Raw genomic sequence first — 55,955 nt, forward strand, 5'->3', positions numbered from 1 at the left:
CGAGTGGAAAAGGCGAACACGTATATGAGCTCTCAAAAGACGATCATCGATACCCAGCTTACCAATCTGATTGGTGTCGATACCTATGAAGCGTCTACGCGCCTGACAACACTGCTGAACCAGGTGGAGACGTCCTACACGATCACCTCGAAGATCCAGGGCCTCAGCTTGGTAAATTATCTCTAAAGAAAACAGACGCCTATGATGGGTGGCAAGTAAGACCATGAAGGAAAAATGAATGTTCCAGTTTTCATATGCGGAGATAATGGAGGATGATCCCAGTATCGCCCGCGATAGGGAAAGACAAATTCTAGAAAGATCGATCGAACTTCTTGCTGTTGCCAAGGAACAGGAAAACTACGGCAAGGACGGGATCGAAGCAATTTTTTATACGAGGCGCGTTTGGACAAGGCTGATCGATGATCTCAAACAGCCGGAAAACGAGCTTCCAGTCGAACTGAAAGCCAACCTGATATCCATCGCTATCTGGATTCTTAGAGAGTGCGAGCAGATACGCAAACGTAAATCGAAGAATTATCAGGGCATTATTGACGTCACAACCATCATCAAGGATGGATTAAAATGAAAAGTACGCTGCGGATCTCTTTGAAGTCTGGGGAAAAAATCTTTATCAACGGCGCTGTTTTGCGTGTTGACAGAAAAGTGTCTCTGGAATTTCTAAATGACGTGACATTCCTTCTGGAAAACCACGTTCTTCAACTGGAAGACACGACCACACCTTTGCGGCAGCTCTACTTCATCGTCCAGATGATGCTGATCAATCCAGAAGGCAAGGAGCAGTCACTTTCTCTGTTCCGCAAGTCGATCACCATGTTGCTGACCACGTTCAAGAACGAGGAAATCCGCTCGGAACTGAAGCGGATCGATGCGACGGTTTCGTCTGGCCGGCCTTTCGACGCGCTCAAGACCATTCGTGGTCTCTATGCCAAGGAAGAAGCCATTCTCAACAGCCACGAAATAACACCTGCCGTCGTCAATGAGCTGAGACGGGAAATTGCACCATGGTAGGCTCGGTCGGAAGTTCTACATCCACCAACACGGCGACGACTACCCCCGCTTCAAAGACGGATGCGAACAAGGCCTCGCTGGATTATGATGCTTTCCTTCAGCTGCTGATCGCGCAGATGAAAAATCAGGATCCGACGGACCCGATGGATGCCAGCGAGCAGATCTCGCAGCTCGCAACCTTTTCTCAGGTGGAGCAATCCATCAAGACGAATACGCATCTGGAGAGCCTGCTGTCGGCTTCCTCCCTGTCCAACGCGTCTTCCTATATTGGCAAGACCTTGACCTCGGCTGACGGGAAGACGACCGGCGTAGTTGCTTCGATTGAGGTGGCGTCCGATGGTCTTACCGCCACCACGACGGCTGGCGGCAAGATCGTTATCACCGAAGGCATAAAAATCTCCAATACCGCAGCTTAACTGCCAAGCTCGAATCATATAGCGTCTGAATTGACGCGAACGGCGTCACGTATCTTCCTAGTGAATTCGGCTTCGTGACGCCGATTGAATCGAGCGGACTGAGATGAACGAGGCCGACGCTCTCGATATAATGCAGAATGCGATATGGACGGTACTGATTGCATCAGGACCGGCTGTCATGGCCGCAATGGCCGTCGGCATTCTGATCGCCTTCGTGCAGGCGCTCACCCAGATTCAGGAAATGACCCTTACCTTCGTCCCCAAGATCATTGCGGTCATGGTTGCGATCGGCATTTCCGCGCCATTCGTCGGCGCCCAGATATCGATGTTCACGAATATGGTATTTTCCCGCGTCCAATCCGGATTCTAGCGGTCTTTCAAATCCAAGAACGGCGCAGTGTCGGTACACTCGCAATCAATCAAATGACTGCAAGTCTTCGTCCGATTAGCCATGAATTGCTGGATTTATGAATGGTGCTGCGAAAGAGGATTGAACTCTCGACCTCTCCCTTACCAAGGGAGTGCTCTACCACTGAGCTACCGCAGCATCCCGTGCCGAAGCATCTGCTCGACATCAAGTGGGCGCCTATTGCCATAGGTTTCTGATCAGTGCAAGCCGCAATTTCAGTCTTCGTCATTCAACGGGACAAAAATCATCAAGGGCTGTTGAAAAGACGGATTTTCGGTTATTGGTGCGCTCATGGACGATCATCACGACATTCCCGCAGATAAAACTGGCTTGCCCGCCGGGCAGGGCGGCCCGGGAGAAAGAGCAAAACGGCAGGAAGCCGAACGCAAGGCGCGCGCGGCAAAAAAGCTGCGCGAAAATCTTGCCCGGCGCAAGCACCAGGCCCGTGCGCGGCGCGCGGGCGAGGCGGACGAAACAAATGGTCTGCCTGCCGCAAAAACGGACGAATCGTGCTGACAAGAAACATTTAGCGGAAAATTGAATTGGGGCAGAGTTTCCTCTACTGCATGGCCTGAAATATGCAGCAGAGCCCTCTCACAGCCATTTCAGACCGGACATCACTCATCGGATAGGCAGGAGAGGCCATCCGCTGCAAGCACTCAGGAAAGGCGGGCACAAAGCCCGTAGGGACGTATGGATCGCATCAGAATAACAGGCGGCAATGAACTCAACGGCATCATCCCCATTTCGGGTGCAAAGAATGCGGCCCTGCCGTTGATGATCGCCTCGCTTCTGACGAGCGACACATTGACCCTCGAAAACGTCCCGCATCTGGCAGACGTTGAACAGCTCATTCGCATTCTGGGCAATCATGGCGTCGACATTTCCGTCAATGGTCGTCGCGAGAGCCAGGCCGAAAGCTATTCCCGTACGGTCCATTTCACCTGCCGCACCATTGTCGATACTACGGCTCCCTATGAGCTGGTTTCCAAGATGCGGGCGAGCTTCTGGGTCATAGGCCCGCTTCTGGCGCGCGAGGGCAGGGCACGCGTTTCCCTGCCAGGCGGCTGCGCCATCGGCACACGCCCGGTCGACCTTTTTATCGAGGGTCTTGAGGCGCTCGGTGCGAAAATGGAGATCGATAGCGGCTACATCAATGCGACGGCACCTGCGGGCGGCCTGGTCGGCGCAACCTATACTTTCCCGAAAGTGTCCGTGGGCGCGACCCACGTCATGCTGATGGCGGCATCGCTGGCGCGTGGCACAACTGTCATTCACAATGCAGCGCGTGAGCCTGAAGTCGTTGATCTCGCCGATTGTCTCAAGGCCATGGGTGCGAAAATCGAAGGTGCGGGCACGTCCACCATCACCATCGAAGGTGTGACATCGCTTTCCGGCGCACGCCACCGCGTCCTGCCGGATCGTATCGAAACCGGCACCTACGCCATGGCGGTCGCCATGACCGGCGGCGATGTCGTGCTGGAAGGAACCCGTGCCTCGCTGCTCGACAACGCGCTCGAAACGCTGAAGCTTGCCGGTGCGACCATTACGGAAACCGAGAGCGGCCTGCGCGTTGTTCGTAACGGCAATGGCATCCATCCTGTTGATATCGTGACCGAGCCTTTCCCGGGCTTCCCGACGGACCTTCAGGCGCAGTTCATGGCGCTGATGACGCGGGCCCAGGGCGTTTCACACATCACGGAAACAATCTTTGAAAATCGCTTCATGCATGTGCAGGAATTGGCGCGTCTTGGCGCGAAGATTTCGCTCTCCGGCCAGATGGCGCGCATCGAAGGCGTTTCGCGGCTGAAGGGCGCACCCGTGATGGCCACAGACCTTCGCGCCTCCGTCTCTTTGGTCATTGCCGGTCTCGTTGCGGAAGGCGAGACGATGGTCTCGCGCGTCTACCACCTTGACCGCGGCTTTGAGCGTCTGGAAGAAAAACTCAACCGTTGCGGTGCACAGGTCGAGCGCGTCAGCGATTGATTGCCAACACCGGGAACCCCGCCCCAACTCTCTGTGGCGGAGGTTCTGGTCGTCCGCTTTTGACGTCTGGCGGCCAATACGTGTCGCTCACTGAAGCTCGCAGGTTGTAGAGCGGGCTTCAACTGCCTATCTCCAAGTCATCGATTGGAAATACGCGGCATTGTCCGCACGAAGAGGACACAGGAAACGATGAGCGGCCTTAAATTGATGGCGCTTGACGGAGAAGATCTCTCTGTCATCTCAACCCATATGCAGGATAGCGTCTTCAAGCTGAAAGACGTGTCCCTCGATCTCCGTAGCGGGCAGTTTTTGCTGTCTGCGAACCGGTTCGTTTGGGAAAACGCAACCAGGAAAGGCCAGTCGCCTGAGCGTTGCCGCAGTGTGCTGGCCCTGAAACGGGTCGGCCACGCACGTTCGCACGGTTTCGACCGAAACGACAAGGAGCAGGTGCTGTCTCTGCTGGCTGTGCGCTTTACCCAGAACGGCGAGGGCCCCGACGGGACGATAGAACTGGTTCTGTCCGGCGGAGGCGCAATTGCGCTTGATGTGGAATGCATCGAAGCGCAAATGGCCGATGTCAGCGGCGGTTGGGAGGCGGCGTCGAAGCCGCATCATCCGGAAGACTAATTCTTCAACGAAAGGCGGACAGGGAATTGCCTTGCCCGCCTGTTTCGATTTATGCCACATACCCTAGTGCGTACGTAGATATACGCAGGCAAGGCATTGCTCCGTTCGATGACGGGGCCTTAAGAGGGTAAGTGACGTGGCAATCTGGCTGGAGCAGGCGTCTGCTGATTTCGAACGGGCATTCGCGGCATTCCTGACGACAAAGAGAGAAGTTTCAGAAGACGTCAACGCCGTGGTGCGCGACATCATCGATGACGTACGGGCACGGGGCGATGAGGCGCTTGCCCATTACTCACTCAAGTTCGACAAGCTCGATTTCGCCACGCAGGCCATGCGCGTGACCGCGCAGGAAATCGATGCGGCGATTGCGTTGGTGGACAAGGCCGTGCTCGACGCGCTGGAACTGGCAGCCAGACGCATCGAGAAGCACCATGCCAGGCAGATGCCGAAAGACGATATATACGAGGACGATATCGGCGTTGGCCTTGGCTCTCGCTGGACGGCCATCGAGGCTGTTGGGCTTTATGTGCCTGGTGGTACGGCAAGCTACCCAAGTTCGGTGCTGATGAATGCCGTTCCGGCAAAAGTCGCGGGCGTAGAGCGTATCGTCATGGTCGTTCCTGCCAATAATGGCGCTATCAATCCGGCCGTGCTGGCAGCGGCCCGCATTGCGGGTGTCGAGGAAATCTACCGCATTGGCGGCGCCCAGGCCGTGGCCGCGCTGGCCTATGGCACAGAGACGATTGCGCCCGTCGCCAAGATCGTCGGGCCCGGCAATGCCTATGTGGCAGCAGCCAAGCGCCACGTCTTCGGCACTGTTGGTATCGACATGATCGCAGGTCCGTCGGAGGTCCTCGTCATCGCCGACCGGAACAACAATCCGGAATGGCTGGCCGCCGATCTTCTGGCCCAGGCGGAACATGATGAGGGTGCCCAGTCCATCCTGATCACCAATGATGCCGAATTGGGCAAAGCGGTGCAACAGGCGGTCGAGCGGCAGCTGAAACTGCTGTCACGTACACAGACGGCAACGGCCAGCTGGCGGGATTTCGGCGCAATCATCATTGTCGAGGACCTCTCTGCTTCCATTCCGCTCGCCAACCGCATCGCCGCCGAACATCTTGAGCTTGCGGTGGACGATCCCGATGCCTTGATGGCCGGAATACGCAACGCCGGGGCAATTTTTGTGGGTCGCCATACACCGGAAGTCATCGGCGATTATGTTGGCGGGTCCAATCACGTCTTGCCGACGGCGCGCTCCGCCCGGTTCTCCTCCGGCCTGTCGGTGCTGGATTTCGTCAAGCGAACCTCCATTCTCAGGCTTGGTGCAGAGCAATTGCGCCAGTTGGCACCATCAGCGATAACGCTTGCTCACTCGGAAGGGCTGGATGCGCACGCGCGTTCGGTCGCCATTCGTCTCAATCTGGAAGGCTAAGGAATGGGGGCAGACGTGTTCAGGCTCTGCGACGTGGTTCTGGACGAGAGCATCGGCCGGTCCACGCCCGACGTTGAGCATGAGCGCGCCGTCGCCATTTTTGACCTCATCGAGGAAAACAGTTTCGAACCGGTCGGTCATGCCGGCGGGCCGTACAAGCTCAGTATCTCGCTGGTCGACTCCAAGCTGGTCTTTACGATCAAGACCGAGAGCGATGACGCGGTCGCCACGCATATTCTTTCGCTGACGCCTTTCCGGCGGATCATCAAGGACTACTTCATGATCTGCGAAAGCTATTATGAGGCGATCCGCTCCTCCACCCCCAGTCAGATCGAAGCGATAGACATGGGCAGGCGGGGCATCCATAATGATGGCTCGCAAACATTGATGGACCGCCTGTCGGGCAAGATAAAGGTGGATTTTGACACGGCACGGCGCCTCTTCACCCTGGTCTGTGTGCTCTATTGGCGGGGCTAGTCATGCAGGATCAGCCGGCTGCAGACTTGAAAGAGAAGTCGCCGCGCGCCATATTGTTCATGTGCGGCATGAACTCAATCCGCTCCCCCATGGCAGAGGTTATCGCCAAGCAACTGGTTGCCCCCGGCATCTATATCCAATCGGCAGGCGTGCGCGCAGGTGAGCGCGACCCTTTTGTGGATGTCGTGCTGGACGAGGCGGGTCTGACGCTCGGCAAGCACAAGCCGCGAAGGCTTGAGGAGATCGAGGACGATTTCTTTGATCTCATCATCACGCTGACGCCAGAAGCCCACCACACGGCTCTCGAACTGACACGGTCAAACGCCCTTGATGTTGTCTACTGGCCAACGATGGACCCGACCGTTGCGACGGGCACGAGAGACAATATTCTCGAAGCCTATCGCGAGGTTCGGGAACACCTTAAAAAGCTGATTTCGGAGCGCCTGCCGCAACGCGCAAGGCCATTTTCCGAGACACTTTAAAACGGTTGACAATTTAGGTTCACAAATGTGCGGCGATTGTGTAGTTTCCGCGCAATTTTCCCGGACTGTTCAGTCCGGTAATATCAACAGGAAGAAAAACCCTATATGACAAAAGAAGAAGTCCTCGAGTTTCCGGGCGTCGTTACCGAACTTTTGCCGAACGCAACCTTTCGCGTAAAGCTGGAAAACGAACACGAAATCATCGCACACACTGCCGGCCGTATGCGCAAGAACCGTATTCGCGTTCTGGCGGGTGACAAGGTGCTTGTCGAAATGACGCCCTACGACCTGACCAAGGGTCGCATCACCTATCGTTTCAAGTAATCGCCCGCACACCGGGACGACTGGCAGAGCATGACAGACGCAAAACAAAAGCTGATTCTGGCTTCCGGGTCGCCCCGCCGTCTTGAGCTGTTGAATCAGGTGGGCATCGAGCCCGCACGGCTCATGCCCATGGACATCGATGAAACACCGGCACGGCTGGAGCACCCGCGCACATTGTGCCGACGGCTATCCCTCCAGAAGGCCGAAGCCGCATACAAGGCGGTCAAGGGTGAGCTTGCGTGGAAGGGCGCTTACGTCCTGGGCTCTGATACGGTCGTGGCTGTCGGCCGCCGCATCGTCGGCAAGGCGGAATATATCGAGGAGGCATCTGCTGCTCTCCACCTTCTGTCCGGCCGCAGCCATTGGGTCTATACCGGCATCTGTCTGGTCACGCCCAGCGGCAAGGTTCGCCAGAAGGTCGTGGAGACGAAGGTGCGCTTCAAGCGTCTCTCGCAACACGAAATCCAAAGCTATATCGCGTCGGGCCAATGGCGCGGCAAGGCAGGGGCCTATGGCATTCAGGGCATCGCCGGCTGTTTCGTTCAGAAACTGACCGGGTCCTATACGAATGTGGTCGGTCTGCCGCTTTATGAAACCGTGTCACTTCTTGCCGGCGAAGGGTTTGAGGTGGCACCCGCCTGGCAGGAAGGTTGATCCCAATGACAGATGCATCTCACGAATCCAACGTCACGCCTTTGCGCAAGACGCAGCCCTGTCCCGAATGCAAAAGACCGTCGACGCGTGAAGACTATCCTTTTTGCTCGGACCGCTGCCGCTCGCTGGACCTCTCGCGTTGGCTCAAAGGCTCCTACGCCATTCCGGTTGCTGATGATGAGAGCAATCCTGACGAGGAAGGCGTTGTGAGGCGTCCTGCCGACGACGCCTACTGACGGAACAAGCACCGTATTGATCTAAAAACAAAGGCCCGAAATCATTGAGATTTCGAGCCTTTTTTCGTTATCCTGAACAGAGATGCGTTTTTACTGCGACCGCAGCTGCGAGACCGCCAAAAGCGTATCTGCGCTGATAGACGTGCTGCCACTCAAGATTGACAGAACGGGTGATTGGGATCCCGACTGCACATCGTAAAGCGCCGTATAGCGTTTGACGATCTTCTCGACATAATCCGGATCCTGAAGCTGGGTAATGTCGATATATTTCGTAACCAGTTCCGCCTGCTTTGTCACATCCATATTGGCGATGGAGCTCGGCACGCTAAAGGCAGTCTTGAAAAACTCGAAGAGGGCGTCGTCGCTGAGGAATCCATAGGCGCTGGAAATTGTGGGAGCCATCCGCTCGAAATACATGGCAAGGCGGACGCCTTGATTGGATTCGCCCTGCTGCTCTTCCAAGGTCTGCCGGACATACTGATTGACCGTTCCCAGCACTGCACCGCGCTGCTGTCCACCCTGGATGGCGTCTTTCGTGATATTGCCCTCTGCATCGAAATTGAATGAGGCGACAATCTCCGCAAATTTCTTGTTTTCATGTGTGTTTACGAAGCTGTTCGGGTCGTCCAGGTCGGAAGAGAACATCTTCTTGAGATCGTCCGACGTGACGCTCTCCGGGTCGATCCCGTTGGCTTCAAGGATGAAATTCGTCAGCCTCTTATCGGCCAGGAATTCCTTTACGGTCTCGACCGATTGCATTTTCGACTTGAAGTACTCGATCTCGGTGTCGGCCTTCTTGCCCGCCGCTTCTTTTTCGGCGCCGGTCAATGTTCTGAGTTTTATGCTTTCATAGTCCGAGGCATAGCGGTCGGTAACGCTTTCAGACTGGGCCAGCACCGGTGCTCGCAGTTCGCCATCCGCGCTGAAATTGAAGGCCTTGTTCAATTCAACGAAACGCTCGTCTTTCAGCGAATTGACATAGCTCTTCTTGTCCGTGACGTCGCTCGTCAGGACTCGTTTCAGCTCCGACTGGCTGATCTCATCGGGATCGATTCCGTATGCTCGCAACGCCACATCCCAGACTTCGGTCACAGCGTCATTTTTCTTGTCTTTGTCCTTCTTGTTGGAAACAAAGAAGTCCTCAAGATTGGTAAACGTGTCGATCCTGGTGTCGTAATTCTTGACCGCGTCGTCGATTGTCGCCGTTTTGTCCTTGTTAAAAGCCGTCTTGTAGTCTTTCACCATGACTGTCGTCTGGGCAGAGGTCTGGGCCGTGTTGCCACTCGCCAGTGTCCCGTCAGTCTCGAAGTTGAATGCGTCCAGAAGCTTCGTGTTGCCATATGCGGTCGCCGCATTTTCGCTCGACATGAGGCTTGCGACGGTGGACGGCATGATTGTGCTGCTGAGGCTGAACGTCTTCTTGACGTATTCCAGCATTCGGCTGTCGGCGACAAGATCCTTGGCGGTGGTCACGGTCGCTATGTTCTTTTCCCAATACCGCGTGTTTGCATCGTGAAGCAGGGTCGAGGGAAATGTCGACTGGTTGTAGATATAGTCCAGCTTCAGGTCTTCGGTCTGGTCCGTTGTCTGGATAGAGCCGTCGATCGTTCCATCGGCCTTGAAGTTGAAAGCTTCCGCCAGTTTCTTCCAGGCCGGGTTCTTGGCTTTATTGGCCACACTTTCGGGATCGTCGAGATCGCTCGTCAGAACCTGCTTGAGATAGGTCTTGGATACGTTGTCCGATTCGAGCCCTACTGCTTCGAGAACGTAGGTGCGTAGCCTGGTGTTGTTGATGAGCCCATCGGCACTGGTGACCTTGCCGATCTGAGCTGCAAAATAGGTATTCTCTGCCTTGAGTGCGGTCTCTTCTTCGGTAAAGGACGCCCGGTAAGCATCCGTCAGGCTCGTGGACTGCGAGTCATTCTGGACTGTCTTCTTGTCGCCCTGGAAATTAAAGGCCTCAGCGAACTGGAGATATCGCTTGTCGGTCAGCGAATTTGCAAAGCTTGACGAGTCGGTCAGGTCGCTTTCCAGAACCTTTCTCATAAAGGCCTTGCCGTAGGTCATGTCCCCAAGGCCATAGGCCTTCATGGCATAGGAATAGAGACGGTAGTCGCCAAGGAACTCGTCGACGGTCGTTATCTCGCCGATTTTTTCCTTATAGTAAGCTGTCTCGCGCTCGACCGACGACTGACTGGCAACCTTGGACAAGGTTGAGTTGATGTCGCGGTTCACACTGAGATAGCTTGTATAGGTAGAAATCGACGCCATAGGGTAGCCTTGCAGGGTTTGGCCCTATCATGGCCAGCGTGCACGCTCTCATCGCGCGAATAACTTGCGCACTATATAACGAAAAACAACTGAACCAAAGCCAAAATCTCGCTGGCAAAAAGATCACCGCCGTGGGGGTCTACTTGCGACATTCTTCCACTCTCGCGCAAGCTTGGAGCAATAAAGCTCGTGTGTCGATCTCCGTCCGGAGGGTCGGCACGGTCGTCTCATGATGGGAAGGCCGGGACGTTTCTACAGTTTCTCATGAAGAGATGGAGTTAGAATGGCTACGCCTCCGAGCATATTGCCGCTTCCGAAAGTCGCTGCCCGTGGCCGCGATGTCGGGTTTGCGGTGGGCATCGTGTGCATTCTTTGCATCCTCTTCCTGCCGATCCCTGTCTTCCTCATCGACATGGGTCTGGCGTTTTCCATTGCATTTTCCGTTCTTATCCTGATGGTATCGCTGTGGATCCAGCGCCCGCTGGATTTCTCGTCCTTTCCGACCATCCTTCTGATCTCGACGATGATCCGCCTCGCGTTGAACATTGCCACGACGCGTGTCATCCTGTCCCACGGCAACCAGGGCCATGAAGCCGCTGGCGGCGTGATCGCGGGCTTCTCAAGCCTCGTCATGTCCGGCGATTTCGTGATCGGTCTGATCGTCTTCCTCATCCTGATCGTGGTCAACTTCATCGTCATCACCAAGGGTGCAACGCGTATCGCGGAAGTTGGCGCGCGCTTCACCCTCGATGCCATTCCCGGCAAGCAGATGTCGATCGATGCCGACCTCTCCGCCGGTATCATCAATGAAAAGGAAGCCCAGCTGCGCCGTCGCGAGCTGGAAGAGGAAAGCGCCTTCTACGGTGCCATGGACGGTGCGTCCAAGTTCGTGCGCGGTGATGCGGTCGCTGGCCTCATGATCACCGGCATCAATATCTGCGGCGGCATCATCATCGGCGTGTTCCGCCATGGCATGGCCATCGGTGAGGCCGCTGACGTTTTCGTCAAGCTTTCCGTCGGTGACGGTATCGTCTCGCAGGTGCCAGCGCTTATCGTTTCGCTGGCCGCCGGCCTTATCATTACCCGCGGCGGTACGCAGGGCTCCACCGATACGGCTGTTCTCAATCAGCTCAGCGGCTATCCGAAGGCGCTTGCTGTGGCATCTGGCCTGATGGGCGTTCTCTCGCTGGTCCCGGGCCTGCCTTTCCTTCCGTTTGTCATCCTCAGCATGTTGCTTGCCTTTGGCGCCTGGATCATTCCCCGCCAGTTGGCGCAGGTCCGTGATGCCGAAAGGGTGGCCGAGCAGGAGCAGACCACGAAGGCCCAGGATGCCGAAAAGGACACGGTCAAGAATTCGCTTCGTACCACCGAAATCGAGCTGGCCCTTGGCAAGCAGGTTTCACCGAGATTGCTCGGCGCGCACCAGGAACTGGGCTTCCGCGTGGGCAAGATGCGCAAGAAATTCGCGACGCAATATGGTTTCGTCGTTCCCGAGATCAAGGTCACCGACGACATCGCTATTCCCGACAAGTCCTATCAGATCAGGATTCATGGAACCACGGTTGCAGCCAGCACGCTGCGCGTCGGCGAAGTTCTGGTCATCACCGGCAAGGGCCGTCGCCCTTCCGTGCCGGGGGACGACGTTCGCGAACCCGCTTTCGGTATGCCCGCCATGTCGGTGCTGGAAAACTTTGCCGATGACCTGCGGCGCGAGGGCTTCCACCCCATCGACAATATTTCGGCCCTTCTGACCCACGTCAGCGAAGTCATCCGCAACAATCTGCCGATGCTCCTGTCCTACAAGGACGTGAAGGTTCTGATCGATCGTCTTGATCCGGAATACAAGAAGCTCGCGGACGAAATCTGCTCCTCGCATATGTCCTATTCCGGCCTGCAGGCTATCTTGAAGTTGCTGCTGGCAGAGCGTGTGTCCATTCGCAACCTGCATCTTATTCTGGAAGCAGTTGCAGAACTCGCTCCGCATCTTCGCAGAACCGAACAGATTGTCGAACACGTCCGTATCCGCATGGCGCAACAGATTTGCGGCGACCTGTCCGACAACGGCGTCCTGCGTGTCCTGCGACTGGGCACGAAGTGGGACGTCGTGTTCCAGCAGGCCATCAAGCGCGATACGAAGGGTGAAGTCATCGAATTCGATATCGATCCGCGCCAGGTCGAGGAGTTCAGCAACGAGGCGAGCAAAGTAATCCGTGAATACATGGACGTCGGGCTGCCATTCGTGCTTGTTACTTTGCCGGAAACCCGGTCTTATGTGCGCATGATAACGGAACGTCTCTTCAGCACATTGCCTGTCCTGTCACATGTCGAACTGGCCAAGGGCACGGAGATAAAGATACTCGGCTCGATCTCATGATCCCAGACCCGCAGGGAACGATAATGGCACTGTTTCTGGCATTTTGCCGGATCGGTGCCTGCGTCATGGTGATGCCGGGTTTCTCTTCCGCTCGCCTGCCCATGCAAATCCGTTTGCTGCTCGCTCTGGCGCTTGCCATGGCGATTTTGCCGCTTCTATGGGATGGCATTTACCCCCTCGTAAGAACCGATACGATTTCCTTTCTCAAGATCATGTTCTTCGAATCGTTGATCGGCGCCACCTTCGGCATGATTGCCCATCTCTACGTGCTGGGAATGCAGTTTGCCGCAACGGCAATCGGCACGGCTATCGCCTTTACCGGACCGCCGGCGCAGGACGTGCTGGAAGACACGTCGGAAAACCAGCTGGCGAGCATGTTGGCATATGGCGTCCTGCTGCTGCTGTTCATTCTCGATTTTCACCATGTCATCTTCCGCGCCATCGTCGAATCCTACTCGTCGATACCGCTCGGCGGCGCCATGACCGCGCAGCGAATGCTGATTTCGCTGACAGATACGATCGTTGCCTCGTTCAATATTGCGCTTCGTGTGGCAAGCCCCTTCATTCTCTACGGGTTCCTGTTCAACACGGCGGTCGGTCTGGTCAACAAGCTTGCGCCCCAGATCCCGGTCTACTTCATCTCCACCCCCTATGCTCTGGCCGGTGGTCTGCTTCTGCTCTATTTTGGCATAGCAGCCCTGGTGAACCAGTACGTGACCGGATTTTTCCGGGTTTTTGCAAATATGTGAGGCGTCCGATGGACCCGTTGAAATCCAAGAAGCTCAACAGACTGGCGAAGGTTCAGGGTCACATCAAGAAGATGGCCGAGAACGAACTTGCCATCACGACGCGCGAGCGCAACGAGGTCTCCGAGAAGATCGAGGCACTCAGCGGCTATCTGAATTCGCTCGACCCGTTGCATCAACAGATGCTCAAGCATTATGCCGTTCGCCATGAACGCCTGCTGGTGCGTGACGTTCGCCTTGAGAACATCGAGAAGGCGCAGGAGCAGCAGGTTCTGAAAGAAACGAAAAAGGGTGAGCGTCTGGAAGAAAAACGCGATGCTGCCCGCGAGGACGAGCAAAGGGTGCGGGAAGACAACAGCATCTATGAGATGATTGATCTGCAGCTCGCGCTGAAAGACACCAGCCTCCAGCAAGGTTAGGCCTGTATCGTCATCCGATAAAAACGGAAAGGATGACGACGTGGCCATTTCTCCTCCAAGCGATCTTGTGCTTGATGTCGTGAATGCGGCTGACCCCACCCAGGTCATGGCGGCGCGCGAAAAGCTTCGCTCGGTAAGCGCAGCCAACCAGGCATCGGTGCTGACAGCCAGCAATGCCGGTTTCGAATCCGCAATCAACAGCATCGACACGACCGCCAGCAAAGCAGGCGTCCGCCGCATCGAGCCGCCCAAGAGCGACGAGAAGGTGCCCGAGACCTATCGCAAGTTCGAGGCCAGCGTCCTTTCGACAATGCTTCAGAACATGATGCCAAAGGACAGCGAAGAGGTCTATGGCAAGGGATCTGCCGGCGATTTCTGGAAAAGCATGATGGCCGAACAGATGGCCGACGCCGTTTCCAAGCGTGGCGGTATCGGAATTGCGGAGCAGGTCTATTCGCAGGCATTGCAGAAGGCACGCAATGCCGAGGCTCCCACCACACCGAATGAAGATGACAAGAGCCTGGCCCTGAGCATGGTCACGGACTTCCAGCGGCGTACTTTTTCTGTAGCCGACACAAACAAGACTGAAAGCTAAGCGGCGGAGCGCTGAGACATTATGGAAATTGTAAATAACGACTACAGAACACAGGCCATTCTGGGCCGTCTGGAAACGGTGATCGACAACGAAAACCAGCGCATCGGCAAAGATCCGGACTTTGATTTCAAGCTTTCGAATGCCCACAAGAGCCGTTGCCTTTACGAACTCAGCATGCTGCTCCGTGATGTCGACGGCGCGCAGATTGCAGCAACGCACAAGCGCCAGATCCTCGACATCAAGGCAAAGCTCGCCATCAATACGCGTCGTGTGGAAGCCAACCTCCATGCGGTCAAGGCGGTCGTTGAGCTGCTTAAGAACGCTGCCAAGCGCGCCGAGGACGATGGTACCTATTCGCTGCAGCAGTTTGCTGGCGGGGCGCAATGATCAAGCTGATCGCGACAGGCGTCTGGATCCTTGTCGTCACGCTCGGTGGCGTCTACGCAGCCGTGACCTTTGGCAATCACGGTGCGGACGACAAGGCGGCTGAGGTGGTGCGTCCACCGCACTTCGTCCAGAGCGAAACCGTGACCCTGCCGGTCGTGGCGGATGGCAAGGTTTCCGGCTACTTCCTCGTTCGTGCGAGTCTTGAAGTGGACGAAGACGCCCTCAAGGACGTCAAGGTTCCCGTTCCAACCTTCCTCACGGATGAGCTATACAGCCTGCTGGTGGGCGACAAACTGGTCAATGTGAAAGATGCGGACAAGTTCGATGTCGCCGGTTTCAAGACCAGGATCAAGGACGGTCTCAATACGCGTCTCGACAAGCCGCTGGTAAAGCAGGTTCTCATCGAGCAGATGGATTTCATCTCGAAGGAAGAGATCGAAGCCCGGGACCCGAGCCGAAAGCCAAAGCAGATCGTCGTCGATACCGATCCGCCGCCGCCAAAACCGGCACCTGCAGCCGCCGCGCACTGAAAGGCAGGCCTCGCAGATCAAGGAAAATGAACCGCCCGGACCGCAACGGTCACCTCGGGCGGTTTTTCTTTATAGAGATGCGACGTCCTTCCCCCTCATGGGGAGACCTTTACGCAAAGCCAAGGCGCAAGCAATCTCACCTCGTCTGTCCAGGGTTGAGCCTGGGAAGAGCAGGGGAGCCGAAGAGTGATGGATGATGGGGTCAGTAGAACGATCGGACCAGCGATCCGACAAGCAGGTTCCAGCCATCGATAAGCACGAAGAACAGGATCTTGAATGGCAGCGAGATCGATGTCGGCGGCAGCATCATCATGCCCATTGCCATCGTGATGGTGGCCACCACCATGTCGATGACAAGGAATGGCAGGATAATCAGGAAGCCGATTTCGAAGCCGCGCCGAATTTCGGAAAGCATGAAGGCCGGGATAAGCACACGATATTGTGGCACCGTACCGTTCATCGTTTCCTGACCGCGCTCATTTGCGAGATCAACGAAAAGAGCCAGATCTTTGGGTCTTGTATTGGCCACCATGAAGCCTCGGAACGGCTCAGCGGCCCGCTCCACGGCTTGGGCTTCGGTGATCTGGTTTTGCAAGAGAGGCTGCAGACCGTCCTGCCAGGAGCGCTCGAAGGTTGGCGCCATGACGTAAAACGTCATGAACATCGCCATACTAGTCAGGATCATGGTCGAAGGCGTGGTGCCGAGCCCCATGCCGGAACGCAATATCGAAAATGCGATGATGAAACGAGGAAAACTCGTCACCATGATCAGAATGCCGGGGGCGATGGAAAGAACCGTCAGCAGCCCGAAGGTGCGAATGATCCACGACGCGGCGGAGCCATCGAGCGGCAGATTAAGCAAATCCGCCGGCGATTGCTGAGCATATGCAAGCCCTGGAGTGAGGGCTAAAATAAGCAGAAGGCCAAGTTTTCGAATCATTCTATCACAAAGGTTCTGAAGAGAACCTTGGATACGCGTCCTTTTGATCTGAGGTCAACGATTTCCCTCAAGTCATCCCTAAGATATTGAAAGCCACGCGGGCCCTGAAGCTGTTGCAGCGAAACCGTTCTGAGATAGGCCATCAATTCCTGATGGATATCCTGCGCCAGTGCGGTGTCTCCGGGGCCGGTGAACTGGAGCGCGATTTCCAGACGGACCCAGCTATCTGCCGGGTAGCCCAGATTTGTGACGATAGGGTCAAGCGGCAAAAGGCTGGGTGCCGCGCCCGCAGCGCCATGTTCTCCACCCGCTGCTGGTGCAGCACCGTGCTCGTCCTTGGCAGCGGCAGGCTCTGCGGCATGTTCGGGTTCTGCACCCGGTGTCGCTGCCGCAGGCGGTGACGGCACGAGCAATGTCTTTCCAACAAAGAACCCGCCTCCGATGCCTAGAAGCGACAGCACGGCAATCACGCCCGCTGTCACAATGATCGACGGCTTCTTCGGTGCTGCGGGTTCGGTGGTGATAAGGCTCATTTTCGTATCTAACGTCTGTTCCCGAGAGCAGCTCCTGCAGAATGCGAGGGGCCGTATGTCTGCTTATGCTTGCGCGGTAGCGCGTCAGATCGGCGAGAAGAGATCGACGACCTGCTGGCCGACCGGCGGCTGCTGGATTTCGGTAATGCGCCCGCGTCCGCCGTAGGAAATCCGCGCTTCGGCAATCTTCTCATATGAGATCGTGTTTTCGGAATTGACGTCCTGCGGCCGCACAATACCGGCGACGTTGAGGATACGAACTTCATGGTTGACGCGCACTTCCTGGGAGCCGCTGATCAACAGATTGCCGTTTTCCAGAATGCCGGTCACGACTGCGGCGACGAGAAGCGTCAGCTTTTCAGCGCGGCTGATGGAGCCCTTCCCGTTCGACTCACTGGTGTTGTCGAAGCTGAGCGAGGAGTCGGCCTGTGGTTTCCAGCCAAGAATTTCGGCGTCGGCTTTCCAGCCGGTTTCGCGGTTGTTCTTCTTGGTGCGATCGGTTTCGTTGTCGAAGCTCGCCTTGTCGTTGATCTGGATGTTGACGGTCAGGATATCGCCAATGTTCAACGCGCGTGCGTCCTTGAACAGCGCGGCCTTGCTATCGCTCCACAGCGAATAGCCGCTTGCCGAGCGTGCCGGCTGCTTGGGATAGGAGGCCAGCTGTGGCGTCTGGCTGAACTGCAGGCCGCTGCCGATCGGGCTCATCGAAGGTGCATTGCCGATTTCTCTCAGCGTCTGGTTCTGCGTAATGCTGGAGCATCCGGTCAGAACACTTGCGGCGGAAAGGACAAGAATAAGCGCTTTGTTCATGACGGATCTCTTGATGTGGTTTTATCGGCAGCACTGGACATGATCGACGCCACCATGGCTGCCTTTTTGGCATCCATTTCGGCAAGGATCAGCCCGGACTGGCGTGGGGGCAGCTTCATGATGATGGCGGCGGCAAGACCCGGATTGACCTCTTCGAGCTGCGGAGCCGCAGCATCGGCCTTCATCGTCTTGTAAACGTTGACCAGATTGGCCTCAGCCTGCTGCATGAAGTCGTTTCGACGTTTCAGCCAGTCTTCGTATTCGGCTTTGCGTGCTTCCATGACGGCGATACGGTTGTCGACATCCTGTTGCAGCTGCTCGAGATCCTGTTTTTGCAGGAGATAACGCTGGTCACGCGCCTGGTCGATGATGTTGGTGCAATATTGCTGGATTTCCTGGCCGCTCGTCTCGCCCGTCGTTACCCGCACCTGCTCCTGCGCCTTGGCGGAGGGAAGGGCGGCGACCATGACGAAGACGGCAATCAATGCGCGGCGCGGCGTGACGATCTCAGAAACTCTTGTCATCATTGTAGCACCAGTTCTGCTTGCAGCGCGCCGGCTGATTTAATGCCCTGAAGAATGGCGATGATGCCGTCCGGCTTGACGCCGATATTGTTCAGCCCAGCGACGAGAGATCGCAGGTTGGGGCCGTTGAGGATGGCGACCGGTCCGCCTGTTGCCTCTGCCGCGATGTCGGTCTGCGGCTGAACGGCGGTTTGACCACCACGCGAGAACGGCGCCGGCTGAATGACCTGCGGTGTTTCGGTAACCTGTACCGTCAATGTGCCATAGCTGACGGCGACCTGGGAAATGCGAACGTCCGCGCCGATGACGATGGTGCCGGTGCGTTCGTTGATGACGACCTTGGCCGGTGTGTCGGTCTCCACCTGGAGGCTTTCGATGTTCGCCATCAGACGCGTGAGGTCTGCGGTGCGTGGCTTCTGGATGAAGACCACCTGGCTGTCGCGCGCCTCGGCAATCGGCTCGCCAAAGGAGGTGCGCGCGTAATTGTTGATGGCATCTGCAATGCGGGTGGATGTGGAGAAGTCGGGATTGCGCAGTTGCAGGACCAGATTGACAGAATCCTTGAACTGCGAAGGCAATTCACGCTCGATGATCGCACCGCTTGGGACGCGGCCGGAGGTCGTTACACCCTGCGTCAGCTGAGCGGCCTGGCCTTCTGCGCTGAAACCGGAGACGATGACGGAGCCTTGCGCCACTGCGTAAATCTGCCCGTCGGCGCCGGACATGGATGTCATGATAAGTGTGCCGCCGCGCAATGACGAAGCGTCGCCGAGCGAGCTGACATTGACGTCCAGCCTGCTTCCGGGGCTTGCGAAAGGCGGAAGATTGGCGGTTACCATGACGGCAGCCACGTTCTTTGAACCGGTCTGGTTGCCTTGCATGGAAATGCCAAGGTTCTGCAGCATCGCCTTCATGGACTGTTCGGTAAACGGTGACGACCGCATACTGTCACCGGAACCCTGAAGGCCGACGACCAGACCGTAACCGATCAACTGGTTCTCGCGCCCGGCTTGAAGCGAGGCAATATCTTTGACCCGGGCATTAGCCTGCGCATAGGCAACGGGTGCCGCGACGAAAAGTGCAGCAATGGCTAGGCTGGCAGCGATCAGGCCCTGACGAAAGTTCATTTCTCGAAAACCTCCACGGTCCCGTCCTGCATGGCGGTACCACTCACCGTCACACCGGTGTCTCTGTTGCGAACCCGCACGATATCGCCCGCCATGCCATCTTCAATGGCTGTGCCGGACGCGGACAGATTCATGCCACCCTTGCTGTAGGTGATCCGGATCGTAGCGCCGCGCTGAACCGCAAACGGCTCTCGCAGGTCGCCAAGCGGAATAGTTCGACCGGCTACAAGCGTTCGCTTGGAAACCTTGCCGACAACAAGTTGTACATTGTCGACATAGCCCGGCGCCAGGTTCGGATTTGTAACAGGAACTTCCGTCACCTGTTCGCGGGTAATGGTTTCACCGGGAAAAATCGTACCTGTGGGTATAACGGCGTATTTATCTTGCGAAAAAGCAGCCTGTGCGTTGAACACACACAGGCTCAGCATTGTCGCAAGCGCCATTTTGCAGAGACTGCCAGGCATATTTTTCGGGTGAAACGTCATGTTACCCAACCTTCATTTACTTCAAGTTCTGACTGACGATCGTGGCCATTTCGTCTGCGGTGGTGATGACCTTCGAGTTCATTTCATAAGCGCGCTGGGCCGAAATCAGGTCGGTGATTTCCTTGACGGAATCGACGTTCGAGCTTTCGAGATAGTGCTGCTTGATATAGCCGAAGCCGGTGGACTGCGGCGTTGCGTCAACAGCGTTGCCGGAGGCTTCCGTCTGCTGGAAGAGGTTGTCGCCGAGAGGCTTCAGGCCGGCCTCGTTGGCGAAGTTGCTCATGGTCAACTGGCCAAGTTCGGTCATCGTTTCCGCATTGCCGACACGCACGGACACAATGCCATCGGTGCTGATGGTCGTTTCGGTCGCATCGATAGGAATGGTGATCGCGGGCTGGATCGGCAGGCCATCGATCGTCACCAGACGGCCGGTGGAATCGCGGTTTAGCGCACCTGCACGGGTATAGAGCGTGTTGCCATCAGGACCTTCGACCTGAAGCCAGCCCTTGCCGACGATTGCGATGTCCAGATCGTTGCCGGTCTGGCTGATTTCGCCCTGAATATGCAGCTTGCGCACGGCGGATGTCTGTACGCCCAGACCGATGTTTGCGCCTTCCGGCACCACGGACTGGTTGGCACGGTTCATCACGCCCTGCGCGCGCTCTGTCTGGTACAAAAGGTCGGTAAATTCGGCGCGGCCGCGTTTGAACGCAGTCGTGTTGATGTTCGCGATGTTGTTCGCGATGACCTCAAGGTTTGTCTGCTGGGCATCCATGCCCGTCGCTGCGATAGCTAATGCTCTCATTTTTTATGTCCTTAAGCGTCAGATCTGCATTTTCACGATGTCGAGATAGGCCGAAACGATCTTGTCGCGCAGGGCAACAGCCGTCTTGAGCGTCTGGTCGGCCTGCATGACGGCATCGACCACTTCACGCGTATTGGCCTTGCCCTGGATGCCCGCAAACGACATGGCTTCACCCTTCTTCAGGGATTCGACCGCATCCGTTGCAACACCACCCAGCACGCTGGCAAAGCTGGGACCGGTAACTGCGGTTGCCGCGGTTGATACGGCGCTGCCCGCCAGCGATGTCAGGCTGGAGGTGATTTCGCTGACGCTGTCTTTGGAAGAGTCGTTGGACAGCGACTTCAGGCTGCTAATGGAGTCGATCATCACTAACCCTTCAAGAGGTCGATAGTTGAGGAAATCAGGTCGCGGGTCTGCTTGATGACCTGGAGATTGGCGTCATAGCTGCGATTGGCTTCGCGAAGGTCGGCCATCTCGATCAGCATGTTGACGTTCGGAAGCTTCACCATGCCCTTTTCGTCGGCGGCCGGGCTGTCCGGGTCGTATTCCTGTGTGAAATCTGACCGGTCTACACCAAGCTTCTTCACCTCAACGAGATTCGTCTGGCTTGCACGATCCAGTTCCGTTGCGAAGGTGATTGTCTTGCGACGATAGGGGTCGGCGCCAGGCGTGTCGCCTGTCGTCCGGGAGTTGGCGATATTTTCCGAAACGATGCGCAGGCGCGTTGCCTGCGCTTCCATTCCGCTGCCTGCAATCTTCAAGGAAGATGATAATGAGTCCATTTTACTTGCCCACCGCGGTCAACATCATGTTGTGGAAGGATTTGACGAGTTGCGTGTTCAGTTCGTACTGACGCTTGATCTCGCCCGTCTTTGCCATTTCCGTTGAAAGAGAAACTGTATTGCCGGATTCCTGCATCCCGATTTCGTTGGCGAGCGGTGCATCCGACATGCCGATCTTGCCGCCGCCGGCGACTGCCAATTCCATGTGGGCAGCGTTGGTGCGAGCCATGGGCATTCCAGCTGCCTGCAACTCGGTTTCGAACGGGACGACGTCCTTTGCCCGAAATTTCGGCGTGTTGGCATTTGCAATGTTGCTTGCGACGACTTCTTGACGCACAGAAAGCCATTCGGCCTGCCGGGACGCCAGCGAAAAGAGCTGAATCGGCTGCATGACAATTCTCCGTGTTTAACTTCACCCTGTTTTAGGCCGACAATCTTGCGCGGGACTTACGGGCTTTGGCTTTGTCCAAAGGCGGTGTTTTCGTCTTCTGACGCAGCACAAAGCGACCATTGTTAACGTTTTGTTTGCCTTATCGCTTTAGGCTTTCTTCATATTTTCCGATGAGCGGGATTTCTGTAACCCTTTGGGTTTTCTATGAATTCTGAGAACGACAGACTTTTGATGCCGAATCACGCTGCGCTTCGCGAAAGGCTTAGCCTTGCGTCCGTGCGGCGCGGTCTGTTGTCGGCCGGCGTCGTTGCGTCACTCACAGTGACCGGCTTTTTCCTGCCTGGCCTGTTGCTTGCTCCGGGCTTCAAGGGCTTTTCCTCCCATGCGAGTGTGGCAATCTCTGAGCCCCAGGTAAGTTCGGGCAATGTGGAGAGGGCAGCCAGAAAGCTGCGGGAGAGCCTGTTGTCTCCGGTGGCGCTCAGCATCATCGCGTCTGACCTCGGCCTTCGACCGGATGACCTGTTCGGAACGCGAAGCCACGGCTACGTCTCGGTCCTGCTGGACCTGCTGGCAGGCGGCGGTCAGGATGCAAGCCCAATTGTGGGTGCGACCGAAGAGGGGCTCGAAGAGGCGGTATCGATAACGCCGGTGCCTGAAAAGGCACGGGTCGATGTCGATGTGCTGGCAGCCAATGCTGAAGCTTCGCAGAAGATTGCGCAATATTTTGCAGCGCGCATCGTCAAGGAGATTGGTGGAGGGGCCGATCAATCGTCGCTGGGCACTCTGGAAATGGCGCGTCTTGCGCTCGATAGTGCCGAGGCGGCGCTTTCCGGATTCCAGATGCGCCACGGCGATGATGCCGTTTCACATATTCAAAACCTGCAGCAGAAAATCCGTGAAGACGATGCGGCAAGAGCGGCGCTAAAGGCAAGGCAGACGGAACTTGAGGATGCCATGTCCTTCGCCTCTTCCATGAAGGTGAGTGACGTCCTTAACAGGAGCCTGCCTGCGCTTGCTGCCTTCGAGCCGCTGGAAGCCGTCAATCAGAGTTACACAGCGGCCAAGCTTGCGCTGGCGGATGTGAGCGTCGACCATGGGCCGAGGCATCCGCGCACCATCGCCGCACAGGCAACGGTCGACGCCGTGCGGACCACGGCAATGCCCGCGCTTCGCCGCGTACAGGATGCCTTGAAACAGGAACATGCGTCCGTTCTGGCAGCTACGGAGAACCAGACGCGGTTGCGTGTGGATCTTGACGCACAGATGGCCGCACTCGGCGATGCGCCATCAGATCTTGCCAAGCGGCAGGCAGCGCTGGAGAAGGCGCGCCGCGACTATATCATTTCGAGCGAGACCGCAGGCAGCATCTCAACGAGCCAACGCATGAGCGCATCGCTGGCAACACCGGCAAATCCGGGAACTCCTGATTATGATGGCTTCACCGCCAATGCCATGGCTGTGGCCGGCGCTTTCGCCGGATTGCTCACATCGCTTCTGCTTTTGAGTTTCAGGCGCGAGGAAAAGGAACGGGAGGAGCAGGAGCAGGAGCAGGAGGACGCGACGCCTTCGGTGTTGGAGATCGAACCTGTTGCGATGGTTGCGGAAGGTGAGGAAGTGGTCGCAGACGCGATAGAGATAGAGCCCGCGATCTTTGAGGATGTTGCCGACGAACAGGTTGAGCAGCAAACTGCCAGCCAGATGGTGGCGGATGAGCCCGACGCCATGGAGGCTGCGCCATCTGACAATGACGATGAGGCGCAGGAGACCGCGACGATCCATGCCGAGCCGGCAAACGACATACCGCTTGACGAGCGCGTCCGGCAGGTCCTGATCGACAACGCTGTACCGTCAGACCGCCTGAAGGCGAAGCCGCCCGAATTCAAGCTGCCGCCACTCCTGGCCGCAGCCCTTGCAGGCGAAGCGACGCATGATCAGGCCGAAACCGAGGAACTTCGTGCCCTGCGTCAGGAACTGGCCCTCTTGCGGGCGCGCCTTGTTCAGCACGATATGCGCCGCGAACAGAAGCGCAATCGCGCCTGACACTCCGATTTTTCTTGCATTCCAGAGTGCTGCGCAGCATTAGGGCGGCTGAGGCTGTCCTCCCGGGGGATGGCTTTCAACAGCTATCTCGTTTCCAGGAGGCAGGCATATGGTCGTGGTGATAGACGGCAAGGCGAAGGCAGCATCTGTAACCCAGGCCGTGCGCGAAGCAGCGCAGAGTCTCGAGCAGCAGACGGGCGTCAAACCCGGTCTCGCCGTGGTCATCGTCGGTAACGATCCCGCCAGCCATGCTTACGTCAACTCCAAGAGCAAGACGGCCAAAGAGTGCGGCTTCAACTCCATCCAGCACACGCTGCCTGAAGAAACCACGCAGGCCGAGCTGGAATCCCTGGTCACGACACTGAACGCCGATCCTTCCATCCACGGTATTCTTGTGCAACTCCCGCTGCCGCGTCATCTGGATTCCGATACGGTCATTCAGTCGATCCTGTCGGAAAAGGATGTCGATGGTCTGAGCGTCCTCAACGCGGGCAAGCTGGCGACAGGCGACCTCGATACGGGTCTGATCTCCTGTACGCCTGCCGGATCCATGCTGCTGGTGCGCAGTATTCACGGCGATGATCTTTCCGGTCTCAATGCCGTGGTGATCGGGCGGTCCAACCTTTTTGGAAAGCCGATGGGTCAGCTTCTGCTCAACGCCAATGCGACGGTCACGATGGCCCATTCCCGCACGAGGGATCTAGCTGCCGTCTGCCGCCAGGCGGATATTCTCGTTGCGGCCGTTGGCCGTCCGCAGATGGTCAAGGCCGATTGGGTCAAACCCGGTGCGACCGTGATCGACGTCGGCATCAACCGCGTTCCCGCCCCCGAAAAGGGTGAAGGCAAGTCGCGGCTGGTGGGGGATGTTGCCTATGACGAGGCAAGCCAGGTTGCCGCCGCCATCACGCCGGTTCCAGGTGGGGTAGGGCCCATGACCATTGCAATGCTGATGGCAAACACGGTTATTGCAGCCCACCGTGCACTGGGACAGTCGGCGCCGAAATTCTGACAGTCAGGCTTCAGGCGTCGGCGTTGCGGGTCGGCGCCGGGCCTGTGGATCCTCGGACCACCAGCTCTGCCTTCCACAGTTCCTGATCCGTGTTCGGCTCCCCGGACTTGATCTGGTTGATCAGCCGCTCTGCGATCCGCATACCCGCGGCCCTCAGGGAAGATCGCGTGGTGGTCAAAGGCACGGAAAAATTGACGGGCTTCAAAAGCGGCAGCACGTCATCATGCGCAATCAGCGACACCTCTCGTCCGGGTTTCAATCCCCGTTGATTGAGAGATCGCACCGCGCCCAAAGCCAGTGCGGTCGAGGCACAGATAACAGCCGTCGGCCTCTCATCGCGCGCAAGAAGTCTCTCCATGTTTAAAAAGCCTGCCTCGTCATTCATGACGCTGTGTATGACGTTGTCAGGCGTCAGCGCATATCCGTGTTCGGCAAGGGCAGCCTCCACGCCACGGTATCTGCGAAACGTAAAGTCGTAGCCTTCAGGGCCGTTCAGCAGGGCGATGTTGCGGTGGCCAAGCTGCAGCAGAAGAGAGGTCGCATCGCGAAATGCACTCTCATTGTCCACGTCGAGATAGGGATAATCGGTCTCGATGCCCCACGAGCGACCATGCACCATGAAGGGTATGGACAGGGCTTTCATCATTTCGATGCGAGGATCATTCTTCTTCATATAGGCAAGATAAAGCCCGTCGACGCTGCCGCTGGTGGCAAGCTCCCGTAATGCGGCTTCTTCATTCGCAGGATCTGTCGGCATGATGACGAGGTGAAAGCCGTTGCGTGCCGATGCTTCCCCAAGACCAGTCAGAAATTCACCGAAATGCACGTCCGACTGATGCTCAGGCCCTGTGGGCATGACGAGGCCGATGGAGCCCATTTTCCCCGTTGCCAGACGCTGCGCGGCGGCATTCGGGCGATAGCCGGTCTTTTGCGCAGCCTCGATAATCTTGCGGCGTGTCTCGGCATTGACCTCAGGATAGCCATTCAGGGCGCGGCTGATCGTCGTTTGGGATATGCCAAGCAATTGGGAAAATTGTTTCAGGTTCATTCGTCGTCCCCCTCCCGCATCGGCATCCGCTGGCGTAGCGCCACTCCACTCCGATCAACCAAACCGCTTTGAATACTAACAAGAGTCTTTGCTGCCCACAAATGCAAACTGAATATTTGCTCGCCAGATATGCATCTGCAAAGGGCGGCGGGATCACTAAAACGCAGTGGTTTCGGTTGGGGGTTGACTTTGCTTCCATCTCAGTGAGATGAATAGTCAGCCAAAGCGCTTTGAGTATCTTTGCGGACGCAGTCCGCTAATGTGATGGGAGGTAGATCACATGAAGAAGACTTTCTGGACGACCGTGGCCTTGGCCACGCTATTGTCGGGTGCAGCCCTTGCGGCCGAGTTGAAATTCAAGCCCGGGGACGACGCGAAGTTCAACTGGAAAAGCTACGAAGACTTCAAAACCGCAAATGCCGCCCTCAAGGGCGAGACGCTGACGATCTTCGGCCCATGGCGCGGCGAAGATGAGGCCCTCTTCCAGTCGGTCCTTGCCTATTTTGCCGATGCGACCGGCGTGAATGTGCGCTATTCCTCCTCTGAAAACTACGAGCAGCAGATCGTCATCGATACGCAGGCCGGTTCTCCTCCCAATGTCGCCATTCTGCCTCAGCCCGGCCTGCTGGCCGACCTTGCCGCAAAGGGTCTTCTGACGCCGCTTGGCGACGATACGGCGAAATGGGTGAAGGATAATTACGGCGCTGGCCAGTCCTGGGTCGATCTTGGCATGTATCCCGGCAAGGATGGAAAGAAGGCCTATTTCGCCTTCCCGTTCAAGGCGGACGTCAAGTCTCTGGTCTGGTATGTACCTGAGAACTTCGAAGAAGCCGGTTATGAGGTTCCCAAAAGCGTGGAAGACCTCGTCAAGCTTTCCGACCAGATCGTTGAGGACGGCGGCACGCCATGGTGCATCGGTCTCGGCTCCGGTGGTGCGACGGGTTGGCCCGGCACGGACTGGGTCGAAGATTTCATGCTGCGCACCCAGCCGCTGGATGTCTACCTGAAGTGGACAACCAATGAGGTGAAGTTCAACGATCCGCGCGTGGTTGCCGCCATCGAGGAATTCGGCAAATTTGCCAAGAACGACAAATATGTTTCTGGTGGCGCGGCTGCGGTTGCTTCGACCGATTTCCGCGACAGCCCCAAGGGCCTCTTCGATATTCCGCCGAAGTGCTATCTGCACCGTCAGGCCTCGTTCATTCCGTCCTTCTTCCCTGAGGGAACCAAGGTCGGGACCGATGTCGACTTCTTCTACCTGCCGACATTTGCCTCCAAGCCTGAGCTTGGCAAGCCGGTCCTGGGTGCCGGAACGCTCTTTACCATCACCAAGGATTCCAAGGCCGCTCGCGCGCTGGTGGAGTTCCTGAAGACGCCGATTGCGCATGAAGTCTGGATGGCGCAATCCGGCTTCCTGACACCCTACAAGGGCGTGAACCTCGACACCTATGCCAGCGAGCAGACCAAGCGTCAGGGTGAAATCCTCACCACGGCAACCAGCTTCGGCTTCGATGGCTCGGACCTTATGCCCGGCAAGATCGGTGCGGGTGCGTTCTGGACAGGCATGGTGGACTTCGTCGGGGGCAAATCTGCGCAGCAGGTGGGTGACGATATCCAGAAGGCCTGGGACGGATTGAAGTAACCGAAAATTCCGCCCGGCGGCGATCTTCCGCTGCCGGGCCGTTTCTCTCGCATGTCTCTGCCGCAACGGGGTTAACGCTGTCAGGCCGGGTATAGAACGGAATTACGGGAGGGAATATGATTACCCAGATCGTTTCGGCGCTCGGCGTGATGATCGTCGGCGTCTTTGCCTGCGCTGCCTATTACTGGCTGTCCGACAAGGCGCTACAGCTCATTTTCCCGGTCAAAGATGGTGATGTCATTCACGCATCGCGCAACCTCAACCGGCGTGCGGCGGTTCGCCCCTGGCTTTTCGTAGGCCCGGCTCTGCTGCTGCTGACCGTTTATCTCGTCTATCCCGTCATCGCGACCTTCATTCTCTCTTTTTATGACCGCACAGGCGCCAATTTCGTCGGGCTGAACAATTACCGCTGGGCGTTCTTCGATGCGGGTTTCCGTCAGTCCATCTTCAACAACATCCTCTGGCTCGCAGTCGTGCCTGCTGCTTGCACCTTCTTCGGTCTCGTCATCGCCGTCATGACCGACCGCATCTGGTGGGGCAACATCGCCAAGTCCATCGTCTTCATGCCCATGGCCATTTCCTTTGTCGGCGCATCCGTCATCTGGAAATTCATTTATGAGTATCGAGGCGAGGGCCAGGTTCAGATCGGCCTGTTGAACGCCATCGTCGAATATTTCGGCGGCACTCCGGAAGTGTGGATCTCAATGCCCTTCTGGAACAATTTCTTCCTGATGATCATCCTCATCTGGATCCAGACCGGCTTTGCCATGGTCATTCTGTCAGCCGCCCTGCGTGGCATTCCCGAAGAGACCGTCGAGGCTGCCGTCATCGATGGTGCCAATGGCTGGCAGATATTCTGGAAAATCCTTGTGCCGCAGATATGGGGCACCATCGCCGTAGTCTGGACGACGATCACCATCCTCGTCCTAAAGGTTTTCGACATCGTGCTGACCATGACCAACGGCCAGTGGAACACTATGGTTCTCGCCAACCTCATGTTTGACTGGATGTTCCGCGGCGGCGGCGATAGCGGACGCAGCGCCGTCATCGCGCTCGTCATCATGGCGGCCGTCACGCCGATCATGATCTGGAACATCCGCCAGGCAAACCGTGAGATGGAGGGCCGTTGATATGAGCATAGCAACACGCATCCGCCGTATCGGCCTGCCACGTCTCATCGTTCACATCAGTGTCCTGTTTGTCGTGATGCTCTGGCTTTTGCCGACGCTCGGTATTCTCGTCAGCTCACTGCGCGATAAGGACCAGCTTGTCGTTTCCGGCTGGTGGACGGCCTTTTCCAGCTCCAGCCAGACTGAAGCCCTTCGCCTTGCCGATCCTGCAACGCAGAAGCAGGAAGGCGACCGTTACGTCATTGCCGGCAATGTCTTTGAAAATGGCGCAGGCGGGAAGATTTCCGCCTTTGGTGTGCGTGTGCAGGACCCTGAAGCCTTTCCGGCCGGAGAGGTGGCTGATCTGGGTGAGGGCGAAACGCTCGTTATCAATGAGGACGGCACCTATCAATATAGCAAGAATGCCAGCTTTGAAGGCTCACGTGCCAAGCGTGTCTATCTTGCGGTTGCGACGCCGCCCATCTTTACGCTCGACAATTACCGTACGGTGCTGACCTCGGAAGGCATCGGTCAGTCCTTCGTCAACTCGCTGACCGTCGCCATCCCTGCCACCGTCATTCCGATCCTCATTGCAGCCTTTGCGGCCTATGCCCTGTCGTGGATGAAGTTCAGCGGCCGGTCCTTGATGATTGCGATGGTCGTCGGCCTCATCGTCGTGCCGTTGCAGATGTCGCTTATCCCGCTGTTGCAGCTCTATAACTGGATTGGCAATGTCTTCGGTGTGCCATCCAAGACCTATGCGGGCATCTGGCTGGCGCATACGGCCTTTGGCTTGCCGCTCGCCATCTACCTGCTTCGCAACTATATTTCCGGTCTGCCGAAGGAAATCATCGAAAGTGCGCGCGTCGATGGCGCCAGCGATTTCGAAATCTTCGTCAAGATCATCCTGCCTCTGTCATTCCCGGCTCTTGCTTCCTTCTCCATCTTCCAGTTCCTCTGGACATGGAACGATCTGCTCGTCGCCATGGTCTTCCTTGGCACGCAGAAGGACGAGCTGGTCTTGACCGGAGCGCTCAATGCGCTGCTCGGCTCACGCGGCGGCAACTGGGAAATCCTTACCGCATCGGCCTTCGTCACTATCATCGTGCCGCTCTGCGTTTTCTTCGCGCTCCAACGATACCTTGTTCGCGGCCTGCTGGCAGGCTCGGTCAAGGGAGGCTGATCCATAATGAATGCCCATACCAGACAGGATACCGAAATGACCTCTTCCGCTCTCGTGCCCGATAAGGATTGGTGGCGTGGTGCCGTGATCTACCAGATCTACCCGCGCTCCTATCAGGATTCCAACGGCGATGGCATTGGCGATCTCAAGGGCATCACTTCGCGGCTGGAACATATCGCCAAGCTTGGCGCGGATGCGATCTGGATTTCGCCCTTCTTTACCTCGCCCATGAAGGATTTCGGTTACGACGTCTCCAACTATGTCGATGTCGATCCCATGTTCGGCACGTTGGCGGATTTCGATGGGCTGATTGCCGAAGCGCACCGCCTTGGCATCCGCGTCATGATCGATCTCGTCCTGTCGCATACGTCTGATCAGCATCCATGGTTCGTGCAGAGCCGCTCCAGCCGCCAGAACCCGAAGGCGGACTGGTATGTCTGGAGCGATGGCAAGCCGGATGGCACGCCTCCCAACAACTGGCTCTCCATCTTCGGCGGTTCCGGCTGGCAGTGGGACCCCACCCGTATGCAGTATTACATGCATAACTTCCTCACCTCGCAGCCGGATCTCAATCTGCACAATGAGGAGGTTCAGCAGGAACTGCTCAACATTACCCGCTTCTGGCTGGAGCGTGGCGTTGATGGCTTCCGTCTGGACACCATCAACTTCTACTTCCACGACAAGGAACTGCGCAACAATCCGGCACTCGCCCCGGAGCGCCGCAACGCGTCCACCGCGCCTGCCGTGAACCCTTACAATTTCCAGGAACATATCTACGACAAGAACCGCCCGGAAAATCTGGAATTTCTGAAACGCTTCCGCGCTGTGCTGGATGAGTTTCAGGATATCGCCGCTGTCGGGGAAGTGGGTGACAGCCAGCGTGGCCTTGAGATCGTCGGTGAATATACCTCCGGCGATGACAAGATGCAGATGTGCTATGCCTTTGAGTTTCTGGCACCCGATGCCCTGACGCCGCAGCGCGTTGCCGATGTGCAGGCGGATTTCGCCCGCGCAGCGCCCGAGGGCTGGGCCTGCTGGGCCTTTTCCAACCACGATGTTGTCAGGCATGTCAGCCGCTGGGGCGATGTGGTGGAAGACAAGGATGCGTTTGCAAAGGTTCTTTCCGCCCTGTTGATGACGCAGCGCGGTTCGGTCTGCATCTATGAAGGCGAAGAGCTTGGGCTGACGGAAGCCGACATCGCATTTGAAGACTTGCAGGACCCCTATGGCATTCAGTTCTGGCCGGAGTTCAAGGGCCGTGACGGTTGCCGCACACCGATGGTTTGGGATGCTGGCCACGCACTGGCAGGCTTTTCCACGGCTGAGAAGGCATGGCTTCCCATTCCGGCAGAGCATAAGCAACGCGCCGTCAGCGCCCAGCAGGGCGATGAGACATCGGTGCTGGAGCACTACCGCCGCTTCCTGACGTTCCGCAAACAGCATCCGGCCTTTGCAAAGGGCACAATCGAGTTCCAGCCGGTCGTTGGCACGGTGTCGAGCTATACGCGCACGCTTGGCAATGAGACCGTGCTGTGCCTGTTCAACCTCTCGGCAGAACCCTCTGTGGTGACACTGCCGCAGGGTGACTGGCAGGTGCTCGACGGTCACGGCTTCTCCGCAGAGCAGAGCGGCAACGAAGTTACATTACCGGCATGGGGCGCCTACTTCGCCCGCCACGCCTGAAGATTGAGGGAGGACACCGCATGACTGGCGTTATTCTGAAGGATATCCGCAAATCCTACGGGCAGGTCAAAGTCCTGCACGGTATTGATCTTGATATCAAACAGGGCGAATTCATCGTCTTTGTCGGTCCGTCAGGCTGCGGCAAGTCCACGCTTTTGCGTATGATTGCCGGATTGGAGGAAATTTCCGGCGGCGAGATGTATATTGACGGGCAGCTGGTCAACGAAATCCCGCCGTCGCGGCGTGGCATTGCCATGGTCTTCCAGTCCTATGCGCTGTATCCGCACATGACCGTGTATGACAACATGGCCTTCGGGATGAAAATTGCCAAGGAAAGCCGTCAGGAGATCGACCGTCGCGTGCGCGCCGCTGCCGATATCCTGCAGCTGACGCAATATCTGGAACGCCTGCCGAAGGCACTCTCGGGCGGCCAGCGCCAGCGTGTCGCCATTGGTCGCGCCATTTGCCGCAATCCAAAAGTCTTCCTGTTCGATGAGCCGCTGTCCAACCTAGATGCCGCGCTGCGGGTGGCGACCCGCATCGAGATCGCCAAGCTTGGCGAGCAGATGGCCGATACGACGATGATCTACGTCACGCACGATCAGGTGGAGGCCATGACGCTGGCCGACAGGATCGTCGTCCTTAATGCAGGCCGTGTAGAGCAGGTGGGTGCTCCACTTGAGCTTTATGAAAACCCGGCAAATCTCTTTGTGGCGAGGTTCATCGGGTCACCGGCCATGAACATCATTCCGGCGAAGATTACGGCCAGCGGCGCCCGCACATCGATAGAGCTCATTGGTGGCAAAACCCTCTCGGTCGACATTGCAACCAGTGAGAGTGAAAAGGGCAAGTCCGCATCCTTCGGCGTGCGTCCAGAAGATCTGGCTATCGCGACCGGTGACGAATACCTTTTCGAGGGCAAGGTCTCCATCGTCGAAGCTCTTGGCGAAGTGACATTGCTCTATCTGGAAGCACCCGATGGCCAGGAGCCGATCATCGTGAAAATACCCGGCATAGCCGAGGTCAAAAAAGGTCAGCTTTTGCGCTTTTCTGCACCGTCCCAAAAACTGCATCTCTTTGACGGAGAAGGTCGCACCTATCGCCGGTAAACCGCCGATTTGAACGGCTTCGTAACCATGAAACGAGGCCGTTCCAGCCTGGAATATTCATTCCAGATCTCATAAAATCGTTTTACATCAATTGCTTGAGATGTGTTTCCCTATGCTGGCGCGATAGGGTTTCCCGTTATCCACAGGCTCCTCCGGCATCTGTTCCATATCGAAACGCCGAGAGAAATTGTTAATCAGTTCTGGCTAGTCTTCACCCTTGAATAATAACAGAGGGATCCCCCAGTGAACTCCCGGGCAGACGTCGGCAAACCCACCTATCTCAGCAAGGAAGAGTCTTTCATGTACGACCGCGAAGGTCGTTTCAAAATGGAAGACACAATGAATGCTGCGCGTATCGAATATACCGAAAAAGCCGTGATGAATATGGCGTCACGTCGCTGCGACGTTGTCAAAATCTCGCAATCGGAGGCAGTACTCGCGCTCATGACGCAGTACAACCTTCCCCAGCAGTTCTATCTGGATATTCCCGATGCGCGGATTACCAAAATTGGTTGTCTGCTGATGAAGGTGAACCCGAACAACACAATCCAGGTCCGGTTCCTGCATATTCTGAGCAAGAAGGAAATGGACCGTATTTTCGTGTTCAGCACGCATCCGGCCCACAGGGATCGCAAACTCGATATCCGCGCCTGGTAGTCAAACCGGTCAGTGGTGCAGCCGGACTGTTCCGAGCTTGAACCACGCCTTGGCAATCTTGCCCTCAACGACCTCGTAGATACAGATGACATCCACCTCTCCGGGGCCTTCCGGGAAGGTGCGCGTCACCGTTTCATGGTCGACCACCGTGTTGCCGGACACGATGCGGCTGAGCAGTTTGCCGTAAAGGTTCGGCTCCTTGAACCGCCCGACATGCCTTTCGCGTATCTCCCCGGCGCCATTGGCGACGAGTTGATCGGGAAAGACATGATACTGGCAGTCGCTTGCCCACCACATCATGAAAGCATCCATGTCGCGAGCGTTATATGCCTCAAGCTGCATATGGACGGGGTAGGCGGGGCTCAGCGGATCCATTGCGTCGGCTCAGTTCGAAAACACGCTCGCACCGTGATCGGCTGCGCCAACACTGCGCCGGAAGGGTGCAAACAGCTCGCGGCCCATGCCCCATTCATTGTCAGAAAGGTCGGCTGTCGCGGGTTCGCGGGCAGACAATTCGGCGGAAGAGACCAGAACCTCGATCGTGCCGGTGATGGCATCAAGGCGGATCATGTCGCCATCGCGGATGCGAGAAATCGGACCGCAATCGACTGCTTCCGGCGTCATGTGAATGGCCGCAGGCACCTTGCCCGACGCACCCGACATGCGTCCATCGGTGACCAGCGCGACCTTGAAGCCACGGTCCTGCAGCACGCCGAGCGGTGGCGTCAACTGGTGTAGTTCCGGCATACCATTGGCCTTTGGTCCCTGGAAGCGGACCACGGCCACGAAATCACGGTTCAACCGGCCTTCCTTGAAGGCGGTCTGCAGGCTCTGCTGGTCATGGAAGATGATTGCCGGTGCTTCAATGATATGGCGCTCCGGCTTGACGGCGGAAATCTTGATCACGGCCTTGCCTAGGTTGCCGGTCAGCATTTTCAGGCCACCGGTTGGCTGGAATGGCGTTTCGATGCTGGCCAGAACCTTCGGATCATGGCTGACTTCAGGCGAAGCTCTGCGCGCGACCGTCCCATCGTCGTTCAGCGTCGGCTCGATCGTGTAGGCTTCAAGCCCCTGACCGAAGACGGTGCGAACATCGTCATGCACAAGGCCCTGCTTCAAGAGCTGCTTGATGAGGAAGCCCATGCCACCGGCTGCGTGGAAATGGTTCACATCCGCCAGACCGTTCGGATAGACGCGGGCCAAAAGCGGCACCACGTCCGAGAGGTCGGAAATATCCTGCCAGGTCAACACGATGCCAGCGGCGCGCGCCATGGCGATGAGGTGCAGCGTGTGGTTCGTCGAGCCGCCCGTGGCGTGCAGACCGACAACGCCGTTGACCACGGAGCGCTCATCGATCATTTCGCCCGCTGGCGTAAATTCATTGCCCTGCGCGGTAATCGCCAGTGCCCGCTTGGTGGCCTCCCGCGTCAGCGCATCGCGAAGCGGCGTGTTGGGGTTGATGAAGGACGAGCCGGGCATGTGGAAGCCCATGATTTCCATCAGCATCTGGTTGGAATTGGCGGTGCCGTAGAAGGTGCAGGTGCCGGGGCCGTGATAGGACTTGGACTCGGCTTGCAGAAGTTCCGCACGGCCAACCTTGCCCTCGGCATAAAGCTGGCGAACGCGCGATTTCTCATCATTCGGCAGGCCAGATGTCATTGGCCCCGCGGGAATGAAGATGGATGGCAGATGGCCGAAGGTCAGCGCGGCAATGACAAGACCCGGCACGATCTTGTCACAGACGCCGAGAAACACCGCCGCATCGAACATGTTGTGGGAAAGGCCGATGCCCGCCGCCATGGCAATCGCATCGCGAGAAAACAGCGACAGCTCCATGCCCGGTTGACCCTGCGTGACGCCATCGCACATGGCCGGAACCGCGCCTGCAACCTGCGCAATGCCGCCCGCTTCCTTCGCGGCATCCCGGATCATGTTGGGGTAGACCTCAAAGGGCTGATGCGCCGAGAGCATGTCGTTATAGGACGTTATGATGCCGAGATTTCCAACCCTGTCGCCGGCAAGGATGGCCTTGTCGGCGGGGGAACAGACGGCAAATCCGTGCGCGAGATTGGCGCAGGAAAGAACGGAGCGATGAACGCCCTTGGAGACCTGAAGCCGAAGCCTTTCGAGATAGATCTCGCGGTAAGGTTTCGAGCGCTCGACAATACGGGCCGTGATAGCCTGAATACGAGGGTCGGCAGCCATGGCGTTCATCCTGTCTTTCTGGAGACCATCGGCTGGACGCTTGGGACCGTCAGCCGGTGATCATGTTGTTGTTTCAGGCACCTAAGGTCGCCGCGGCAACGCGACGGAGCTCAGGGCGCCCAGTAAATATGTACGGGCGAATCCGCGCGGTTGAGCACGGCCCGTACGGGCATGTCTTCCTCGTCCAGATCGGACTTTGCCTTTTCCAGCGTTTCCTTTTTTGCCGCACCTTCAATGTGCAGCACGAGAAAACGGGCATCGTGAAGCGCGGAAAGATTGAACGTCAGCCGTTCTTCCCCTGCGGTTTCCGCTGCCATCGGCAAAACGGCGCGCTCCTCGTCCAGATCGAGTGCCTCTTCGAGATTGTCACCGCCGGGGAAGAAGGAGGCGGTGTGGCCATCCGTTCCCATTCCAAGGATCACGACATCGAATGGATCGCAGATTGCTTCCGTCTTGACGGTTGCCAGCGTTGCAGCGTCTTCCGGTGTTGCAAAAAACTGATAGAGCGGCACGAAATAGGCGTATGCAGCTGCGTTCTGCAGCAAATTGTCCGCCACCAATTTGTGGTTGGAACGGTCGCTTTCCGGCGGCACGAAACGCTCATCCACCAGCGTCACGCTGATGTTTTTCCAGTCCAGCTCATGCCGGGACAGTGCCTGAAAGAAAAGCTTCGGAGTAGAGCCACCGGAAACGGCAATGCTTGCCGTACCGCGCTCTTCGAGTGCACGTCCAAGACGGTCGGCAACTTCCTTTGCCAGAGTCTCGGCCAATTCGGTGCCACTATTGAAGATATGCTCCTGCGCAATCATTCGCATTTCCTCACTCGGCTTCGTGCCATGTACGACCATCACGTTCGATCAGCGCAATCGCGCCACTCGGGCCCCATGTGCCTGACGTGTAACCCTGAACGCCCTGATTGACCGCTTCCCAGCTTTTCAAGATAGGATCGACCCACTTCCACGCCGCTTCCACTTCGTCACGACGCATGAACAGGGCCTGGTTGGAACGGATCGTATCCATCAACAGGCGCTCATAGGCGTCGGGGCTGCGGACATTGAAGGCCTGGGCAAAGCTCATATCGAGCGAGACCTGACGCAGACGCATGCCACCCGGGCCGGGGTCCTTGATGAGCAGCGATTGCTTGACGCCTTCGTCCGGCTGCAGGCGAATGACCAGCTTGTTGGCCTCTACCTTACCCGCAGCATCGTCGAAGATCGAATGCGGGATCTGCTTGAAGGTAACGACGATTTCGGACACACGGGTGGCCAGACGCTTGCCGGTGCGGATGTAGAAGGGTACGCCCGCCCAACGCCAGTTGGCGATTTCTGCCTTGATGGCAACGAAGGTCTCGGTGTTGGAGACGCCGCCTTCCAGCTCTTCCAGATAGCCCTTGACCGGACCGCCAGCGGAAGCGCCCGCGCGGTACTGGCCGCGCACCGTCAGCTTCTCGACGTTGGACTGGTCGATCAGTTTCAGCGAACGAAGAACTTTCACCTTCTCGTCACGCACCGCTTCCGCATCCATGGAAGAGGGGGGTTCCATGGCAACGAGGCACAGAAGCTGGAGAATATGGTTCTGGACCATATCGCGCAGCGCACCGGCCTTGTCGTAATATCCGGCGCGGCCCTCAAGCCCAACGGATTCGGCAACTGTGATCTGCACATGGTCGATATGCGCGGAGTTCCACAGCGGCTCGTAAAGCGCATTGGCAAAGCGCAGCACCATCAGGTTCTGCACGGTTTCCTTGCCGAGATAGTGGTCGATACGGAAGATCTGCTCTTCCTTGAAAACGTTGCCCAGCGTGTCGTTGAGCTCCAGCGCCGACGCCAGATCGCGACCAATCGGCTTTTCCACGACGATGCGCGTGGACTTGGTAATCAGCTTGTGGTCACGGATCTTGAAGGCGATATCGCCGAAAATGCCCGGAGCGACAGCGAGATAGAAGGCGCGAATGCGGTCCTTGCCTTCGTCCAGAAGCTTCTTCAGCTTGTCCCAGCCGCCATCGGACTTTGCGTCAACCGGGATATAGAACAGGCGGGCGCAGAACTTCGCAACCTGCTCGTCGTCATATTCGCCCTTCTTCAAATGCTCCTTGAGAGCATCCTGAGCGAATTTGCGATATTCGTCATGGGTCATAACCGAACGGGAGGCGCCGATGATGCGCGTTGGTTCCGACAGCTGGTTTTCCACCTGCCGGTGGTAGAGAGCTGGCAGAAGCTTACGCTCGGCCAGGTCGCCAGTGCCGCCAAAGACGACGCAATCGAAGGGCTCTACTGGAATGATTTGACTGCTCATACCGATTCTCTCGATCTCTCATGTGTTGGAGGCATCCATAATCTAATCGATTTAAAAATGCCAGACGTGTTGTGCAAAATTCTGTTTTTTGCTCATAAGCTATTGTAATTGCTGTTACAGAGCATGTCTTTAAGTTTCTTTTTATAGTGTCCGGTCAGAACCTGTCACGCAATGCGTACCAAGAAAGCGCAAGGAACAGCAAAGGTGCCCGCAATGCCGTGCCGCCGGGGAAGGAGGGCACGTCGAGTGACGAAAACTGCTCAAGCGCCTTGTCCCTGGAAACCACCATGTCGGCATAGAGCTTGCCACAGTAATTTGACAGCATCACGCCATGGCCGGAAAAACCGCCAATCGACATCACGCCGGGCATGACTTCGCGCACGAAGGGCTGACGGGTCAGCGTTATGCCGACCGATCCGCCCCAGGCATGGGTCATCTCGATATCCTGCAAGGCCGGATAGATCTCCGCGATCTGCTTGCGGATGTGCTTGGAAATGTCGCGTGGCGAATCCGCCGTGTAGGCTTCTCTGCCGCCAAACAGCAGCCGGTTGTCCGGCGTCTTGCGGAAATAGCGCACCACGAAGCGACTGTCGGCAACCGCCTCTTTTCCCGGAATGATGGTCGGGAACCTGTCAAGCGGAACGGTTGCGCCGATGAAGGAGCGGATGGGCATGACATGGGCTGCCGTGACCGGCTCCAGATTGCCGATATGGGCATTGGTGGCAATTAGCACCCGTGCCGCCGTGATCGTTCCGGATGGCGTTTCGATCATGGTCTTGCCGCCGCTCTGGGTGATGGATCTGGCAGGCGTCATTTCGAAGATCTGCGCGCCCGCAGCCTTTGCGGCCTTCGCCAGCCCGGCGATGAGCTTGAGCGGATGGATGTGGCCAGTGCCGGTGTCACGAACGCCGAAATGGTAGTGATCGGAACCAAGCCGCTCTGCGGTTTCAGCCTTTTCCATGAAGGTAACATGGTCGTAGCCATAGCGGCTACGCATGGCCTCGACGCTCTGACGATAGGTCCTCTCATAGCTTTTCTTATGCAGGACATTGAGCTGTCCCGGCAGAAATTCCATGTCGATGCCGTGGTCGCGGGCAAAATCCAGCACATAGTGTTTTGCGTTTTCGGCAATGTCGAACAGCGCCTTGGAGCGTTCGAAGCCGAACTCTTTTTCCATTTCATCCGGCCATGCGCGCTGGCCGGTGCCGAACTGGCCGCCATTCCGGCCAGATGCGCCATCGCCGAAACGATAGCCTTCGACAAGCGCAACCGAAACGCCCGCTTTGGCCAGATTGAACGCGGCCTGCAAGCCTGTAAAGCCGCCGCCGATAATGGCGACGTCAACCGTTCGGGAGCCATCCATCGCGGCATATTGCGGCCGTTCACCCAGACTGTCCTGATACCAGGAAACGCCCGGAGATATCGGGCTTTGCCATGCCATGCTCAGGTCCTCACACGTTGAGGAGCAGGAACTCCCGCTCCCATGGGCTGATAACCTGCATGAAGGTTTCGAACTCTCCGCGCTTCAGGCCAGCATAGAGACCGACGAACTCATGGCCGAAAACCCGCTCCAGCTGCGGCTCGCCTTCCAGAAGCGCCACCGCTTCCAGAAGCCCGCGCGGTAGCTCGATCGAGCCCTCATTGGCCGTCTCATAGGTCGGCTCGGTCGGCTCGATATTGTTCATGATGCCCAGCCAGCCGCAGGCGAGCGATGCCGCCAGCGCCAGATAGGGGTTGGCATCGGAGCTTGGCAGGCGGTTTTCCACACGCCGTGCGGACGGGCCGGAAATCGGCACGCGGAACGCCGTGGTGCGGTTGTCATAACCCCAGGCATTGTTGACCGGGCAGGCCATATCCGGTGTCAGGCGACGATAGGAGTTCACGTAAGGCGCCAGCATGACCAGCGCATTCGGTACGTAACGCTGCATTCCGCCGACGAAAGCGAAGAATTCCTTGGAGGGGCTACCATCCTTGTTGGAAAACACGTTTTCGCCCGTTTCGATGTCGACCACCGACTGGTGGATGTGCATGGCCGAACCCGGCATGCCCTGCATGGGCTTTGCCATGAAGGTTGCATAGATGCCGTGCTTAAGGGCTGCTTCGCGGATCGTGCGCTTGAACAGGAAAACCTGATCGGCAAGCTCTATCGGGTCACCGTGGCGCAGGTTGATTTCCAGCTGCGCCGGACCCTCTTCATGGATCAGCGTGTCGATTTCCAGACCCTGCTTTTCCGAGAAGTGGTAGATATCGTCGATCAACTCGTCGAATTCGTTGATACCCGCAATGGAATAGCTCTGGCCGCCGACGATGGAACGCCCCGATCGGCCTTTGGGCGGATGGAGCGGATAGTCGGGGTCGTCATTCATGGCGACGAGATAAAATTCGATTTCGGGGGCAACGACTGGCTTCCAGCCCTTGTCTTTGTAGAGGTCGAGCACATTTTTCAGCACGTTGCGCGGCGTATAGGGAACGTATTTGCCTTCCTGATCCACAACATCGCAAATGACCTGCGCGGTGGGGTCGCTTTCCCAGGGTACAACGCAGAGCGTCGACAGATCGGGAACCAGCTTCAAGTCGCTGTCGCGCGGCTCGTAACGGAAATTCGCCGTTTCATCCGGATATTCGCCCGAAATCGTGTGGCGGTAGAGGGCCGATGGCAGGGCAAGCGATGTATCGCCTGTAAACTTGGCGGTCGGCATCATCTTGCCGCGGGGAACGCCCGCAAGGTCTGGCGTAATGCATTCAATATCTTCGATGCCGCGGGCTTTCAGCCACTGGGCGGCTTCCCGCCAGGAGGCGCATCCGCGTGTGGAGGAAACGTCGGCTTGTATCTTCTTTGCCATGTTTGCCGGTTTTTTCGGACGGAGCATGGTTTTCTTGGGAGGCATAAATCACCGGGTGTGTGTTTCAATTGGCGTCATCATAACCAGACTTTGGCAATTGGCGAGGGGGGAAAGCGCCATTGACAACGGGTCGGACTTCGAAAAGAGGAAGTACACTGAAACTAGGGAAACTCCATGACGGAAAAATGTAATGTGCTGATTCTGGGCGCGGGCGCTGCTGGCATGATGTGCGCCATCCGTGCCGGTCAGCGCGGTCGTTCCGTCATTGTCATCGATCACGCAAAGGCTCCGGGCGAAAAAATCCGCATCTCCGGCGGCGGTCGCTGCAACTTCACCAATATCCATGCGGGGCCGAAGAACTACCTGTCCAGCAATCAGCATTTCGCCAAATCGGCTCTGGCCCGCTACACGCCGAGCGATTTTATAGCCCTTGTCGAGAAGCACCGCATCCCCTGGCATGAAAAGACGCTTGGCCAGTTGTTCTGCGACGACAGCGCCAAGGATATCATCCGTATGTTGCTGGCCGAAATGCAGGCCGTCGGGGCAAAGCTGCGGCTGCAAACGGAGATCGCCTCTGTCGACGCCATTCCCACGGGCGGCTTTCGGGTTTCGACATCGTCTGGCGTCATTGAAACAGATAGTCTGGTTCTGGCGACAGGTGGAAAATCCATTCCAAAAATGGGTGCGACTGGCTTTGCCTATCGCATTGCCGAGCAGTTCGGCCTTGGCATGATCGAGACCCGCCCCGGCCTGGTGCCGCTGACGCTGGAACCGACGCAGCTGGAAAAGCTCGCGGCGCTCTCGGGTGTCGCCGTGCCTGCCGAAATTTCGCACGGAAAGACGTCCTTCCGTGAGGCGCTGCTTTTTACCCATCGCGGCTTGAGCGGCCCATCCATCCTGCAAATCTCCTCCTACTGGAAAGAGGGCGATAGCATTCGCCTGCGGCTTGAACCTGAACTTGATGTGGCCGAACATCTGAAAGCCGCCAAGAAGGTCAATGGCCGCCAGTCTGCGCAGACTGCGCTTAGCGAAATTCTGCCGAAGCGGCTTGCCCAGCATCTGGTGGAACTGGCCGGCATCTCCACCCATCTCGCCGACCTCTCGGACAAAGCCCTTAACACGCTGGCGGCACATGCGCAGGATTGGCAGATCAAGCCCTCCGGCTCGGAAGGGTACCGCACCGCAGAAGTCACGCTCGGCGGTGTCGATACGTCCCATCTCGACTCCAGATCGATGCAGGCGAAAACTGTCCCGGGCCTTTATTTCATAGGCGAGTGCGTGGATGTGACGGGCTGGCTCGGTGGCTACAATTTCCAGTGGGCATGGGCTTCGGGACATGCCGCCGGGGAATCTGTGTAAAGCCTCGACATCTTAATGCCTTATTAAGAGGGCGGAGTCATGCTGATCGAATGCCAGCACAACGCAAGTTGATACATGATGTCTCGCTGGACGCCGGAACCCGGCATCGATCGGTTATGTTTCTCGTTCAGGAAGCCGCTCATGATGATGTCCAGAAAACCCGCCCGTGCTATTGCCATCGCTCGCACAGCCAGTGACAACGCAGTCTACGCCTTCCGGCTCAGCCTTATTTCGGCTGGCGCTATCGCTGCGTTTCTGGTGCTTTTGCACTAGGCTTAGGGTAGCCTCACCGCAACGAACAATCGCGGCTCTGGCAAGTCGCCAAGGCGCAGACTGTTGCGCCGCGTCGGCGTAAAACCTGTCTTCTTCCTCCCGCCCGCTTCTTGGCCTGTCCGTGCGGGTGATATTCAACAAGACCAGTGCCGAATAAAGCTCTTGCATAGCAACCTCCATCTTTTGAGGGCTTCAGCATGAGCGATCTTTTTTGATTTATATGCAGCCAAGAATGCCCTATGTTTTTCACTTATGAAAAACCTCGGTTGGGATGCATTTCAGATTTTCCTGGATGTCGCTAGAAGCGGCGGCCTGACCGGCGCTGCCGCTGCGACCGGTTTTAGCGCGGCCACCATCGGGCGGCGAATGCTGGAGCTTGAGCAATCCCTTGGCAAATCTCTCTTCATCCGAAGCCAGGCCGGCTATGTGCTGACATCAGATGGCCGAGCGCTGCTTGACGAGTTGCAGGCAATGGAAGATGCGGCGCGCAATATCGATGGCTGGCGAAAGTCCGCTGCTGCCTCGTCACTTGTTCGCATTGCCGCCGGAACGTGGAACGCCCGTCTCCTGACCACCAATTTTTCCGCAATCTGCACTGAGCGCGATGACTTCCGCGTCGATCTCTTCGTGGCAGAACAACGTGCAAGCCTCTCACATCGTGAGAACGATATCGGCATCCGGGCTTTTGAGCCGGAAGAACGGAACCTTGCCGCCATCAAGAGCGGCGACGTTGCTTATGCGGCGTATCGGTTGCGCAATGCCGCAGCTTCTATTACCGATCGCTGGCTGGCCGTTTCTGGTGAGAGCGCGATTTCCGCTTATCTGCGATGGCCGCACGAAAACAAGGCAGGAAACATCGTAGTCTCGGTCAATCGCCCGACTGCTTTGCTGGATTTGGTATTGGCTGGTGCTGGCGTTGCCGTCTTGCCCTGCTTCATCGGCGATGCGGAAGCGCGACTGGTGCGAGAGGGCGAGGTGATCGAGGAGCTACGCCATAAGCAATGGATCGTCATGAACAATGAAGATCGCCACCGTCGCGATATCAGAACGGTGGCGGACCGCATGGTGAAATTGATCAAGGGTCATTCCGATCTTTTTGCCGGACGGCATAACCGCCCGGCTTGAGATCGAGGGTCACGCTGCCGCCTTGCCCTGTGCGACGATGACGGGGATCATGAGGTCGCCCCAGTTTCCATCGCCGCCGTGGTGGCGGGCGGAGCGGACGAGCTCGACCGAAACACCGGCCTCGACCGCATTCATGACGGCTTGGTTGAGGCGGTGCAGATCATTGGCGAGCACGCGGATGGCGCTTTGCTGCTCCTGGCTCATGGACGAGGATTGCTCCTCGGTACGTTCTCTAACTCTGGAAATCGAAGCCATTGTCTTTTCCTCCGTTCAATGGGCTTGATGCCTGTGTGTTGCTTGTCGCAAGTGCTTATCTCAAGTCGTCATTCAGCAGCCGGGCGGAACTGGTCGTGTTCGGTCGATTCCTTCATCGCCGTTGTGGATGACGTGCCGCCGGAGATGGCGACCGAGACCGCATCGAAATAGCCGGTGCCGACTTCGCGCTGGTGCTTGGTGGCGGTGTAGCCGTTGATTTCGGCGGCGAATTCCGCTTCCTGTAGCTCCGAATAGGCTGCCATCTGCCGGTCCTTGTAGCCGCGTGCCAGTTCGAACATGCCGTAGTTGAGTTGGTGGAACCCGGCAAGGGTAATGAACTGGAACTTGTAGCCCATGGCACCCAGCTCGCGCTGGAACTTGGCAATCGTCGCATCATCAAGATGTTTTTTCCAGTTGAAGGACGGAGAGCAATTGTAAGCCAGCTTCTTGCCCGGATGCACCTTGTGCACGCCTTCCGCAAAGCGCTTTGCCTGCTCCAGATCCGGCTTTGATGTTTCGCACCAGATGAGATCGCAATAGGGCGCATAGGCATTGGCGCGGGCGATGCAGGGCTCCAGCCCGTGTCTGACCTGATAGAAGCCCTCCACCGTTCGCCCGGCATCATAATCCACGAAGGGCTGATCTCGCTCATCGATATCGGAGGTCAAAAGCTTGGCAGCTTCCGCATCCGTGCGGGCAATGACCAGCGTTGGCGTTCCCATGACGTCGGCAGCCAGACGCGCTGCCGTCAGGTTGCGGATATGTGCCGCTGTCGGGATCAGAACCTTGCCGCCCAGATGGCCGCATTTCTTCTCTGATGCCAGTTGGTCTTCGTAATGTACGCCTGCAGCACCCGCCTCGATGAAAGCCTTCATGATCTCAAAGGCGTTGAGGGGCCCGCCAAACCCGGCTTCCGCATCGGCAACGATGGGCGCAAACCATGTGTCGACGGACAGGCCCTTGCCCTCTGCCGTTTCGATCTGGTCTGCGCGCTGCAACGTCTTGTTGATGCGCTTTGCCAGTTCAGGTGCCGCATTGGCCGGATAGAGCGACTGGTCCGGATACATTGATGATGCCGTGTTGGCATCTGCCGCAACCTGCCAGCCGGACAGGTAGATCGCCTTCAGCCCCGCGCGAACCATCTGCATGGCCTGATTGCCGGAGAGCGCACCAAGTGCATTGATGTAGCTTTCCTCATTGATGAGCTTCCACAGCCGGTTCGCGCCCATTTCGGCGAGAGAATGCTGGATGGTGACGGAGCCACGCAGGCGCTCCACGTCTGCGGCTGTGTAGGTGCGTTCGATACCATCGAAACGACCGTGAGGCGCGCTCGGAACCAGTTTGTAAAAATCAGTCATGTCTCTCTCCCGTGTCAAAACCGTCAGAAAAGCCACACATCCTTACTCCGATGAGATGCGTGATCCGATGTGACTGAATTTACAGTTTCGTGAATTTCTACGCCAGATAAAAAGGAAAATCAGTGACTTGAAAGAGGTCATGCTGTATCGTCTTTGACAGGGTGGTGTTGTAAAACTGTAAAATTTGTAAAATCGCCCAAGCGATGTTTACTGTGCGGATTTGTAAAGGGAGGAGATTTTGGTGGAGGCCAAGATTTTTGCAGGGCCGCGTGTTCGGCGCGTGCGCAACGGCTTGGGTCTGACGCAGACGGCCATGGCCGAGGCGCTGTCGATCTCGCCGTCTTATCTCAATCTCATAGAGCGCAACCAGCGACCGCTGACCGTGCAACTGCTGTTGAAGCTCAGTTCCGTCTACAAGGTCGATCTGGATGACCTGCAGGGCGAGAGCGGCGGCATCGCCAGCCAGTTGCGGGAGGTCTTTGCCGATCCGTTACTTGCGGGGGAGGTGCCTTCGGGGCAGGAGTTGGTCGAGGTGGCAGAAGCAGCTCCGAACGCCGCGAGCGGTATCACCAAGCTCTACCGGGCCTATCGCGAACAGGCGCAGCGTCTGAGCGACCTTTCCGATCTTCTGGCGCGTGAGGGCCATCAAACAACGCTGTCGGCCACACGTCTGCCGATTGATGAAGTCAGAGAGCTGTTCGAGCGGCGCTCGGCGCATTTTGCCCAGCTGGATGCGGCGGCGGAGGCTTTTCATGCGGCTCTTTCTCCCGGTGACGATCTGGCCTCCGCCTTGAAGTCATGGCTTCAAAAGCACCACGGCATCGTCGTACGCTCCATTCCTGTTCATGCCATGCCCAATCTGCGCCGACGTTACGACAGGCATTCGATGCGGCTATTCCTGTCCGAGCGCCTGTCGCCTCAGGACCAGTTGCGCGAAATGGCGATGGAGGCCTGCCTTTTGGCGTTGACGCAGGAGATCGGCGCGGAATTGCAGGATTTGTCGCTGTCGGGCGAGGAAGCCAAACGCATCGCCCGGTTCGAGCTTGCCCGCTATGCCGCCCACGCGCTGATGATGCCCTACAGCGCCTTTCTTTCAGCGGCGCAGCGTGCGCGTTACGATATCGACATTCTGCGCGGGCGCTTTAACGTGTCGTTTGAGCAGGTCGCCAATCGCCTCGTCACTTTGGCGCGTCCGGGCGCTTCAGGCACTCCGTTTTTCCTGATGGAGATCGACAGCGCCGGCAACCGTTTCCGCAAGGCGGGCGCGCAGGGCTTTCCGCAGGCGCGGTTCGGCGGGCTCTGCGTCAAGCTCAATGTTCACGCGGCTTTCTCCCAGCCGGGGCAGGTGCTGGCCGAACAGGTGGAGATGCCTGACGGAGCCGCCTATCTCACGGTTGCGCGATCGTTGGATGGACCGCAGGCGGGTTTTGGAGAGCGCATTCGTCGCACTGCTGTCATGTTGGCCTGCGAAGCAGCGCTTGCGAAAGAAACGGTCTATGGCGACGTCATCGGCATCAAGGCGGGCAGCATCGCCATCGGACCGTCCTGTCGGCTATGCGAGCGGCAGGGTTGTCTTTCGCGGGCGGAGGCGCCGTTGACGCGGCCGCTGGGGCTGGATGAAATGGTGACGGGCCTGAGTGTTTTCGATTTTCAGTAGCGCCAAACAACACAATTGTTTGAAATTGCCGCGCTGCACATTTCCCGCTTGCCGAGCCAAGTTTTCCTTTCTAGTCTCTGCCAAAACAAGGGGATTGCGCGCTCTCCCACAGCGCGTTCAAACAGGAGACATCATGAAACATCGTTCGCTTCGTTTCAGCCTCGCCGTTGCTTCCGCCATTCTGGCCGCAGGCACGGCCTTTGCGCAGGAAAAGGTCGTCCACGTCTACAACTGGTCGGACTATATCGATCCTGCTCTTCTGGAAGAATTCACCAAGGAAACCGGCATCAAGGTCGTTTACGACGTCTATGATGGCAACGAGGTTCTGGAAACAAAGCTTCTGGCCGGCAATTCCGGTTATGATGTCGTCGCGCCGACTTCGCCGTTCCTGGCGCGCCAGATCAAGGCTGGCGTTTACCAGAAGCTGGACAAGTCCAAGCTGCCGAACCTCAAGAACATGTGGCCGGAGATCACAACGCGTCTGGCGCAGTACGACCCTGGCAACGAATATGCCGTCAACTATATGTGGGGCACCACCGGCATCGGTTACAACGCAGCCAAGATCAAGGCGGCGCTGGGTGACGTGAAGGTCGACAGCTGGGATATCATCTTCAAGCCTGAAAACGCTGAAAAGCTGAAATCCTGCGGTATCAACATCCTCGATGCGTCCGATGAAACCTTCGCAATTGCCATGAACTATATCGGCAAGAACCCCGACAGCAAGGAAACGGCGGATCTGGAAGCGGGCGGCGATGTATACAAGGCGATCCGCCCTTCGGTCAAAACCTTCAACTCCTCGGCCTATATCGATGAACTCGCCAATGGCGACAGCTGCATCACCATCGGCTGGTCCGGCGATATTCTTCAGGCCAAGACCCGCGCTGAAGAAGCGAAAAATGGCGTTGAAGTGAACTATGTCATCCCCAAGGAAGGCACCTATATCTGGATGGATTCCTTTGCCATTCCGGCAGATGCCAAGAACGTCGATGCAGCCCATGCCTTCATCAACTTCATGATGAAGCCTGAGGTGGCCGCCAAGGCTTCGGACTACGTTCAATATGCCAATGGCAACCTCGCATCCCAGTCGTTGATGGACGAGGCTGTTTCCAAGAACCCCGGGGTTTACCCGGATGCAGAGACGATGAAGAAGCTCTTCACCATCTCGCCATACGGGCCGAAGGAACAGCGCGTGTTGAACCGCGTATGGACCCAGATAAAAACCGGCAGCTGACCGGGTTTTTAAAAGGGGCGGGTGGAAACTCCTGCCCCTTTCTCGTTCAGCCTTTACAAAAAACAAATGGGACAGTTCATGGCGAAATCTCTTGGCCCGGTTAAACGCAAATTCTCTCCCTGGACCGATCCGGCATCGGTACCCTTCATCCGCTTCGAGAATGTGACCAAGAGATTCGGTGACTTTGTTGCAGTCGACAATCTGACGCTCGATATCTACGAGCGCGAATTCTTCTCCCTGCTTGGGCCATCCGGCTGCGGCAAGACAACATTGATGCGGATGCTGGCAGGTTTCGAGGAGCCGACACAGGGCCGTATCCTGCTGCAGGGCAAGGACATTTCCGGGGTGCCGCCCTACAAGCGGCCAACCAACATGATGTTCCAGTCCTATGCGCTGTTTCCCCACATGACGGTGGAAAAAAACATCGCGTTTGGTCTGGAGCAGGACAATATATCCAAGGCCGACATCAGGACACGCGTTGAAGAGATGCTGCGTCTGGTCAAGCTGACCGAGTTTGCCAAGCGCAAGCCAAGCCAGTTATCCGGCGGTCAGCGCCAGCGTGTCGCTCTCGCCCGTTCGCTTGCAAAGCGACCGAAAGTGTTGCTGCTGGATGAGCCGCTGGGCGCGCTGGACAAGAAACTGCGCGAAGAAACGCAGTTCGAGTTGATGGATCTTCAGCAGACGCTGGGGCTGACCTTCCTGATCGTTACGCATGACCAGGAAGAGGCGATGACCGTCTCTGACCGCATCGCGGTCATGGACAAGGGGATCATCGTTCAGGTGGCAACGCCTGCCGAAATCTATGAAGCACCCAACAGCCGCTACGTGGCCGACTTCATCGGCGACATCAACATTTTCGAGGCTGAGATCAGGGAAAAGGCTGCTAGCGCGGGCAAGCCGGAAACGGTTATGCTGGATTGCGAAGGGCTGCCTGTGGCGGTGGAGCAGGACTGTGCCGCCGCTGTCGGCAGCAAGGTTGCCTTTGCCATCCGGCCGGAAAAGGTTCGCATCTCGCTCGATCCGCCCGCGGAACAATCCATCAATGTCGGCCATGGCGAGGTTTGGGACATCGGCTATCTCGGTGACTTCTCGGTTTTCATCGTCAAGCTCGATGATGGGCGCGTGATGCGGGCCGCGCAGGCCAATGTCTCCCGGCTTGTCGACCGCCCGATAACATTTGGCGATATGGTCTGGTTAAGCTGGAAAGCCGATTCCGGTCTGGTTCTCACACGCTGAGGGAGGGTAGTCATGGCGATCTCGTCACCTGAAAACCGGCAAAGCCCCATGCGCTGGCTGGTTGTTGCCGTCCCCTATCTCTGGCTGGCGCTGTTTTTTGCAGCACCCTTCTTTATCATCGTGAAAATTTCGCTCTCCGATACCGCCATAGCGATGCCGCCTTACGTGCCGGTGTTCGAAGGTTTCAGCCGTATTGGCGAGTTTTTCTCGCAGCTGGATTTCGAAAACTATATTTTCCTGACCGAAGACCCTCTCTATATCGAGGCCTATCTCTCGTCGTTGCGCATCGCGACCATCTCCACCCTCTTGTTACTCCTGGTCGGCTATCCCATGGCGCTTGCCATGGCGCGCGCACCTGCCACCATCCGCCCAACGCTCGTCATGCTGGTGATTTTGCCGTTCTGGACGTCGTTTCTCATTCGCGTCTATGCCTGGATCGGCATCCTCAAGCCGGAAGGCCTTCTGACGGTCCTGTTCCAGACGATCGGCATTCTCGGGCCTGACCAGCAGGTCAATATTTTCCGTACCGATACATCCGTCTTCATCGGCATTGTTTATTCCTACCTGCCATTCATGGTGCTGCCGCTCTATGCGGCCTTGGAAAAGCTGGATGCAACCTTGCTGGAGGCTGCAGCCGATCTGGGCTGCCCGCCGTGGAAGGCCTTCTGGAAAATCACCTTCCCATTGTCCTTGCCCGGCGTCATTGCGGGATCTATGATCTGCTTCATTCCCATTACCGGCGAATTCGTCATTCCGGACCTTCTCGGTGGCGCGGAAACGCTGATGATCGGCAAGACACTCTGGACGGAGTTCTTCGGCAACAGAGACTGGCCGCTCGCATCGGCCGTTGCAGTGCTCCTGCTGCTCGTTCTCGTCGTGCCCATTGCCATCTTCCAGAACCAGCAGAAGAAGGTGGTATAAGCCATGAAGCGCGGTAAATTCGACACCACCATCCTCACCCTCTGCTTTGCCTTTCTCTACATCCCGATCCTCATTCTGATAATCTATTCCTTCAATGCCTCGAAGCTCGTCACCGTCTGGGGCGGGTTTTCGCTGCAATGGTATAAATCCATGTGGTCCAATGAGGGCTTGATGGATGCGGCCTGGATTACCGTTCGCGTTGCATTGCTGAGCGCGACCATCGGCACGATCCTTGGAACGCTGGCGGCCCTGTCGCTCACACGCTTTGCACGGTTTCCCGGGCGAATGCTGTTTTCTGGCATGATCTATGCGCCACTCGTCATGCCGGAGGTCATCACCGGTCTCTCGCTGCTTTTGCTGTTCGTGTCGATTGGTGTCGACCGCGGCTTCTGGACGGTTGTCATTGCTCACACCACCTTCACCATGTGCTACGTCGCCATAGTCGTCCAATCCCGTCTGCTGACCTTCGACAGCAGTCTGGAAGAAGCCGCGCTGGACCTCGGTTGCCCACCGGTAAAGACATTTTTCCGCATAACACTGCCGCTTATCCTGCCCGGCGTGGTTGCGGGCTGGATGCTGGCCTTTTCGCTGTCGCTGGACGACCTCGTCATCGCCAGCTTTACCACTGGCCCCGGTGCGACGACGCTGCCTATCAAAATCTATTCGCAGGTGAGACTTGGTGTAACGCCTGAGATCAATGCGATCTGCACCATCTTGATCGCGCTGGTGACGGTCGGCGTCATCTGCGCGTCCATAGCGTCGAAACGAAGCGAGTTGCAGAAACTGCGCGATGAACACGCGGCGGCAAAGGGCTGAACCGTGCGGCACCGTGCCTGGATCGGGGAGCGCCTCGTGCTTTCCCAACGGTTCAAACTTGGCGGGCAATTTTTTGCCCTTAAATGGTGTAGTGGCTTGTTAACGCGTTGTTAATTTACACAGGTCAAATGTAGAGGCAACGCGGGTGCACTCAATGAGAGGGTTGCCGGGCCGGTGGCCAAAAAACATGATGTTATTTATTCCTGACTCTCGTTAAAAGCACAAATTTCAAGGCAGCTTCGGCTGCCTTTTCTTTTGCACCCAATGCTGGCCCTCAAGTCTCAGCGTCAGTCCGTCAGACCGCAGAGTTGCCCGGAACGCGGGTCACTTCCCTTCCAGAGATCTGGAAACCAGGATAACCGGTATAAGTCCTGCTACGATGATAATCAGGGCCGGTAGAGCGGCGTCCTGAACGCGCGATCGGGACGCATCCTCGTAGACAAGCGTTGCCAGCGTGTTGAAATTGAATGGTCGCAACAAGATGGTTGCCGGAAGCTCTTTCAATGACTCGATGAAGACAAGCAGAGCTGCGGTAAGTGCTGCTGGCCGAATGTTGGGCAACAGGACGGCCATCAATGTCTGGAGGCGGTTGCGGCCAAGTGTTCGCGCCGCCATGTCGAGATGCGGCGAAAGCTTCTGGAAACCTGCGTCGATATTGCCTTCGGCCAGCGTCATGAACCTCACGCCATGCGCGTAAATGATCGCAAAGGCCGTTCCAGATAAAAGAAGTCCGGTGGAGTAATGCAGGTGGAGGCGCAGGAAGCCATCCAGCGCATTGTCGAAACCCGCAAGCGGCAACAAGACGCCGATTGCAAGAACGGTGCCGGGTATGCCGTAGCCGAGAGAGCCAATGCGGCTTGCTGCGCGGGCGAGGGGTGATGCGTTGACACGCTGGGCATAGGCGAACAGAAATCCGCAGACGAGCGTGACCAAAGCGACCGAGGCTGAAATCTCCAGGCTGTGCGCAAGCGCCCTGGCGAATTTCGGGTTGGACAGGGCCTCCAGCCGCCTTGCGGCGTAGCTGCCCAGCACGAGCACCGGTACGGCAAAGCCACAAAGCACGGGCAGTGCACAAAACGCTGTCGCCAGCCATCTGCGACCCGCACTCAGGGGCTTAAGCCCGGCCATCCGGCTCATTGATGTCGATCTGGTCCCGGCGTATCTCTGGCGACCGCGCGCCATGCGCTCGATGGCGATAAGGCCAGCCACCACGATGATGAGCATGGACGCGATCTGTGTTGCTCCGGCAAGGTTCCCGCGATTGAGCCAGGTCTCGTATATGGCGAATGTCAGCGTGCGCACGCCGAGATACTCCACGGCACCAATGTCGTTCAGCGTTTCCATCATCACCAGCGCCAGCCCAATGATGATCGCGGGGCGCGCCATGGGCAGTTGCACCGACACGAATATGCGCCAGGGCGACGCTCCCAACATTCTGGCGGCTTCTGCGGCCTGACGCCCCTGCAGACCAAAGGCTGCCCGCAGCGAAAGATAGACATAGGGATAGAGAACGCTGCTCAGCACAAGCACCGCGCCCGGCAGGGACCGAATATCCGGAAACCAGTAATCGCGAATGCTGCTGTAGCCAAAAAGCGACCGGATCATCGTCTGCACCGGGCCCGCAAAGTCGAGAAACTCGCCGAAGGCATAGGCTGCAAGATAGGATGGGATGGCAAGCGGCAGAACCAGTGCAAAAGAAAGGAAGCGGCGCAGCGGAAACTGAAATGTCGACACCAGCCATGCCGAGACGATGCCGAAGAAAGCGGTCGCAAGTCCGGTCATCGCCATCAGCGCCAGCGTTTGCCAACCAGCCCGAGGCAGAACATTGACCAACAGGTGCCGCCAACCATCCGTGCCGCCGGTCAATGCCAGATAGAAGATGGTCAGCAACGGCATGGCCACAGCCGCTGCAAGCAGGAGGGTCCAGAGAGAAAGCCAGGCGACCCGGCCACGTCCGGAGGCGGCAGCGATATGAGGACTGTGGGTCGGCAGCAATGCTCTTATCCTTGCGTCATCGGCGCAAGCCGATGCTTCGACAGAGACGCAAGCCGGGGACGACTTGCGTCCCCATTGCTAATCCCGGAAGGCCTCAGTTCGCAAGGACGCGCTGGGACGGAAAGCTGATTTCCACCAGAGTTCCCTGGTTTGGCGCGGATGTGATGGAAAAATTGGCCCTGTTTGCGTCGACCATTGCCTTTGTCAAAGGCAAGCCCAACCCTGTTCCATCGCCACGCACACGGTTGCTCGACGACGAGACCTGCCGGAACGGCTTCATCGCCTGCTCGAGCTCGGAGCGGGTCATGCCGATACCGGTATCGCGAATGCGCAGCACGACGCTTCCATTGGCTTCATACGCCGTTGAAACGACGATCTGACCGCCGGATGGCGTAAACTTGATGGCGTTGGACAGTATGTTGAGCATGATCTGCTTGATCGAACGAAGATCGGCAACAATCTGCGGCACCGCCTGCGACAACGCGGTGCGGATGATGACGCGCTGGTTGTTGGCCTGCGGCTGCACGATAGAGACAGCTTCGGCAATCGTGTCGTTCAGAGCAACTGCCTTGAAATCCACATCCATCTGTCCCGCTTCGATCTTGGAAATATCCAGGAGATCGTTGACGATATCCAACACATGACGGCCTGAGCGGACGATGTCGTTGGAATATTCGATGTAGCGTGGATGACCGACGGGACCGAAACGCTCCGTCGCCATCATATCGGCAAAACCGATGATCGCGTTCAGTGGTGTGCGGATCTCATGGCTTACGCGTGCCAGGAAATCGGTCTTGTGGGCATTGGCGGTTTCCGCGACGCGCTTTGCATTGCGAAGCTCTTCCTCGGTCCGCTTCCACTGGGTGATATCGCGGATGACCGCGCAATAGCCGTTGGAGGATTTCAACCGCCCAATTGTCATGAACAGCGGCAGGAAGCCGCCGGATGCCTCGCGCCCTATGACTTCGCGACCGTCGTTCAGCACGCTCGCCACGCCATTGTTGGCAAGACCGGAGAGATAATCCAGCACCGCGCGCTGGCTCTCATGGGCAAACAGCGTCACGAATGGCTTGGACGAAATTTCCGCATTGTCATAGTTGAACAATGCGCTCGCAGAGCGGTTAAGCGACCGAATAGTGCCATCTTCGCCCAAGAGAACAACGCCGTCTGTGGCCGTTTCGAGGATGGAATGAAGCTCCTCGATCTGACCGCGCAGGCTGCCAAGTTCTGCTTCTTCGCTTTCGTCGGCGTTCTCAGGGATAGCGTCTTCTGCCCGCAGCGAAATGCCGTTCTTTTCCTCGGTGGGAATAAGTGAGAGCATCAGAGCCGCTGCATCCTCCCAGCGGACGGATTGCAGCCGCGCCCTTACCGGAATGAGATCATTCTCCGCGCTCACCGCGATCATGCCGCCAGAGCGTTCCGAAACGGCGTCCAGTTCGTCACGCTGCAGCAATGCATCGAGCCCGCCGACCTCATCCAGCTCGGCAATGCTGCCATAACCGGTCAGACGCAGAAACTCGGGGTTGGCATGAATGAGCCTGTCGCCACTGTGAATCAGAAGCGCGATCGGCATCTGATCGACGGCATCCGCTGTCAGCGACATCGGGCCGCGTGGACCGCTTAACTCATCGGAAGCTTTGACACTCTCTGAGGTGCGATCTGTCTCTACACGCGCCGCCGTTTGCGGAACCACGAAACTCACCGGCGCATCGCCACGCGTATAATCGGCGAAATCATCCGGCTCTTCCGTAGCAAGCTCGTCCGTTTCCGGGGAGGCATCGGCAACAGGGGCTTCCTCCAGCGGCAGGGCCGCCTGCTGGATCTCATGCGTCTGTTCGTTCTCGATGATCGGCTGCGCTGCCTCGGAAATCAGCGGCGCGACGACCTCGGGGGTGTCCTGGGTGCCAGCATCATTGTCGGCAACGGGCTTCAACGTCCGCGCAATCTCGTTGAACGCGGCCTGTTCGCTCGCGCTCAGTTCATCACGCAGCCTGCTGCGTCTGTTCTCGAACTGAATGACCTTGTCCGAATAACGCCGGCTGGGCGTTTCGGTCAGTTGCAGCACGGGCACTTCCGTTTCCGGCGGCAAATAGGATGCTGGTGCTTCCAAGGTGCCGGGCTGAGAGGCTTCATCCTCGCTGACGTCGGGCGCCAGCACATCCTCGTCATCGCCGGGGAGGGTGAACAATGTTGTTTCATCTGCCGCAACGTCGCTGTCCGCGGCTTCCTGTGCTTCTTCAGGTTCAGGTGCGGCTGTGCCGCTCGCCAGGGTCAGCCCGACAGCATTCGGGTCTTCCACCGCATCCGTCAGCCGCACGATGCCAAAGCCGCGAAAACCATCGAATTCCCGTGAGCGCGTATATGTTGGCAGCGCCGCCAGATCGATCGGAACTGTCAGCGACGTGCCTTCGACCGGCCAGTGGATGGTCTTGCCGGACCATGTGTCGCGACGGTTCAAAAGCTCGGTGATCTTGCCATCCGGATCGAGATTGAAGAGCGCCGCAAGATCGGCGAAGCTCATCCCCTCGACATTGGCGGCCTTTGGCCCGACCGCATCGGCAAACTCATGTGATATGGAGCTGAAGCGTCCGGCAGCGTCGATCTTCCAAACGAAGCGTGATGCGCGACGGTTCGGGTCGAAAACGAATGGTTTTTGCTCATCCGCCGTCTGCTCTCCGTTTTCAGCGGATGGCGACGCTTCTGGCGTTGTTTCCTGCTGCGCTGCTTTCTGCTGCTCTGGCTGAACCTCGTCGATCTCGGGTTCTGCCGTCTCGACGACGTCGTCAACAGCGATTGCTTCGAGGTCGTCCTCGATCAAGCTGTCGTCCAGCTTTTCATCCTCAGCTGCAACAGGCAGGACGTCCTGGGCCTCTTCAACCGTTTCGGCATCAGCGTCGTCGGGCTCCGAAACCTCTTCGATATCAGCGACCGCATCGAGAACCTCATCAAAGGCTATCGGCGGCGTTGGTTGCGCATCCTCGACGGGTAGGGCAGCCGACAGTGCTGGCAAGGTTTGGGGCGCCGCCGTCTCAACCTTCGGCGTTACAAATTCGCTGGAGGGATCGAGCGTCCCCAGAACGGTCTCGACCACGAAGATCAGGTTCAATTCCGG

58 protein-coding genes and 1 tRNA gene (2 of these 59 cut by a window edge) are annotated in these 55,955 nt (G+C 57.4%); 36 read left to right on the top strand and 23 right to left on the bottom strand.

Translation table 11 applies throughout. The features are described 5' to 3' along the window. The 5 genes from QRN85_RS07585 to fliQ all read left to right on the top strand — a co-directional run. Positions 1-186, top strand: partial view of a flagellar hook-associated family protein gene (locus QRN85_RS07585; protein WP_062586492.1) — the 3' end only. 828 nt of this gene lie to the left of the window's left edge; 186 of the gene's 1,014 nt are visible here — the last part of the coding sequence; its start codon lies beyond the left edge, outside the window; it ends in the stop codon at positions 184-186. A gap of 52 nt (positions 187-238) precedes the next feature. Continuing rightward, positions 239-586: a flagellar biosynthesis regulator FlaF gene (gene flaF, locus QRN85_RS07590; protein ID WP_062586494.1), complete on the top strand. Its 348-nt coding sequence runs from the start codon at positions 239-241 to the stop codon at positions 584-586. After that, positions 583-1,029 carry a flagellar biosynthesis repressor FlbT gene (gene flbT, locus QRN85_RS07595; RefSeq protein WP_062586496.1) on the top strand — a complete coding sequence of 149 codons (447 nt, stop codon included), beginning with the start codon at positions 583-585 and terminating at the stop codon, positions 1,027-1,029. Before flaF ends, flbT begins: the two co-directional genes overlap by 4 nt. After that, a complete protein-coding gene (flgD, locus tag QRN85_RS07600; protein ID WP_113094007.1) occupies positions 1,023-1,445 on the top strand; it encodes a flagellar hook assembly protein FlgD in 423 nt (140 codons plus the stop codon). The genes flbT and flgD overlap by 7 nt, the downstream gene beginning before the upstream one ends. Before the next feature lie 103 nt (positions 1,446-1,548). Beyond that, complete coding sequence (fliQ, locus tag QRN85_RS07605; protein ID WP_062586500.1) at positions 1,549-1,815, top strand: flagellar biosynthesis protein FliQ; 267 nt, start codon at positions 1,549-1,551, stop codon at positions 1,813-1,815. A gap of 102 nt (positions 1,816-1,917) precedes the next feature. On the opposite strand, the gene QRN85_RS07610 is transcribed toward fliQ, so the two are convergent. After that, positions 1,918-1,992 (bottom strand) — tRNA-Thr (locus tag QRN85_RS07610). A 153-nt stretch (positions 1,993-2,145) separates the two neighbouring features. On the opposite strand from QRN85_RS07610, the gene QRN85_RS07615 reads away from it, so the two are divergent. From QRN85_RS07615 to yacG, 9 genes are all read left to right on the top strand, one after another. Beyond that, the gene (locus tag QRN85_RS07615; RefSeq protein WP_113219155.1) at positions 2,146-2,370 is read left to right on the top strand and encodes a hypothetical protein; all 225 of its coding nucleotides are present in this window, start codon (positions 2,146-2,148) and stop codon (positions 2,368-2,370) included. A 177-nt stretch (positions 2,371-2,547) separates the two neighbouring features. Further along, entirely contained in the window at positions 2,548-3,840 is a 1,293-nt protein-coding gene (murA, locus tag QRN85_RS07620; RefSeq protein WP_062586503.1) for a UDP-N-acetylglucosamine 1-carboxyvinyltransferase, read from the top strand. Positions 3,841-4,029: 189 nt separating this feature from the next. Further along, positions 4,030-4,467 carry a DUF2948 family protein gene (locus QRN85_RS07625; protein WP_113100001.1) on the top strand — a complete coding sequence of 146 codons (438 nt, stop codon included), beginning with the start codon at positions 4,030-4,032 and terminating at the stop codon, positions 4,465-4,467. A 136-nt stretch (positions 4,468-4,603) separates the two neighbouring features. Then, positions 4,604-5,902: a histidinol dehydrogenase gene (gene hisD / locus QRN85_RS07630; RefSeq protein ID WP_284757323.1), complete on the top strand. Its 1,299-nt coding sequence runs from the start codon at positions 4,604-4,606 to the stop codon at positions 5,900-5,902. A 3-nt stretch (positions 5,903-5,905) separates the two neighbouring features. Beyond that, a complete protein-coding gene (locus QRN85_RS07635) occupies positions 5,906-6,379 on the top strand; it encodes a UPF0262 family protein (protein WP_062586509.1) in 474 nt (157 codons plus the stop codon). 2 nt (positions 6,380-6,381) lie between these two features. Further along, positions 6,382-6,861 (top strand): arsenate-mycothiol transferase ArsC, encoded by a 480-nt coding sequence (locus QRN85_RS07640; RefSeq protein ID WP_502870758.1) that lies wholly within the window; start codon positions 6,382-6,384, stop codon positions 6,859-6,861. 105 nt (positions 6,862-6,966) lie between these two features. Continuing rightward, complete coding sequence (infA, locus tag QRN85_RS07645) at positions 6,967-7,185, top strand: translation initiation factor IF-1 (protein WP_027673809.1); 219 nt, start codon at positions 6,967-6,969, stop codon at positions 7,183-7,185. Positions 7,186-7,215: 30 nt separating this feature from the next. Next, complete coding sequence (locus QRN85_RS07650) at positions 7,216-7,839, top strand: Maf-like protein (protein ID WP_062586513.1); 624 nt, start codon at positions 7,216-7,218, stop codon at positions 7,837-7,839. Positions 7,840-7,844: 5 nt separating this feature from the next. Then, the gene (gene yacG / locus QRN85_RS07655; RefSeq protein ID WP_122069765.1) at positions 7,845-8,075 is read left to right on the top strand and encodes a DNA gyrase inhibitor YacG; all 231 of its coding nucleotides are present in this window, start codon (positions 7,845-7,847) and stop codon (positions 8,073-8,075) included. A gap of 90 nt (positions 8,076-8,165) precedes the next feature. On the opposite strand, the gene QRN85_RS07660 is transcribed toward yacG, so the two are convergent. Then, positions 8,166-10,346 carry a DUF1217 domain-containing protein gene (locus tag QRN85_RS07660; protein WP_284757324.1) on the bottom strand — a complete coding sequence of 727 codons (2,181 nt, stop codon included), beginning with the start codon at positions 10,344-10,346 and terminating at the stop codon, positions 8,166-8,168. 283 nt (positions 10,347-10,629) lie between these two features. Here QRN85_RS07660 and flhA point away from each other — a divergent pair, with 283 nt between their 5' ends. From flhA to QRN85_RS07690, 6 genes are read left to right on the top strand one after another with little or no spacing between them, the layout of a single operon-like run. Continuing rightward, on the top strand, positions 10,630-12,720 hold the full coding sequence (gene flhA / locus QRN85_RS07665; RefSeq protein ID WP_062586519.1) for a flagellar biosynthesis protein FlhA: 2,091 nt from the start codon (positions 10,630-10,632) through the stop codon (positions 12,718-12,720). Continuing rightward, a complete protein-coding gene (gene fliR / locus QRN85_RS07670; RefSeq protein WP_284757325.1) occupies positions 12,717-13,469 on the top strand; it encodes a flagellar biosynthetic protein FliR in 753 nt (250 codons plus the stop codon). Before flhA ends, fliR begins: the two co-directional genes overlap by 4 nt. Before the next feature lie 8 nt (positions 13,470-13,477). After that, positions 13,478-13,885 (top strand): hypothetical protein, encoded by a 408-nt coding sequence (locus QRN85_RS07675; RefSeq protein WP_082469650.1) that lies wholly within the window; start codon positions 13,478-13,480, stop codon positions 13,883-13,885. Between the two features lie 40 nt (positions 13,886-13,925). Then, the gene (locus tag QRN85_RS07680; protein ID WP_062586521.1) at positions 13,926-14,480 is read left to right on the top strand and encodes a rod-binding protein; all 555 of its coding nucleotides are present in this window, start codon (positions 13,926-13,928) and stop codon (positions 14,478-14,480) included. 21 nt (positions 14,481-14,501) lie between these two features. Next, positions 14,502-14,867, top strand: a complete 366-nt coding sequence (locus QRN85_RS07685; protein ID WP_062586522.1) for a hypothetical protein — start codon at positions 14,502-14,504, stop codon at positions 14,865-14,867. Further along, positions 14,864-15,397, top strand: coding sequence for a flagellar basal body-associated FliL family protein (locus QRN85_RS07690; protein WP_062586525.1), 534 nt, complete (start codon positions 14,864-14,866; stop codon positions 15,395-15,397). The genes QRN85_RS07685 and QRN85_RS07690 overlap by 4 nt, the downstream gene beginning before the upstream one ends. Before the next feature lie 202 nt (positions 15,398-15,599). Here the strand turns inward: QRN85_RS07690 and fliP are convergent, their stop codons facing one another. The 10 genes from fliP to flgB form a co-directional block, all read right to left on the bottom strand. Continuing rightward, positions 15,600-16,337 carry a flagellar type III secretion system pore protein FliP gene (gene fliP / locus QRN85_RS07695; RefSeq protein ID WP_062586527.1) on the bottom strand — a complete coding sequence of 246 codons (738 nt, stop codon included), beginning with the start codon at positions 16,335-16,337 and terminating at the stop codon, positions 15,600-15,602. After that, positions 16,334-16,861 (bottom strand): flagellar basal body-associated FliL family protein, encoded by a 528-nt coding sequence (locus QRN85_RS07700; RefSeq protein WP_502870773.1) that lies wholly within the window; start codon positions 16,859-16,861, stop codon positions 16,334-16,336. The genes fliP and QRN85_RS07700 overlap by 4 nt, the downstream gene beginning before the upstream one ends. Positions 16,862-16,954: 93 nt before the next feature. After that, the gene (gene flgH, locus QRN85_RS07705; protein WP_062586531.1) at positions 16,955-17,680 is read right to left on the bottom strand and encodes a flagellar basal body L-ring protein FlgH; all 726 of its coding nucleotides are present in this window, start codon (positions 17,678-17,680) and stop codon (positions 16,955-16,957) included. Then, entirely contained in the window at positions 17,677-18,207 is a 531-nt protein-coding gene (locus tag QRN85_RS07710) for a MotE family protein (protein WP_112964074.1), read from the bottom strand. Before QRN85_RS07710 ends, flgH begins: the two co-directional genes overlap by 4 nt. Continuing rightward, positions 18,204-19,331: a flagellar basal body P-ring protein FlgI gene (locus QRN85_RS07715; RefSeq protein WP_113099996.1), complete on the bottom strand. Its 1,128-nt coding sequence runs from the start codon at positions 19,329-19,331 to the stop codon at positions 18,204-18,206. Before QRN85_RS07715 ends, QRN85_RS07710 begins: the two co-directional genes overlap by 4 nt. After that, a complete protein-coding gene (flgA, locus tag QRN85_RS07720; protein ID WP_062587190.1) occupies positions 19,328-19,774 on the bottom strand; it encodes a flagellar basal body P-ring formation chaperone FlgA in 447 nt (148 codons plus the stop codon). Before flgA ends, QRN85_RS07715 begins: the two co-directional genes overlap by 4 nt. Positions 19,775-19,832: 58 nt before the next feature. Further along, positions 19,833-20,621: a flagellar basal-body rod protein FlgG gene (gene flgG / locus QRN85_RS07725; RefSeq protein WP_062586535.1), complete on the bottom strand. Its 789-nt coding sequence runs from the start codon at positions 20,619-20,621 to the stop codon at positions 19,833-19,835. Between the two features lie 18 nt (positions 20,622-20,639). Next, complete coding sequence (gene fliE, locus QRN85_RS07730) at positions 20,640-20,987, bottom strand: flagellar hook-basal body complex protein FliE (protein WP_112964071.1); 348 nt, start codon at positions 20,985-20,987, stop codon at positions 20,640-20,642. Between the two features lie 2 nt (positions 20,988-20,989). After that, positions 20,990-21,403, bottom strand: a complete 414-nt coding sequence (flgC, locus tag QRN85_RS07735; protein ID WP_062586538.1) for a flagellar basal body rod protein FlgC — start codon at positions 21,401-21,403, stop codon at positions 20,990-20,992. Position 21,404: 1 nt separating this feature from the next. Next, a complete protein-coding gene (flgB, locus tag QRN85_RS07740) occupies positions 21,405-21,794 on the bottom strand; it encodes a flagellar basal body rod protein FlgB (protein ID WP_062586540.1) in 390 nt (129 codons plus the stop codon). A gap of 231 nt (positions 21,795-22,025) precedes the next feature. Here flgB and QRN85_RS07745 point away from each other — a divergent pair, with 231 nt between their 5' ends. Both QRN85_RS07745 and folD read left to right on the top strand, forming a co-directional pair. Then, the gene (locus tag QRN85_RS07745) at positions 22,026-23,834 is read left to right on the top strand and encodes a GumC domain-containing protein (protein ID WP_284757327.1); all 1,809 of its coding nucleotides are present in this window, start codon (positions 22,026-22,028) and stop codon (positions 23,832-23,834) included. Positions 23,835-23,943: 109 nt separating this feature from the next. Next, positions 23,944-24,843: a bifunctional methylenetetrahydrofolate dehydrogenase/methenyltetrahydrofolate cyclohydrolase FolD gene (gene folD / locus QRN85_RS07750; protein ID WP_284757328.1), complete on the top strand. Its 900-nt coding sequence runs from the start codon at positions 23,944-23,946 to the stop codon at positions 24,841-24,843. A gap of 10 nt (positions 24,844-24,853) precedes the next feature. Here folD and QRN85_RS07755 read toward each other — a convergent pair whose 3' ends face one another. After that, entirely contained in the window at positions 24,854-25,891 is a 1,038-nt protein-coding gene (locus QRN85_RS07755) for a substrate-binding domain-containing protein (RefSeq protein WP_062586546.1), read from the bottom strand. A 280-nt stretch (positions 25,892-26,171) separates the two neighbouring features. Here QRN85_RS07755 and QRN85_RS07760 point away from each other — a divergent pair, with 280 nt between their 5' ends. From QRN85_RS07760 to QRN85_RS07785, 6 genes are all read left to right on the top strand, one after another. Further along, positions 26,172-27,533: an ABC transporter substrate-binding protein gene (locus QRN85_RS07760; protein ID WP_284757329.1), complete on the top strand. Its 1,362-nt coding sequence runs from the start codon at positions 26,172-26,174 to the stop codon at positions 27,531-27,533. Positions 27,534-27,649: 116 nt separating this feature from the next. Further along, a complete protein-coding gene (locus QRN85_RS07765) occupies positions 27,650-28,663 on the top strand; it encodes a carbohydrate ABC transporter permease (RefSeq protein ID WP_162723509.1) in 1,014 nt (337 codons plus the stop codon). 1 nt (position 28,664) lies between these two features. Next, entirely contained in the window at positions 28,665-29,825 is a 1,161-nt protein-coding gene (locus QRN85_RS07770) for a carbohydrate ABC transporter permease (RefSeq protein WP_113093994.1), read from the top strand. A gap of 6 nt (positions 29,826-29,831) precedes the next feature. Next, the gene (gene bglA, locus QRN85_RS07775) at positions 29,832-31,508 is read left to right on the top strand and encodes a beta-galactosidase BglA (protein ID WP_162734573.1); all 1,677 of its coding nucleotides are present in this window, start codon (positions 29,832-29,834) and stop codon (positions 31,506-31,508) included. Positions 31,509-31,528: 20 nt separating this feature from the next. Further along, on the top strand, positions 31,529-32,617 hold the full coding sequence (locus tag QRN85_RS07780) for an ABC transporter ATP-binding protein (RefSeq protein ID WP_284757330.1): 1,089 nt from the start codon (positions 31,529-31,531) through the stop codon (positions 32,615-32,617). 300 nt (positions 32,618-32,917) lie between these two features. After that, entirely contained in the window at positions 32,918-33,274 is a 357-nt protein-coding gene (locus tag QRN85_RS07785) for a hypothetical protein (RefSeq protein WP_062586553.1), read from the top strand. Positions 33,275-33,283: 9 nt separating this feature from the next. Here QRN85_RS07785 and QRN85_RS07790 read toward each other — a convergent pair whose 3' ends face one another. The 6 genes from QRN85_RS07790 to QRN85_RS07815 all read right to left on the bottom strand — a co-directional run bounded on the left by QRN85_RS07790 (position 33,284) and on the right by QRN85_RS07815 (position 40,662). Next, positions 33,284-33,649, bottom strand: coding sequence for a nuclear transport factor 2 family protein (locus tag QRN85_RS07790; protein ID WP_284757331.1), 366 nt, complete (start codon positions 33,647-33,649; stop codon positions 33,284-33,286). A gap of 9 nt (positions 33,650-33,658) precedes the next feature. Beyond that, on the bottom strand, positions 33,659-35,479 hold the full coding sequence (edd, locus tag QRN85_RS07795) for a phosphogluconate dehydratase (protein WP_284757332.1): 1,821 nt from the start codon (positions 35,477-35,479) through the stop codon (positions 33,659-33,661). A gap of 110 nt (positions 35,480-35,589) precedes the next feature. Then, on the bottom strand, positions 35,590-36,288 hold the full coding sequence (gene pgl / locus QRN85_RS07800) for a 6-phosphogluconolactonase (RefSeq protein ID WP_113093991.1): 699 nt from the start codon (positions 36,286-36,288) through the stop codon (positions 35,590-35,592). A gap of 10 nt (positions 36,289-36,298) precedes the next feature. Then, positions 36,299-37,774, bottom strand: coding sequence for a glucose-6-phosphate dehydrogenase (gene zwf / locus QRN85_RS07805; protein WP_062586557.1), 1,476 nt, complete (start codon positions 37,772-37,774; stop codon positions 36,299-36,301). 154 nt (positions 37,775-37,928) lie between these two features. Continuing rightward, positions 37,929-39,215: an NAD(P)/FAD-dependent oxidoreductase gene (locus QRN85_RS07810; protein WP_284757333.1), complete on the bottom strand. Its 1,287-nt coding sequence runs from the start codon at positions 39,213-39,215 to the stop codon at positions 37,929-37,931. A gap of 10 nt (positions 39,216-39,225) precedes the next feature. Next, positions 39,226-40,662 carry a glutamine synthetase family protein gene (locus tag QRN85_RS07815; protein WP_062586560.1) on the bottom strand — a complete coding sequence of 479 codons (1,437 nt, stop codon included), beginning with the start codon at positions 40,660-40,662 and terminating at the stop codon, positions 39,226-39,228. A 129-nt stretch (positions 40,663-40,791) separates the two neighbouring features. On the opposite strand from QRN85_RS07815, the gene QRN85_RS07820 reads away from it, so the two are divergent. From QRN85_RS07820 to QRN85_RS07830, 3 genes are all read left to right on the top strand, one after another. Next, positions 40,792-41,976: a BaiN/RdsA family NAD(P)/FAD-dependent oxidoreductase gene (locus QRN85_RS07820; protein ID WP_284757334.1), complete on the top strand. Its 1,185-nt coding sequence runs from the start codon at positions 40,792-40,794 to the stop codon at positions 41,974-41,976. Between the two features lie 141 nt (positions 41,977-42,117). After that, on the top strand, positions 42,118-42,249 hold the full coding sequence (locus QRN85_RS07825; protein WP_280136377.1) for a hypothetical protein: 132 nt from the start codon (positions 42,118-42,120) through the stop codon (positions 42,247-42,249). Between the two features lie 252 nt (positions 42,250-42,501). Further along, on the top strand, positions 42,502-43,374 hold the full coding sequence (locus QRN85_RS07830) for a LysR family transcriptional regulator (protein WP_284757335.1): 873 nt from the start codon (positions 42,502-42,504) through the stop codon (positions 43,372-43,374). Between the two features lie 9 nt (positions 43,375-43,383). On the opposite strand, the gene QRN85_RS07835 is transcribed toward QRN85_RS07830, so the two are convergent. Then, entirely contained in the window at positions 43,384-43,629 is a 246-nt protein-coding gene (locus QRN85_RS07835; protein ID WP_113099985.1) for an SMc00767 family acetate metabolism repressor, read from the bottom strand. Positions 43,630-43,697: 68 nt separating this feature from the next. Next, positions 43,698-44,987, bottom strand: a complete 1,290-nt coding sequence (aceA, locus tag QRN85_RS07840) for an isocitrate lyase (protein WP_284757336.1) — start codon at positions 44,985-44,987, stop codon at positions 43,698-43,700. Positions 44,988-45,225: 238 nt separating this feature from the next. On the opposite strand from aceA, the gene QRN85_RS07845 reads away from it, so the two are divergent. The 5 genes from QRN85_RS07845 to QRN85_RS07865 all read left to right on the top strand — a co-directional run bounded on the left by QRN85_RS07845 (position 45,226) and on the right by QRN85_RS07865 (position 50,848). Continuing rightward, positions 45,226-46,644, top strand: coding sequence for a helix-turn-helix domain-containing protein (locus tag QRN85_RS07845; protein ID WP_284757337.1), 1,419 nt, complete (start codon positions 45,226-45,228; stop codon positions 46,642-46,644). A 133-nt stretch (positions 46,645-46,777) separates the two neighbouring features. Next, the gene (locus QRN85_RS07850; RefSeq protein WP_113169651.1) at positions 46,778-47,875 is read left to right on the top strand and encodes a polyamine ABC transporter substrate-binding protein; all 1,098 of its coding nucleotides are present in this window, start codon (positions 46,778-46,780) and stop codon (positions 47,873-47,875) included. A 78-nt stretch (positions 47,876-47,953) separates the two neighbouring features. Beyond that, positions 47,954-49,111 carry an ABC transporter ATP-binding protein gene (locus QRN85_RS07855; RefSeq protein WP_284757338.1) on the top strand — a complete coding sequence of 386 codons (1,158 nt, stop codon included), beginning with the start codon at positions 47,954-47,956 and terminating at the stop codon, positions 49,109-49,111. A gap of 12 nt (positions 49,112-49,123) precedes the next feature. Then, positions 49,124-50,032, top strand: coding sequence for an ABC transporter permease subunit (locus QRN85_RS07860; protein ID WP_062586568.1), 909 nt, complete (start codon positions 49,124-49,126; stop codon positions 50,030-50,032). Between the two features lie 3 nt (positions 50,033-50,035). Beyond that, positions 50,036-50,848: an ABC transporter permease gene (locus QRN85_RS07865; RefSeq protein ID WP_284757339.1), complete on the top strand. Its 813-nt coding sequence runs from the start codon at positions 50,036-50,038 to the stop codon at positions 50,846-50,848. A 324-nt stretch (positions 50,849-51,172) separates the two neighbouring features. On the opposite strand, the gene QRN85_RS07870 is transcribed toward QRN85_RS07865, so the two are convergent. Both QRN85_RS07870 and QRN85_RS07875 read right to left on the bottom strand, forming a co-directional pair. Beyond that, the gene (locus QRN85_RS07870) at positions 51,173-52,744 is read right to left on the bottom strand and encodes an ABC transporter permease (RefSeq protein WP_284758802.1); all 1,572 of its coding nucleotides are present in this window, start codon (positions 52,742-52,744) and stop codon (positions 51,173-51,175) included. A 193-nt stretch (positions 52,745-52,937) separates the two neighbouring features. Continuing rightward, positions 52,938-55,955, bottom strand: the 3' portion of a protein-coding gene (locus QRN85_RS07875) for an ATP-binding protein (RefSeq protein ID WP_284757340.1). Its footprint extends 627 nt past the window's final position; the window shows 3,018 of its 3,645 coding nt (coding positions 628-3,645); the start codon falls outside the window, past its right edge; its stop codon occupies positions 52,938-52,940.

It is taken from the genome of Agrobacterium sp. fls2-241-TYG-188a, from assembly GCF_030209845.1.

Excerpts from the sequence above, each read along its gene's own strand:
- QRN85_RS07855 (WP_284757338.1), top strand. The coding sequence starts at position 47,954 with ATGGCGAAATCTCTTGGCCCGGTTAAACGCAAATTCTCTCCCTGGACC.
- flhA (WP_062586519.1), top strand. The coding sequence starts at position 10,630 with ATGGCTACGCCTCCGAGCATATTGCCGCTTCCGAAAGTCGCTGCCCGT.
- fliE (WP_112964071.1), bottom strand. The coding sequence starts at position 20,987 with ATGATCGACTCCATTAGCAGCCTGAAGTCGCTGTCCAACGACTCTTCC.
- QRN85_RS07755 (WP_062586546.1), bottom strand. The coding sequence starts at position 25,891 with ATGAACCTGAAACAATTTTCCCAATTGCTTGGCATATCCCAAACGACG.
- fliR (WP_284757325.1), top strand. The coding sequence starts at position 12,717 with ATGATCCCAGACCCGCAGGGAACGATAATGGCACTGTTTCTGGCATTT.
- QRN85_RS07790 (WP_284757331.1), bottom strand. The coding sequence starts at position 33,649 with ATGGATCCGCTGAGCCCCGCCTACCCCGTCCATATGCAGCTTGAGGCA.
- QRN85_RS07685 (WP_062586522.1), top strand. The coding sequence starts at position 14,502 with ATGGAAATTGTAAATAACGACTACAGAACACAGGCCATTCTGGGCCGT.
- fliQ (WP_062586500.1), top strand. The coding sequence starts at position 1,549 with ATGAACGAGGCCGACGCTCTCGATATAATGCAGAATGCGATATGGACG.
- flgD (WP_113094007.1), top strand. The coding sequence starts at position 1,023 with ATGGTAGGCTCGGTCGGAAGTTCTACATCCACCAACACGGCGACGACT.
- QRN85_RS07710 (WP_112964074.1), bottom strand. The coding sequence starts at position 18,207 with ATGATGACAAGAGTTTCTGAGATCGTCACGCCGCGCCGCGCATTGATT.
- flgA (WP_062587190.1), bottom strand. The coding sequence starts at position 19,774 with ATGGCGCTTGCGACAATGCTGAGCCTGTGTGTGTTCAACGCACAGGCT.
- QRN85_RS07825 (WP_280136377.1), top strand. The coding sequence starts at position 42,118 with ATGATGATGTCCAGAAAACCCGCCCGTGCTATTGCCATCGCTCGCACA.
- yacG (WP_122069765.1), top strand. The coding sequence starts at position 7,845 with ATGACAGATGCATCTCACGAATCCAACGTCACGCCTTTGCGCAAGACG.
- QRN85_RS07715 (WP_113099996.1), bottom strand. The coding sequence starts at position 19,331 with ATGAACTTTCGTCAGGGCCTGATCGCTGCCAGCCTAGCCATTGCTGCA.
- flgG (WP_062586535.1), bottom strand. The coding sequence starts at position 20,621 with ATGAGAGCATTAGCTATCGCAGCGACGGGCATGGATGCCCAGCAGACA.
- folD (WP_284757328.1), top strand. The coding sequence starts at position 23,944 with ATGGTCGTGGTGATAGACGGCAAGGCGAAGGCAGCATCTGTAACCCAG.
- QRN85_RS07745 (WP_284757327.1), top strand. The coding sequence starts at position 22,026 with ATGCCGAATCACGCTGCGCTTCGCGAAAGGCTTAGCCTTGCGTCCGTG.
- bglA (WP_162734573.1), top strand. The coding sequence starts at position 29,832 with ATGAATGCCCATACCAGACAGGATACCGAAATGACCTCTTCCGCTCTC.
- QRN85_RS07770 (WP_113093994.1), top strand. The coding sequence starts at position 28,665 with ATGAGCATAGCAACACGCATCCGCCGTATCGGCCTGCCACGTCTCATC.
- QRN85_RS07835 (WP_113099985.1), bottom strand. The coding sequence starts at position 43,629 with ATGGCTTCGATTTCCAGAGTTAGAGAACGTACCGAGGAGCAATCCTCG.
- flbT (WP_062586496.1), top strand. The coding sequence starts at position 583 with ATGAAAAGTACGCTGCGGATCTCTTTGAAGTCTGGGGAAAAAATCTTT.
- QRN85_RS07810 (WP_284757333.1), bottom strand. The coding sequence starts at position 39,215 with ATGGCATGGCAAAGCCCGATATCTCCGGGCGTTTCCTGGTATCAGGAC.
- QRN85_RS07675 (WP_082469650.1), top strand. The coding sequence starts at position 13,478 with ATGGACCCGTTGAAATCCAAGAAGCTCAACAGACTGGCGAAGGTTCAG.
- fliP (WP_062586527.1), bottom strand. The coding sequence starts at position 16,337 with ATGATTCGAAAACTTGGCCTTCTGCTTATTTTAGCCCTCACTCCAGGG.
- flgB (WP_062586540.1), bottom strand. The coding sequence starts at position 21,794 with ATGCAGCCGATTCAGCTCTTTTCGCTGGCGTCCCGGCAGGCCGAATGG.
- QRN85_RS07765 (WP_162723509.1), top strand. The coding sequence starts at position 27,650 with ATGATTACCCAGATCGTTTCGGCGCTCGGCGTGATGATCGTCGGCGTC.
- flgC (WP_062586538.1), bottom strand. The coding sequence starts at position 21,403 with ATGGACTCATTATCATCTTCCTTGAAGATTGCAGGCAGCGGAATGGAA.
- flaF (WP_062586494.1), top strand. The coding sequence starts at position 239 with ATGTTCCAGTTTTCATATGCGGAGATAATGGAGGATGATCCCAGTATC.
- aceA (WP_284757336.1), bottom strand. The coding sequence starts at position 44,987 with ATGACTGATTTTTACAAACTGGTTCCGAGCGCGCCTCACGGTCGTTTC.
- zwf (WP_062586557.1), bottom strand. The coding sequence starts at position 37,774 with ATGAGCAGTCAAATCATTCCAGTAGAGCCCTTCGATTGCGTCGTCTTT.
- edd (WP_284757332.1), bottom strand. The coding sequence starts at position 35,479 with ATGGCTGCCGACCCTCGTATTCAGGCTATCACGGCCCGTATTGTCGAG.
- QRN85_RS07615 (WP_113219155.1), top strand. The coding sequence starts at position 2,146 with ATGGACGATCATCACGACATTCCCGCAGATAAAACTGGCTTGCCCGCC.
- QRN85_RS07760 (WP_284757329.1), top strand. The coding sequence starts at position 26,172 with ATGAAGAAGACTTTCTGGACGACCGTGGCCTTGGCCACGCTATTGTCG.
- QRN85_RS07640 (WP_502870758.1), top strand. The coding sequence starts at position 6,382 with ATGCAGGATCAGCCGGCTGCAGACTTGAAAGAGAAGTCGCCGCGCGCC.
- QRN85_RS07660 (WP_284757324.1), bottom strand. The coding sequence starts at position 10,346 with ATGGCGTCGATTTCTACCTATACAAGCTATCTCAGTGTGAACCGCGAC.
- QRN85_RS07690 (WP_062586525.1), top strand. The coding sequence starts at position 14,864 with ATGATCAAGCTGATCGCGACAGGCGTCTGGATCCTTGTCGTCACGCTC.
- QRN85_RS07625 (WP_113100001.1), top strand. The coding sequence starts at position 4,030 with ATGAGCGGCCTTAAATTGATGGCGCTTGACGGAGAAGATCTCTCTGTC.
- QRN85_RS07870 (WP_284758802.1), bottom strand. The coding sequence starts at position 52,744 with ATGCCGTTGCTGACCATCTTCTATCTGGCATTGACCGGCGGCACGGAT.
- QRN85_RS07780 (WP_284757330.1), top strand. The coding sequence starts at position 31,529 with ATGACTGGCGTTATTCTGAAGGATATCCGCAAATCCTACGGGCAGGTC.
- QRN85_RS07815 (WP_062586560.1), bottom strand. The coding sequence starts at position 40,662 with ATGCCTCCCAAGAAAACCATGCTCCGTCCGAAAAAACCGGCAAACATG.
- flgH (WP_062586531.1), bottom strand. The coding sequence starts at position 17,680 with ATGAACAAAGCGCTTATTCTTGTCCTTTCCGCCGCAAGTGTTCTGACC.
- QRN85_RS07860 (WP_062586568.1), top strand. The coding sequence starts at position 49,124 with ATGGCGATCTCGTCACCTGAAAACCGGCAAAGCCCCATGCGCTGGCTG.
- QRN85_RS07650 (WP_062586513.1), top strand. The coding sequence starts at position 7,216 with ATGACAGACGCAAAACAAAAGCTGATTCTGGCTTCCGGGTCGCCCCGC.
- QRN85_RS07820 (WP_284757334.1), top strand. The coding sequence starts at position 40,792 with ATGACGGAAAAATGTAATGTGCTGATTCTGGGCGCGGGCGCTGCTGGC.
- murA (WP_062586503.1), top strand. The coding sequence starts at position 2,548 with ATGGATCGCATCAGAATAACAGGCGGCAATGAACTCAACGGCATCATC.
- infA (WP_027673809.1), top strand. The coding sequence starts at position 6,967 with ATGACAAAAGAAGAAGTCCTCGAGTTTCCGGGCGTCGTTACCGAACTT.
- QRN85_RS07785 (WP_062586553.1), top strand. The coding sequence starts at position 32,918 with ATGTACGACCGCGAAGGTCGTTTCAAAATGGAAGACACAATGAATGCT.
- QRN85_RS07850 (WP_113169651.1), top strand. The coding sequence starts at position 46,778 with ATGAAACATCGTTCGCTTCGTTTCAGCCTCGCCGTTGCTTCCGCCATT.
- pgl (WP_113093991.1), bottom strand. The coding sequence starts at position 36,288 with ATGATTGCGCAGGAGCATATCTTCAATAGTGGCACCGAATTGGCCGAG.
- QRN85_RS07865 (WP_284757339.1), top strand. The coding sequence starts at position 50,036 with ATGAAGCGCGGTAAATTCGACACCACCATCCTCACCCTCTGCTTTGCC.
- QRN85_RS07830 (WP_284757335.1), top strand. The coding sequence starts at position 42,502 with ATGAAAAACCTCGGTTGGGATGCATTTCAGATTTTCCTGGATGTCGCT.
- QRN85_RS07635 (WP_062586509.1), top strand. The coding sequence starts at position 5,906 with ATGGGGGCAGACGTGTTCAGGCTCTGCGACGTGGTTCTGGACGAGAGC.